The organism is Streptomyces sp. NPDC052023, assembly GCF_044548465.1.
Lineage (GTDB): Bacteria > Actinomycetota > Actinomycetes > Streptomycetales > Streptomycetaceae > Streptomyces.
Map to the genome: position 1 here is coordinate 57,043 of NZ_JBIUBW010000019.1, position 56,651 is coordinate 113,693.

The 56,651-nt window shown below is 69.9% G+C and carries 48 protein-coding genes and 1 pseudogene (1 of these 49 running past the window's edge); 24 read left to right on the top strand and 25 right to left on the bottom strand.

The genetic code is table 11. The annotated features are described in order from the left end of the window. The first annotated feature begins 149 nt into the window (after positions 1 to 149). The 4 genes from ACIHCM_RS29515 to ACIHCM_RS29530 are packed head-to-tail and all read left to right on the top strand — an operon-like array spanning position 150 to position 4,286. On the top strand, positions 150 to 1,127 hold the full coding sequence (locus ACIHCM_RS29515; RefSeq protein WP_399902268.1) for a GNAT family N-acetyltransferase: 978 nt from the start codon (positions 150 to 152) through the stop codon (positions 1,125 to 1,127). Beyond that, complete coding sequence (locus ACIHCM_RS29520; protein ID WP_399902271.1) at positions 1,124 to 2,464, top strand: ABC transporter substrate-binding protein; 1,341 nt, start codon at positions 1,124 to 1,126, stop codon at positions 2,462 to 2,464. The genes ACIHCM_RS29515 and ACIHCM_RS29520 overlap by 4 nt, the downstream gene beginning before the upstream one ends. Continuing rightward, the gene (locus ACIHCM_RS29525; protein WP_399902274.1) at positions 2,458 to 3,420 is read left to right on the top strand and encodes a carbohydrate ABC transporter permease; all 963 of its coding nucleotides are present in this window, start codon (positions 2,458 to 2,460) and stop codon (positions 3,418 to 3,420) included. The genes ACIHCM_RS29520 and ACIHCM_RS29525 overlap by 7 nt, the downstream gene beginning before the upstream one ends. Continuing rightward, on the top strand, positions 3,417 to 4,286 hold the full coding sequence (locus ACIHCM_RS29530; protein ID WP_399902277.1) for a carbohydrate ABC transporter permease: 870 nt from the start codon (positions 3,417 to 3,419) through the stop codon (positions 4,284 to 4,286). Before ACIHCM_RS29525 ends, ACIHCM_RS29530 begins: the two co-directional genes overlap by 4 nt. Here the strand turns inward: ACIHCM_RS29530 and ACIHCM_RS29535 are convergent. Continuing rightward, on the bottom strand, positions 4,279 to 5,250 hold the full coding sequence (locus ACIHCM_RS29535; protein WP_399902280.1) for a helix-turn-helix transcriptional regulator: 972 nt from the start codon (positions 5,248 to 5,250) through the stop codon (positions 4,279 to 4,281). The two genes, ACIHCM_RS29530 and ACIHCM_RS29535, sit on opposite strands and share 8 nt — an antisense overlap. A 135-nt stretch (positions 5,251 to 5,385) precedes the next feature. Between ACIHCM_RS29535 and ACIHCM_RS29540 the strand changes: the two genes are divergently transcribed. Next, the gene (locus ACIHCM_RS29540) at positions 5,386 to 5,781 is read left to right on the top strand and encodes a RidA family protein (protein ID WP_399902283.1); all 396 of its coding nucleotides are present in this window, start codon (positions 5,386 to 5,388) and stop codon (positions 5,779 to 5,781) included. A gap of 14 nt (positions 5,782 to 5,795) precedes the next feature. Here ACIHCM_RS29540 and ACIHCM_RS29545 read toward each other — a convergent pair whose 3' ends face one another. From ACIHCM_RS29545 to ACIHCM_RS29560, 4 genes are all read right to left on the bottom strand, one after another. Then, positions 5,796 to 8,591, bottom strand: a complete 2,796-nt coding sequence (locus tag ACIHCM_RS29545; RefSeq protein WP_399902286.1) for a glycosyl hydrolase 2 galactose-binding domain-containing protein — start codon at positions 8,589 to 8,591, stop codon at positions 5,796 to 5,798. Between the two features lie 337 nt (positions 8,592 to 8,928). Then, a complete protein-coding gene (locus ACIHCM_RS29550; protein ID WP_399902290.1) occupies positions 8,929 to 10,329 on the bottom strand; it encodes a M24 family metallopeptidase in 1,401 nt (466 codons plus the stop codon). A 145-nt stretch (positions 10,330 to 10,474) separates the two neighbouring features. Further along, positions 10,475 to 11,119, bottom strand: coding sequence for a helix-turn-helix domain-containing protein (locus ACIHCM_RS29555; RefSeq protein ID WP_399902293.1), 645 nt, complete (start codon positions 11,117 to 11,119; stop codon positions 10,475 to 10,477). A 127-nt stretch (positions 11,120 to 11,246) separates the two neighbouring features. Beyond that, a complete protein-coding gene (locus tag ACIHCM_RS29560; protein ID WP_399902296.1) occupies positions 11,247 to 12,008 on the bottom strand; it encodes an FAD synthetase in 762 nt (253 codons plus the stop codon). Positions 12,009 to 12,202: 194 nt separating this feature from the next. Here ACIHCM_RS29560 and ACIHCM_RS29565 point away from each other — a divergent pair, with 194 nt between their 5' ends. From ACIHCM_RS29565 to ACIHCM_RS29580, 4 genes are all read left to right on the top strand, one after another. After that, positions 12,203 to 13,012: an SDR family NAD(P)-dependent oxidoreductase gene (locus ACIHCM_RS29565; RefSeq protein WP_399902299.1), complete on the top strand. Its 810-nt coding sequence runs from the start codon at positions 12,203 to 12,205 to the stop codon at positions 13,010 to 13,012. A 111-nt stretch (positions 13,013 to 13,123) separates the two neighbouring features. Beyond that, positions 13,124 to 14,683, top strand: coding sequence for a Re/Si-specific NAD(P)(+) transhydrogenase subunit alpha (locus tag ACIHCM_RS29570; protein ID WP_399902302.1), 1,560 nt, complete (start codon positions 13,124 to 13,126; stop codon positions 14,681 to 14,683). Between the two features lie 23 nt (positions 14,684 to 14,706). Then, complete coding sequence (gene pntB / locus ACIHCM_RS29575; protein WP_399902306.1) at positions 14,707 to 16,134, top strand: Re/Si-specific NAD(P)(+) transhydrogenase subunit beta; 1,428 nt, start codon at positions 14,707 to 14,709, stop codon at positions 16,132 to 16,134. A 113-nt stretch (positions 16,135 to 16,247) separates the two neighbouring features. Beyond that, entirely contained in the window at positions 16,248 to 16,970 is a 723-nt protein-coding gene (locus tag ACIHCM_RS29580; RefSeq protein ID WP_399902309.1) for an enoyl-CoA hydratase/isomerase family protein, read from the top strand. A gap of 216 nt (positions 16,971 to 17,186) precedes the next feature. On the opposite strand, the gene ACIHCM_RS29585 is transcribed toward ACIHCM_RS29580, so the two are convergent. The 4 genes from ACIHCM_RS29585 to ACIHCM_RS29600 form a co-directional block, all read right to left on the bottom strand. Beyond that, positions 17,187 to 18,482: an MFS transporter gene (locus ACIHCM_RS29585; protein ID WP_399902312.1), complete on the bottom strand. Its 1,296-nt coding sequence runs from the start codon at positions 18,480 to 18,482 to the stop codon at positions 17,187 to 17,189. 425 nt (positions 18,483 to 18,907) lie between these two features. Further along, a complete protein-coding gene (locus ACIHCM_RS29590) occupies positions 18,908 to 20,284 on the bottom strand; it encodes an NADP-dependent succinic semialdehyde dehydrogenase (protein WP_399902315.1) in 1,377 nt (458 codons plus the stop codon). A 215-nt stretch (positions 20,285 to 20,499) separates the two neighbouring features. Further along, positions 20,500 to 21,195, bottom strand: a complete 696-nt coding sequence (locus tag ACIHCM_RS29595) for a GntR family transcriptional regulator (protein WP_399902318.1) — start codon at positions 21,193 to 21,195, stop codon at positions 20,500 to 20,502. After that, the gene (locus ACIHCM_RS29600) at positions 21,192 to 21,713 is read right to left on the bottom strand and encodes a VOC family protein (RefSeq protein WP_399902321.1); all 522 of its coding nucleotides are present in this window, start codon (positions 21,711 to 21,713) and stop codon (positions 21,192 to 21,194) included. The genes ACIHCM_RS29595 and ACIHCM_RS29600 overlap by 4 nt, the downstream gene beginning before the upstream one ends. A gap of 130 nt (positions 21,714 to 21,843) precedes the next feature. Here ACIHCM_RS29600 and ACIHCM_RS29605 point away from each other — a divergent pair, with 130 nt between their 5' ends. The 3 genes from ACIHCM_RS29605 (at position 21,844) to ACIHCM_RS29615 (ending at position 26,365) form a co-directional block, all read left to right on the top strand. Further along, on the top strand, positions 21,844 to 24,033 hold the full coding sequence (locus ACIHCM_RS29605; RefSeq protein ID WP_399902324.1) for a thiamine pyrophosphate-dependent enzyme: 2,190 nt from the start codon (positions 21,844 to 21,846) through the stop codon (positions 24,031 to 24,033). Further along, positions 24,026 to 25,306, top strand: a complete 1,281-nt coding sequence (locus tag ACIHCM_RS29610; protein ID WP_399902327.1) for a dihydrolipoamide acetyltransferase family protein — start codon at positions 24,026 to 24,028, stop codon at positions 25,304 to 25,306. Before ACIHCM_RS29605 ends, ACIHCM_RS29610 begins: the two co-directional genes overlap by 8 nt. Positions 25,307 to 25,789: 483 nt before the next feature. Continuing rightward, a complete protein-coding gene (locus ACIHCM_RS29615; RefSeq protein ID WP_399902330.1) occupies positions 25,790 to 26,365 on the top strand; it encodes a carboxymuconolactone decarboxylase family protein in 576 nt (191 codons plus the stop codon). A gap of 79 nt (positions 26,366 to 26,444) precedes the next feature. Here the strand turns inward: ACIHCM_RS29615 and ACIHCM_RS29620 are convergent. Both ACIHCM_RS29620 and ACIHCM_RS29625 read right to left on the bottom strand, forming a co-directional pair. Then, positions 26,445 to 27,171, bottom strand: a pseudogene (locus ACIHCM_RS29620) (IS5 family transposase); the annotation flags it as partial. 116 nt (positions 27,172 to 27,287) lie between these two features. Then, positions 27,288 to 28,034 carry an SAM-dependent methyltransferase gene (locus tag ACIHCM_RS29625; protein WP_399902333.1) on the bottom strand — a complete coding sequence of 249 codons (747 nt, stop codon included), beginning with the start codon at positions 28,032 to 28,034 and terminating at the stop codon, positions 27,288 to 27,290. A gap of 616 nt (positions 28,035 to 28,650) precedes the next feature. Here ACIHCM_RS29625 and ACIHCM_RS29630 point away from each other — a divergent pair. From ACIHCM_RS29630 to ACIHCM_RS29650, 5 genes are all read left to right on the top strand, one after another. Continuing rightward, positions 28,651 to 30,180 carry a 4-hydroxyphenylacetate 3-hydroxylase N-terminal domain-containing protein gene (locus ACIHCM_RS29630; protein WP_399902336.1) on the top strand — a complete coding sequence of 510 codons (1,530 nt, stop codon included), beginning with the start codon at positions 28,651 to 28,653 and terminating at the stop codon, positions 30,178 to 30,180. Between the two features lie 148 nt (positions 30,181 to 30,328). After that, complete coding sequence (locus ACIHCM_RS29635; RefSeq protein ID WP_399902339.1) at positions 30,329 to 31,189, top strand: cupin domain-containing protein; 861 nt, start codon at positions 30,329 to 30,331, stop codon at positions 31,187 to 31,189. A 24-nt stretch (positions 31,190 to 31,213) separates the two neighbouring features. Further along, entirely contained in the window at positions 31,214 to 34,270 is a 3,057-nt protein-coding gene (locus ACIHCM_RS29640) for a BTAD domain-containing putative transcriptional regulator (RefSeq protein WP_399902342.1), read from the top strand. 103 nt (positions 34,271 to 34,373) lie between these two features. Continuing rightward, positions 34,374 to 34,913, top strand: coding sequence for a flavin reductase family protein (locus ACIHCM_RS29645; RefSeq protein WP_399902345.1), 540 nt, complete (start codon positions 34,374 to 34,376; stop codon positions 34,911 to 34,913). Positions 34,914 to 35,031: 118 nt separating this feature from the next. Next, complete coding sequence (locus tag ACIHCM_RS29650; protein WP_399902347.1) at positions 35,032 to 35,919, top strand: NAD(P)-dependent oxidoreductase; 888 nt, start codon at positions 35,032 to 35,034, stop codon at positions 35,917 to 35,919. A gap of 288 nt (positions 35,920 to 36,207) precedes the next feature. On the opposite strand, the gene ACIHCM_RS29655 is transcribed toward ACIHCM_RS29650, so the two are convergent. Next, the gene (locus tag ACIHCM_RS29655; RefSeq protein ID WP_399902350.1) at positions 36,208 to 36,621 is read right to left on the bottom strand and encodes a cupin domain-containing protein; all 414 of its coding nucleotides are present in this window, start codon (positions 36,619 to 36,621) and stop codon (positions 36,208 to 36,210) included. 234 nt (positions 36,622 to 36,855) lie between these two features. Here ACIHCM_RS29655 and ACIHCM_RS29660 point away from each other — a divergent pair, with 234 nt between their 5' ends. Beyond that, positions 36,856 to 36,984, top strand: coding sequence for a hypothetical protein (locus tag ACIHCM_RS29660; RefSeq protein WP_399902353.1), 129 nt, complete (start codon positions 36,856 to 36,858; stop codon positions 36,982 to 36,984). 344 nt (positions 36,985 to 37,328) lie between these two features. On the opposite strand, the gene ACIHCM_RS29665 is transcribed toward ACIHCM_RS29660, so the two are convergent. Next, entirely contained in the window at positions 37,329 to 38,906 is a 1,578-nt protein-coding gene (locus ACIHCM_RS29665) for a glycerol-3-phosphate dehydrogenase/oxidase (RefSeq protein WP_399902356.1), read from the bottom strand. Continuing rightward, positions 38,903 to 39,520: a TetR/AcrR family transcriptional regulator gene (locus ACIHCM_RS29670; RefSeq protein ID WP_399902359.1), complete on the bottom strand. Its 618-nt coding sequence runs from the start codon at positions 39,518 to 39,520 to the stop codon at positions 38,903 to 38,905. Before ACIHCM_RS29670 ends, ACIHCM_RS29665 begins: the two co-directional genes overlap by 4 nt. 68 nt (positions 39,521 to 39,588) lie before the next feature. Here ACIHCM_RS29670 and ACIHCM_RS29675 point away from each other — a divergent pair, with 68 nt between their 5' ends. Both ACIHCM_RS29675 and ACIHCM_RS29680 read left to right on the top strand, forming a co-directional pair. After that, on the top strand, positions 39,589 to 41,187 hold the full coding sequence (locus ACIHCM_RS29675) for an FAD-binding oxidoreductase (RefSeq protein WP_399902361.1): 1,599 nt from the start codon (positions 39,589 to 39,591) through the stop codon (positions 41,185 to 41,187). Between the two features lie 91 nt (positions 41,188 to 41,278). Continuing rightward, complete coding sequence (locus tag ACIHCM_RS29680) at positions 41,279 to 42,160, top strand: YegS/Rv2252/BmrU family lipid kinase (RefSeq protein ID WP_399902364.1); 882 nt, start codon at positions 41,279 to 41,281, stop codon at positions 42,158 to 42,160. 174 nt (positions 42,161 to 42,334) lie between these two features. Here ACIHCM_RS29680 and ACIHCM_RS29685 read toward each other — a convergent pair whose 3' ends face one another. Continuing rightward, positions 42,335 to 43,399: a biotin/lipoate A/B protein ligase family protein gene (locus tag ACIHCM_RS29685; RefSeq protein WP_399902367.1), complete on the bottom strand. Its 1,065-nt coding sequence runs from the start codon at positions 43,397 to 43,399 to the stop codon at positions 42,335 to 42,337. Between the two features lie 160 nt (positions 43,400 to 43,559). Continuing rightward, positions 43,560 to 44,192: a TetR/AcrR family transcriptional regulator gene (locus ACIHCM_RS29690; RefSeq protein ID WP_399902370.1), complete on the bottom strand. Its 633-nt coding sequence runs from the start codon at positions 44,190 to 44,192 to the stop codon at positions 43,560 to 43,562. 184 nt (positions 44,193 to 44,376) lie between these two features. Between ACIHCM_RS29690 and ACIHCM_RS29695 the strand changes: the two genes are divergently transcribed. The 3 genes from ACIHCM_RS29695 to ACIHCM_RS29705 all read left to right on the top strand — a co-directional run bounded on the left by ACIHCM_RS29695 (position 44,377) and on the right by ACIHCM_RS29705 (position 47,091). Then, on the top strand, positions 44,377 to 44,928 hold the full coding sequence (locus ACIHCM_RS29695; RefSeq protein WP_399902373.1) for an ATP-binding protein: 552 nt from the start codon (positions 44,377 to 44,379) through the stop codon (positions 44,926 to 44,928). 432 nt (positions 44,929 to 45,360) lie between these two features. Next, on the top strand, positions 45,361 to 45,729 hold the full coding sequence (locus ACIHCM_RS29700; RefSeq protein WP_399902514.1) for a hypothetical protein: 369 nt from the start codon (positions 45,361 to 45,363) through the stop codon (positions 45,727 to 45,729). Positions 45,730 to 46,095: 366 nt separating this feature from the next. Continuing rightward, positions 46,096 to 47,091: a helix-turn-helix domain-containing protein gene (locus ACIHCM_RS29705; protein WP_399902376.1), complete on the top strand. Its 996-nt coding sequence runs from the start codon at positions 46,096 to 46,098 to the stop codon at positions 47,089 to 47,091. Between the two features lie 261 nt (positions 47,092 to 47,352). On the opposite strand, the gene ACIHCM_RS29710 is transcribed toward ACIHCM_RS29705, so the two are convergent. The 7 genes from ACIHCM_RS29710 to ACIHCM_RS29740 form a co-directional block, all read right to left on the bottom strand. Beyond that, the gene (locus ACIHCM_RS29710) at positions 47,353 to 48,246 is read right to left on the bottom strand and encodes a hypothetical protein (protein WP_399902379.1); all 894 of its coding nucleotides are present in this window, start codon (positions 48,244 to 48,246) and stop codon (positions 47,353 to 47,355) included. Continuing rightward, on the bottom strand, positions 48,243 to 50,345 hold the full coding sequence (locus tag ACIHCM_RS29715) for a PEP/pyruvate-binding domain-containing protein (RefSeq protein ID WP_399902382.1): 2,103 nt from the start codon (positions 50,343 to 50,345) through the stop codon (positions 48,243 to 48,245). Before ACIHCM_RS29715 ends, ACIHCM_RS29710 begins: the two co-directional genes overlap by 4 nt. 3 nt (positions 50,346 to 50,348) lie before the next feature. Further along, positions 50,349 to 51,050 (bottom strand): DedA family protein, encoded by a 702-nt coding sequence (locus ACIHCM_RS29720; RefSeq protein WP_399902385.1) that lies wholly within the window; start codon positions 51,048 to 51,050, stop codon positions 50,349 to 50,351. Positions 51,051 to 51,055: 5 nt separating this feature from the next. Beyond that, a complete protein-coding gene (locus ACIHCM_RS29725; RefSeq protein WP_399902388.1) occupies positions 51,056 to 51,562 on the bottom strand; it encodes a hypothetical protein in 507 nt (168 codons plus the stop codon). 664 nt (positions 51,563 to 52,226) lie between these two features. Next, entirely contained in the window at positions 52,227 to 52,943 is a 717-nt protein-coding gene (locus ACIHCM_RS29730) for an NADPH-dependent F420 reductase (RefSeq protein WP_399902391.1), read from the bottom strand. Between the two features lie 19 nt (positions 52,944 to 52,962). Next, positions 52,963 to 53,994, bottom strand: coding sequence for an LLM class flavin-dependent oxidoreductase (locus ACIHCM_RS29735; protein WP_399902394.1), 1,032 nt, complete (start codon positions 53,992 to 53,994; stop codon positions 52,963 to 52,965). After that, positions 53,987 to 55,036, bottom strand: coding sequence for an LLM class flavin-dependent oxidoreductase (locus tag ACIHCM_RS29740; RefSeq protein ID WP_399902397.1), 1,050 nt, complete (start codon positions 55,034 to 55,036; stop codon positions 53,987 to 53,989). The genes ACIHCM_RS29735 and ACIHCM_RS29740 overlap by 8 nt, the downstream gene beginning before the upstream one ends. A 204-nt stretch (positions 55,037 to 55,240) precedes the next feature. Here ACIHCM_RS29740 and ACIHCM_RS29745 point away from each other — a divergent pair, with 204 nt between their 5' ends. After that, entirely contained in the window at positions 55,241 to 55,708 is a 468-nt protein-coding gene (locus ACIHCM_RS29745; RefSeq protein ID WP_399902400.1) for a MarR family winged helix-turn-helix transcriptional regulator, read from the top strand. Positions 55,709 to 55,801: 93 nt separating this feature from the next. Here the strand turns inward: ACIHCM_RS29745 and ACIHCM_RS29750 are convergent, their stop codons facing one another. Together ACIHCM_RS29750 and ACIHCM_RS29755 are read right to left on the bottom strand one after the other, a co-directional pair. Beyond that, on the bottom strand, positions 55,802 to 56,035 hold the full coding sequence (locus ACIHCM_RS29750) for a DUF5133 domain-containing protein (RefSeq protein WP_399902402.1): 234 nt from the start codon (positions 56,033 to 56,035) through the stop codon (positions 55,802 to 55,804). A gap of 217 nt (positions 56,036 to 56,252) precedes the next feature. Then, positions 56,253 to 56,651 carry the 3' portion of an alpha/beta hydrolase gene (locus ACIHCM_RS29755; protein ID WP_399902405.1) on the bottom strand. The gene runs 396 nt beyond the window's last position, so only the last 399 of its 795 coding nucleotides appear in the window; its start codon lies beyond the right edge, outside the window — the gene reads right to left on this strand; its stop codon occupies positions 56,253 to 56,255.

Sequence of the window (56,651 nt, forward strand, 5' to 3'; positions counted from 1 at the left end):
AGATGTCACGGGCAGACGGGCCAAGAGGTGAGCACGTACGACCGCGTCGCAGTGACGACCGGCATCGCGCTGCGCGATCCACCGACGCCGTCCAGCCGACGGGGCGGTGACGCCGTCCCTGACCTGCGTAGCGAAGGACAACCTCGCCGATGACCAATCGCACGACATCCCAGGCCGACATCCGCGGCTTTCGCACGGGCGACGGACCGCAGGTGGTGGAGGTCTGGCGGCGCAGCGCGCCGGCCGACTCCGTCACCGCGGACCGCTTCCGCTCCCTTGTGCTGCTGGACGCCAACTTCGATCCGGAAGGTCTCCGGATCGCCGTCGAGGGGGACCGTGTCGTCGGTGCGGCCTACGCGGTGCGCCGTCTGACGCCGATGGCCGGCACCGACCTGGAGCCGGAGCAAGGCTGGATCCCGTTCTTCTTCGTCGACCCGGCCGCACGCGGGCGCGGCCTCGGCCGCCGGCTGCTGGCCGACGCACTCGACTGGCTGCACGGCCACGGCCGTAGCCGCGTGGACTTCTCCTCGTACACCCCGAACTACGTCCTGCCCGGCCTGGACTGCGACACCTACCCCGAAGCGGCCAAGCTCCTGGAGTCCCTGGGCTTTCGCACGCTGTACGAGGCGGAGGCGATGGACCGTGGCCTGGTGGGTTATCGCCTCCCGGAGGAGGTCGCCCGCCGCGTGGCGGAGTGCAGGGCGCGGGGATACCGGTTCGCCACCCCGTCCGACGACGACCTGGTGGATCTGTTCGCGCTCGCCGGGAGCCACTTCGGTCCGGACTGGGCCTGCACGATCCGGGCGGCGGTGGCCGCGGGCACGCCGCTCGACCGGATCGTCGTCTCCTGGGACCCTTCGGGCCGGATGGTCGGCTGGGCGATGCACGGCGCGTTCGACGGGGTGGACGAGCGGTTCGGCCCGATCGGTGTGCTGGAGGAGATGCGCGGCAGCGGACTCGGCGAGATCCTCCTGCACCTGGTCCTGGAGAGGATGCGGGCGCGCCGCGCGCACTCCGCGTGGTTCCTGTGGACCGGCGCGCAGTCCCCGGCGGGCCACATGTACCGCAAGACCGGCTTCACCACGACTCGGGTGTTCCGTGTGATGCGCCGGGAGGTTGCTCGATGACGCCCGCCCGCCGCAGCGGCGGCCTGAGCCGGCGCCACTTCGCACTGGCGCTCCCCTCGGCGCTGCTCGCCTCCGGATGCGCCGCACCACACCAGGGCACCGGGCGACCCGGCGACCCGATCGTCCTCACCCTGCTCACGCACTACGCGAGCGGGGTGCTCAAGGAGGCCCTGCAGGGCCCGGTCGACGAGTGGAACGCCGGCCACGACCGGGTCAAGGTGCAGACCAAGGCCGTCGAGTTCACGGACCTGCTGACCACGTTCATGGTCCGGCAGGCCGCGGGCCAGGGCACCGACATCCTCCACCCGTACTGCTTGTGGAACGGCCAGCTGGTGCAGGCCGGCGTCCTGCGCTCCGCTCCCGGGGAACACGCCGAGGAGATCACACGCGGCTACAGCGCAGCCGCGGTCGACGCCGCCTCGGTGGGCGGCCAGGTCTACGGCTACCCCACCGAGGTGCAGACGTACGCCCTCTACTACAACAAGCGGCTACTGCGCGAAGCCGGTGTCGACGGCCCGCCACGCACCTGGCGGGAGCTGGAGGAGACCGCCTACCGCACCGCCAGACGTGACCGGTACGGCAACACCCTGATCCAGGGCTTCGGGCTGTCGACCGCTGACGACTCCACCACCGTCGGCCAGACGCTCGCCCTTCTCAACGCCGCCGGCGGCAGATTCGTCGCCGAGGACGGCAGGAGCACCGCCATCGACTCACCCGCCGGACGTGCCGTGTTCGATCTGGAGCACCGTCTCGTCACCAAGGGTGCCAGCGCCCCCGGTGTCAACGTCTACAAGGCGTTCCGCTCCGGGCAGGTCGCCATGGTGGTCAGCGCCGGCTGGTGGACGGGGAGCCTGAAGACGCTGATGGGCAAGGACTACCGCGACGTCGGCGTCGCGCCGCTGCCTCTCCCCGAGGCGGACGGCAAGCGTGCCACGCTCTCCACCGGTTTCATGCTGGGGGTCAACGCGGCCAGCAAGCACCCCCGCGCGGCCTGGGAGTTCCTGCGCTGGCTCAACACCGAGAAGGTGCGCGCCGGGAGCGCCGAGGTGGACGGAAAGGTGACCCGCATGAGCTCCCTGCAGGTGGCGGCGGGCTCCCTGACCGGCCGCGCCGACGACATGCGCACGCTCCTCGGCGCGCACAGCGATCCGAACCTGCGCCCCTTCCTGGACGCGTTGGCGTACGCGGTGCCGGAACCGAACGTGCCCGGCGCGCAACAGGCCAAGTCGCTGCTGCGCAAGAACATCGAGGCGCTGTGGACCGGTCAGCAGTCGGTCGACCAGGCACTGCGCACCACCCGACGTGAAGTCGATCGAGAGGTGTCGCGCTCATGGTGAACGCACTCACGCCGGCGACGACCGAGCGGGTGTCGCCGAGCACGCGCTCCGCCGGGCGAGCCGTCGACGGCCGCGCCCGGACCCGGCGCCACCAGGCGGTCGTCGCCTATCTCTTCCTGGCGCCGACGTTGCTGTTCTTCGCCGTGTTCCTGATCCTGCCGCTCGGTTTCGCGCTGCTGCTGTCGCTGTCCCGCTGGTCCGGGTTCGAACTCGGTGGCATCCACCTGGTCGGCACGGACAACTTCGCGGGTCTCTTCACGGACGGATCGGCGTTCCTCGCGCCGATCCTCACCAACACCCTGCTGTTCGCCCTGGGCACCGTGGTCCTCTCCCTCGCCGGCTCCGTGCTCGTGGCCACGTGCATCGACAATCTGCGGTTCCAGGGTCTGTGGCGCACCCTGTACTTCCTGCCGATCGTGACGACCGTCGTCGCCGTCGGCAACGTGTGGAAGTACATGTACGAGCCGGGTGGTCTCGTCAACGGCGCGCTCAACGCCCTCGGCCTCGGCTCGGTGGCGTTCCTCCAGGACCCGGACACCGCGCTGCCGTCGGTCGTGGTCGTGCACGCCTGGGCCTCGGTGGGCTCGGCGATCCTCGTCCTGACTGCCGGGCTGAAGTCCATTCCCGGGTCGTACTACGAGGCGGCGGCACTCGACGGCGCCGGGCCGGTCACCGTCTTCTGGCGGATCACACTGCCGCTGCTGCGGCCGTCCCTGCTGCTGGTGTGCGTCACCCAGCTCATCAGCGGCCTGCAGTCGTTCGCGCTGATCACTGTGATGACCAAGGGCGGGCCGGGCGGCGCGACCAATGTGGCCGCTTTGGAGATGTACCGGCAGGCCTTCTCGTACGGCCACTGGGGCCCGGCGAGCGCCGCGGCGTTCGTGCTGTTCGTGGTGGTCCTCGCGGTCACCCTGGCGCAGCTGTGGATCTTCCGGCGCAAGGAGGAGGACGTATGATCCGCCGCCGTTTCCCGTGGTTGTCGTACCTGGTGGTCGTGACCGGCGCCGTGCTCACCGTGGTGCCGTTCCTCGACATGGTGATGACGTCGTTCAAGGGGGCCGGTGAGGCCGGCTCGCTGCCGTATCAGTTCCTGCCCAAGGCGTTCGACCTGTCGAACTACCGGGCGGCGATCGACCAGCTCAACCTGCCGGTGCTCTTCCGCAACAGCGTCGTCGCGACCGCCGTGATCACCGGGTCGGTGCTGGTCACGTCGTCTCTCGCCGGCTACGCGCTCGCCAAACTCCGCTTTCCCGGACGGAACTTGATCTTCCGGCTTGTGCTGTCCACGATGATGTTCCCTCCGTTTCTCTTCTTCATTCCGCACTTCCTGATCCTGGTGCACTGGCCGCTTGCGGGCGGCAACGACCTGTTCGGGGCGGGCGGCGCCGGCCTGACCGTGAGCATCGCCGCGCTCGTCATGCCGTTCCTCGTCAACGGCTTCGGGATCTTCCTGATGCGCCAGTTCATGGTCTCGATCCCGGACGAGGTCCTGGAGGCCGCCCGCATCGACGGTGCCGGCGAGTTCTGCGTGTGGTGGCGGATCGTCGTCCCGCAGACCACGCCGGTCGTGCTGACGCTCGGTCTGCTGACGTTCGTCAACGCGTGGAACGAGTACATCTGGGCGCTGCTCATCTCGACCGCCAACCCTGACGTGATGACCCTGCCCGTCGGCATCCAGTTCCTTCAGGACTACGTGGATCCGACCCGCACGATGCCGATCCTGATGGCCGGTCTCGTCCTGAGCGTCCTGCCGGTCCTGATCCTCTTTCTGCTGCTGCAGAAGTACTACATCCGCGGTGTGATGCTCAGCGGCCTCAAATGACTCCGTAGCAGGTGGCGATCGCGGCCGCGCGGTCGTGCAGTGCGGTGCGCAACCACTGCGGAGTGAGGGCTTCTGCGTCAGTGGCGAGCTGCCACAGCGCCCATTCGGCGTGGCGTGCGTCCTGGAAGGTCACTTCCAGGCGCAGCCGGCCGTCCGCGTCGGCCTCCTCGGAGCAGACCGCCAGCGCGGTGCCGGCCAGTTCCTCCCGTCGCGCCGGATCCACCCGTACCAGCGCGGCGACCTGGTCGCCTCCGGACCGGAACCGCGTACTGCGTTCCTGCCAGGCCCGGTCCAGATCGACCTGGTCCGGTCGCCGTGCGGGTGCGTCGAGTTCCTCCGCGGCCGAGACCCTGGAGAGGCGGTAGGTGCGTTCCGCGCCAGACCTCGTGGCCAGCAGGTAGCCCTGGTCGCGTACCGTGACCAGCCCTATCGGGTCCACCGTGCGCCACTTCGGGGTCTGGTCCACAGCCGCGTAGCGGATACGGAGCTTGTGTCCGGCGACCACCGCGCGCCGGATCTCGGCCATCACGGTACCGGGTACCTCCTCGGCGACCACGCGGCGCGAGAGGAGATCGGTCTCCGGGTCGATGAGCAGGCGTTGCGCCCCGTCGGCCGCGGTGTCCCGATCGCCTTCGGGCAGCGCGTCGACCACCTTGAGCATGGCCGAAGCGAGCGCCGAACCGAGGCCGAACATCTGTGCGCCCCGCCGTGATCCGGCGACCAGCAGGGCGAGCGCCTCGTCGTGGTTCAGTCCGGTGAGCTCCGTGTGGAAGCCGGGCATCAGCGCGAACCCACCGTGCCGGCCTCGTTCGGCGTAGACCGGGACGCCCGCTGCGGACAGGGCCTCTATGTCACGCAGCACGGTACGGGTGGACACTTCCAGCTCGCGGGCCAGTGTGGCCGCGGACAGCCGACCACGCCGGCGCAGCAGCAGCACCAGCGAGACCAGCCGGTCGGCGCGCATACGGACACCCTTCTGGAATACACGACACAGGATGTCACGGTTTCCTTGGGAGGCTTCCACATGACGTCGAAGAGGTACGGCCACCGGGCCGGCAGGCGTCCGTAGTGCCGATGATGTGAAGGGGGATCAAGAGCTGTGGAGCGAACTGCGGTCAACCCATGGACGTGGTCGACGGAGTTGGGCTACAACCAGGGCGAACTCGTCTCCGGCCAGAGCCGGACGCTGTACTGCGCCGGGCAGACCGCGATGAGCGGCGACGGCAAGCCCGAGCATGCCGGGGACATGGCGGCGCAGTTGACGCTCAGCCTCGGCAACCTGGAGGCCGTTCTCGGAGAGGGCGGCATGTCTCTCGCCGACCTCGTCAGGCTCAACGTCTACACCACCGACGTGGACTTGTTGTTCCAGCACTACGGCGTGCTGGCGTCGCGGTTGGGCGCCGCCGGCGTGGCGCCGGCCACCACGATGCTCGGGGTGACACGACTGGCGATCCCCACCCTGATGGTCGAGCTGGAGGGGACCGCCGTCGCCTGACGCTGCCCGCGCCGTCAGCTGGAGGGGACGGTGACGGCCCGGGCGTTCCATCCGGAGACACGTACGCGTGGGGTGCGGTCCGGATCGACTGTGCGATGGGAGGCCACCAGAGTTGCCGATTCGCCCGGCCACAGGCTGATCTGGTTGTCGCTCCAGCGAATGGGGAGCTTGGGCGTGCTCCCGTCCGCGGAGACCAGGTCGACATCGGCGAGCAGCACAGGGGCTTTGGTGGTGCCCGGGTGGCGAAGGGTCACGGTCGTCGTCGACGAGCCGGCCCTGGTCACCTTCGTCGTGGCTGTGACGTCCAAGGTGACCTGCGGCATCGAGGTGAGTCCGGTCAGATCGGCGTAGGAGGTGGTGGGGGTGTAGTACCAGTCGGTCCTGGCGTAGTCGAGGACGTCGTTGCGGGTGGAGAGCCAGTAGACGTTGCGGCCCAGTTCCCGGCCGGTGGTGTCGGTGAGCGACAGTCGGGCGAGGTACGTCTTCGCCAGGCCGGGGACCGTCGCCGGGAGTTTCAGCGAGGTGGTGGTCACGCCGCGGGCCGCTACGTCGACACCGGTCACGGTGCGGTCGTACTTCTTGGTCCCGTCGGGGTTGAAGAGGGTGACCTGGGCGTTCAACCCTGAGGCGGCGGTGGCCCGGTTGTTGACGATGCTGACCTTGCGGTTGTCGTAGCCGTACTGGATGTGGAGGGGTTCGTTCGCCTTCTTCGCGCCGAAGTAGGCCCCGTTCTGGTCGAGATAGCGGTCGATGAGCTGCCAGTGGAGGGAGGTCCAGCCACTGTTGAGCATCCAGTAGATGACGCCGGTCGCGGGGGCGGTGGTGTCCTTGGCGTTGCGGGAGTACGCCTCGAACTGCGCCCGGACGTTCTCGTACTGCGCCAGCTGCGCCTTGCGCACGTAGTCGCCGAGGTCCTTCGGGCGTCCGTAGCGGCCGGCGAGCGCGGCGTTGTACAGCTTGAGCGTCGAGAACGTGGCCGACGGCGAGCGGTGGAACTGGGGAGCGGAGGGTTGCTTCCAGAGGGTCTCCAGCTCGGCCGGGGTCAGCATCCGCCGCAGGGTGTCGAGGGTGGGGATGCTCGGGCCGGCGCTGGTCTCGGAGTTGAAGCCGGTGGCTCCGCCCTCGCGCTTGTCGTACCAGTAGCCGGGCGGCACCCAGTCGTAGGGGCCGGTCATCCGCATCCCGGAACGGCCGGTGACGGGTGTCGGCTTACCGGAGGCGGAGGGGATGACGGGCACCTTCCAGTCGGCCGCCCGCAGCGCCTTGAGGTATCCCGACTCGATCTTGGCGTTCGGCGCGGCGTCGCTGCCGATCAGGAACGAGATCACGCTGGGGTGGTGGCGCAGCCGGGCCGCCTCGGCGGCCATGGACGCCTGGGCCACGACGTGATCGGCGGCGTCCCACTTCTCCCCGGACTCCGCGGGGTTGACCTCCCCTTCCCACTTGTTGCAGCACTCCCAGCCCGCGATCGTGAGGATCCCGTACCGGTCGGCGAGGTCGAAGAACTCGTCGGGCTCGAGGTGGCCTTCCAGGCGCAGTGTGTTCAGGCCCAGGTCACGGACGTACCGCAGGCGGTCCTCCGCGTAGGTGGGGTCCCAGCGCAGGAACTCGTCGGGGGACCAGCCCGCGCCCTTGATCAGCAGCGGGCGGCCGTTGACGCGGTACTGGCGCGCGCCGTCCGCGTTGATGGGTGCCTGCACGTCGCGGATGCCGAAGGCGGTGTGTGCGGTGTCGGAGGTGACTCCGTCGACCGCCACGGCCAGGTCGAGGTCGTAGAGGGGCTGCCCGCCCATCCCGGCGGGCCACCACACGCGTGGTGAGGGCACATGGAGTCGGGGGTGGTCGGCCGGGGAGAAGACCACGGTCCGGCTCTCCCCCGGCGCCAGCTTCACCTTCCTGCTGAGCTTGGCGGGACCGGCCGTGCCGGACAGGAGCGCGGTGACGGTGCCGGGTGAGTCGTTGCGCAGGCGGGCCTTGACGGTCAGGTCGGCGGAGGCCAGCGACGGCACGGCCAGGTCGGTGACGACATGGGCGTCACGGAGGACCACCGGGCCGGTGCGGCGGACGACGACGTCCCGGACGATGCCCATGTTGCTGTCCGGTGGCGGCTGCAGCCAGTCGAGCCAGCCCACGGTAAGGTGCTTGCGCGGGTCGTTGGGCTGGACGCGGAAGGCGACCGTGTTGGTGCCCGGCTTGATCAGAGCGGTGATGTCCAGCTCGTGTCGGGTGTAGGTGCCCGCGACCTTCTTCGCCGTCGAGACCTGACGGCCGTTGACGAACACGTCGGCGGCGGAGGTCACCCCGCTGAAGTCGAGAGTGGTCCGACCGGTCCGGCTGTCGTCGACCGAGAAGTCGGAGCGGTACCACCACGGGACCGTGAAGTCGGCGGCCGGGATCAGCTTCTGGTTCGTGGAGTGGAACGGGTCGGGGTAGACACCGGCCGCCAGCAAGGCGGCGAGCACGGTGGAGCGGGGGCCGGCCTGGTACCAGCCCTTCGCCGGATAGCCGGGGCTGGACACCTCGGCCGCAGGGTCCTTGACCCGGGCGGTCGACTGGATCATGAACCCTGCCAGCGCCTTGGCGGAGTCGTCGCCGATGGAGACCGCTGCGGCGGCGGGTGCGCCGTACGCCGGCCGGCCGGTGGAGCCGACCGGGGCGAGTGCGGGGGCCAGGAAGACGAGCAGGCCGAGGAGCGAGGCGACGACGGACCGGCCGGCCCAAGCACGGCGCTGTGACGGGCCGCCGGCCGGGACGGACGGGAACGGGTAACCAGGGCGGCACGGCGACACCCGGTCCAGCTGTGGAGGCATGCCGTACAGCATGGTGCCGAAGCTTCGGCAGCCGACGCTCCACATGCCGGGCGTCGCCCGATCGCAGCAACCGGGGAGGGGCGGTGGAGCCATGCCGAGAGCCGCGGCCGTGGCCTGGAAGCCCGTCGCGAACGCCGGTGCCGTCGCCGAGGTGGCGCCGCAGCCCCGGCGCCAGAGTCTCCGGGAATGCGAGCTTCATGGCCGGCCGGACCTGCGCGTCGACGGCGGTGCGAGCATCGGGCGAGACAGTGCCGGAGTCCTCACGTGACCGGCTCCGGCATGTCATGGGCGGCGGCCCACGCCCGAGTGGGCCGACGGGCGTGGACCGGCGTTGCGGTCAGAGAGCCGCCGGGTCGTTGCGGTGGGCGGAACGGGTCCCGGCTGCCGTGTTCAGATGCGACTGGGAGTCACGCTCGGTGGTCAACGGGCCCGACACGGCGAAGTACCGCCGGCCGGCGATGAGCAGCTCCTCCGCGGGGAACTTCGTGATCACCTCGCATCCGTCCGCGGTGACCACGAGTTCCTCCTCGATCCGGGCCGCTCCCCAGCCGTCCTTGGACGGCCAGTAGGTCTCGAGGGCGAACACCATGCCCTCCTCCAGCACCTCGGGGTGTTCGAGGGACACCAGCCGGGAGAACACCGGCTTCTCCCAGATCGACAGGCCGACGCCATGGCCGTACTGAAGCGCGAAGGCCGCCTCTTCGTCCGGGAATCCGAACTCCTGCGCCGTCGGCCACACCGAGACGATGTCGGCGGTCGTGGCGCCGGGGCGGACGAGGCTGATCGCTTCGTCCATGTACTCACGGCACCGTGTGTAGGCGTCGCGTTGGGCGGAGGAGGCACTGCCGACGGCGAACGTCCGGTAGTAGCAGGTGCGGTAGCCGTTGTAGCTGTGCAGGATGTCGAAGAACGCGGGATCCCCGGGCCGCACGATGCGGTCCGAGAAGACGTGCGGGTGGGGTGCGCAGCGCTCCCCGGAGATCGCGTTGACGCCTTCGACGAACTCCGAGCCGAGGTCGTAGAGGGTCTTGGCCACCACACCGACGCACTCGTTCTCCCGCACGCCCGGCCGGAGGAAGTCGTAGAGGTTCTCGTAGGCGGCGTCGACCATCGAGCAGGCGTGGGTGAGCAGCTGGATCTCGTCGGGTGTCTTGATACGCCTGGCTTCCAGGAACACCTGCTGGCCGTCGACGACGGTGATGCCCGCGTTCTGCAGGGCGGCCAGGACGGGGAGTTCGATGACGTCGACGCCGAGCGGCTCGTCCAGGAGGCCGTAGAGTTCGAGTTCGCGCTTGATCTTCTGGGCCACGGTGTCGGCCATGCCGACCAGGGGGTTGATGGCGCCGCGCAGTGTCGAGATGCCGGCGCGGGCGCCGCTCGGGTTGCGGGCGTCGGCTCCGTGGTGGGCTCCGTGCGGATCGCCGTCCGGGTGGGCCCTGGAGTAGTCGAGCCACGGGTTGTACAGCTGGTGGTGCTTGGCGGCCGAACCGAAGTCCCAGACGATCGGCTCGCCTCCCCTGACCAGCAGCGAGAACCGGATCATCTTGTCGATCGCCCAGGTGCCGATGTGGGTCGAGGTCATGTAACGGATGTTGGCGAAGTCGAAGGCCAGGACCGCACCGACGTCGGACTGCTCCAACGACTTGCGCAGGCGGGCCAGCCGCTCGTCACGGAGCCTGCCCATGTCGATGCGGGTCTCCCAGTCGACCGAGTTCGGCCCAAACGTCGGAATCGCCATCACAAGTCCTTTGCCGAGCGGACAGCTACGGATGAATGAGCCCCCTGTGTGCCGCCTGCACTCAGCAGGGCGCGGGAGCAAAACGTTCACCATTACTGAACACCCGTGCGTGGGCGACGTCAACTGCCGATGCGCACGAGCTCCGTTACGAGTCGCTCTCGCGCCGCGTGTCGGCGCAGCGCCAGGCGGGCACCGGGCCCTCCGCACCCGACGCGCCGCCGACGGCGACCACATGCCACAGACCGCTCGCCGGCTCGTCGCTCTCGTTCACGTACAAGTGGGGAACCGCGGAGTCGAAGCTGATGGACGAGCCGGGTTCGAGGCTGTAGGTCTCGAACCCGAGGCGGACGGTCAGGCGACCGGACATCAGGAAGCCGTACTCCCGGCCCTGATGACTCATCAGCCCTCCGTTCGTGGAGGAGCTGCTGCCGGGTGGGTAGGTCACCAGCAGCGCACTGACAAGCGGGTCGGGTCCGGGTGTCAGCCTCTCCCAGGTGACGCCACTGTCCATCACGAGCTCGGCTCGCTCGCCGGGCGTCACGACAGGGGGTGCGGGAGCCGCCAGGGGGCCGGGGCCGTGCTCGATGCCGGGGCCGGCGAGGAGCTGGTCCAGCGAGATCGAGAGTGCGGACACCAGGGAGTAGAGGGTGGCGACCGAGGGCTCGGAGTGCCCGTTCTCGATCTGGGACAACATGCTCGGCGAGATGCCGACGCGGCGGCTCAACTCACGCACACTGAGCTTGGCCTCGGTGCGAGCGGTGCGCAGGCGCGCGCGTGCTTCGGGGTCCATGGGTCCGTCCCCTCCTCGATCCGGCATGAGATCTGCGAGACAGTCGCTGATCGGGGTCGAACGTTACCGAAGTCCGGTGTTCAGTAATACTTAACATACGCTCGGGGGTTGTGCTTGTCAGACAGCCCTAGGAGGCGCGCCTCACGAACGTCACCTCGACAACCGTGCCGGTCAGTGCCGTGCCAGTGACCGCGACCGTCTGGTCCTCGCACACCCGGAGCCCGCAGGGGAGACCGTCGACGGACCCGAGATAACAGCCGGGGGCGGGGCGCGCGAACGCCGGCGAGATCACTATCCGGCCCTGCCCGCCGACGACTGCCGGAAGGGCTAGGGGGGCGCCCAGCAGGTCGGCGGCCGATGCGACGTCACCGTCGGAGATCAGCCGGCGAATCCGCGTCGATGAGATCACCTCACCGGTCAGGCCCCGGGTGACGAGCGGCACGATCCGGGTGCTCAGCTCCGGATACCGGGCGAAGGTGGCTGTCGTCCCGGCGCCCCAGGCACCGAATCGAAAGCCCTCGCCCACACTGACGAACTCCGCTCCGAGGCGGTCGATGACGACGGCTTCGACGAACTCCTCGGCCGGGACGCGCGACCAGGCCTGGTCGAACGGGACGACCGCCACCCGCCGGATCCCCAGGGACGCAAGTTTGCGGAGCTTGTGCCGGTGGTCGCTCAGCAGGCCCGGCGCCCGGCGCGGGGCGAGCACCCGCAGGGGGTGAGGGTCAAATGTGAGTACCGTGTCGCACCCGTCGAGGACCTGACGGTGACCGAGGTGAACACCGTCGAAGGTCCCGATCGCGACTTTGGCGGGCGGGCCGGCTCCGGGGAGCCGGCGCCCGCCCACGCCGCTTCTCCCACGGGGTTCCTCGAGACTCAGGACCTCCATCGCCCATCCCTCCTTCACCCTCTGAGCAGGCCGCGCGCAGGCAGTATGAACCGCGCCCCGTTAGCCGGGGGCAAGGCGCGGGGCGGCCCCGCGGCCCCCCTGTGAACCCCGCGTTAACCACGCTTGCACCGGCCTCGGCGCTTCGGATCCACTCTCGGCAGCAAGCAACGGACCGCTGACTGGAGGAGCCGAGCATGGCTGCAGGGTGGAACTTGGAGGGCCGTACGGCGTTCGTGACCGGTGGTAGTCGAGGCCTGGGCTTCGCCATCGCACAGGCGCTGCTCGAGCGTGGCGCCAAGGTGGCGATCGCGGCCAGGGACGAGGGGGCCGTCAAGGCCGCGGCCGGGCGTCTCACCGCCGGATCGGACGCGCAGGGCGTACTCCCCGTCGTGGCGGACGTCACCGACGCGGACTCCGTCACCAGCGTGCTGGCGGAGGTGCACGCGTGGCAGGGGGGCCTCGACATCGTCGTGAACAACGCAGGGCCGCAGCTCGTGCCCTCCCCGCTGGAGAAGGTCGATGAGAACAGCGTCGCGGCGGCCTTCGACACCAAGCTGCTCGGGTTCCTCCGCGTCTCACGGGCCGCTCTGCCGTTCCTGAGCCGGACCGGCAGCGGCAGCATCGTCAACGTCGTCGGCGCGACCGCGCACGCACTGATTCCCAACACCGGCGCCACGGCCATCGTGAACGCCGGCGCGGTGGCGCTCACGAGCTACCTGGCGGCCGAGGCGGCCCCCAGCAACATCCGGGTCAACGCGATCTCTCCCGGAATGACGAAGACCGAGGGCTGGCTCACCAAGACCGAGGCCATGGGCAAGCAGCAGGGCAAGAGCGCCGAGGAGGTCCGGGCCGGCATGGTTCAGGGACTCGGCATTCGCCTCGGCCGCTGGGCCGAGCCCGCCGAGATCGGCGCCGCGGCGGCGTTCCTGGCGTCCGACGACGCCTCCTACCTGACCGGTCAGGTGCTGCGCGTCGACGGTGGGCTGACGAAGCCCGTCGCCTGATCACAGCCCCCGGGCAGCGCCATCCGAGGTCCGCTCCCCCCTGGATGGCGTTGCCCGGTGTCCACGGACATGCGCCGACGCTCTCCCCCACCGACCCCTGGAGTTCTGGTAATGCTGATCGGAATCGTGAGCGAAGCCCGCCGCGGTGAGACGCGCGTTGCCGCGACTCCCGCCACGGTCACCCAGCTGGTGAAGCTGGGGTACGACGTCGTCGTGGAGCCGGATGCCGGTGCGGCGTCGAGTTTCCCGGACGAGGCGTATACCGGGGCCGGTGCGAGCATCGGTGACCCGCTCGCGGCGGACGTCGTGCTCGGGGTGAACGCCCTGTTGCCCGAGCAGTTGGACGAGCTGAAACCGGGCACCACGGTCATGGGCATCATGAACCCCGCGTCGAACCCCGCCCTGGTGGAGGATCTGACGGCCCGCCCGATCACGGCGCTGGCGATGGACGCGGTGCCGCGTATCTCGCGGGCCCAGTCCCTGGACGTGTTGTCCTCGATGGCGAACATCGCGGGCTACCGCGCCGTCGTGGAGGCCGCTCACGCCTTCGGCCGGTTCTTCACGGGTCAGGTGACGGCCGCGGGCAAGGTGCCGCCGGCCAAGGTCCTGGTGTGCGGCGCGGGAGTGGCTGGTCTGGCCGCGATCGGTGCCGCGGGCAGCCTGGGTGCCATCGTGTACGCCACCGATCCGCGTCCGGAAGTGGCGGATCAGGTCAGGTCGCTGGGCGGCGAGTACCTCTCCGTCGAGGCCGGGGAGCCCGGTGAGGCGGAGGTGTCCGCCACGGGTTACGCCAAGGAGATGTCGACGGACTACAACGCCCGCGCCGCCGAGCTGTACAGGGACCGGATCACCGAGATGGACATCGTGATCACGACGGCACAGATCCCCGGCAGGCCGGCGCCGACACTGATCACCGCCGAGATGGTCGCGTCGATGAGGTCCGGCAGCGTGATCGTCGACATGGCCGCCGCGAGCGGCGGCAACGTCGAGGGCGTGGTCAGCAACGAGGCAGTGGTCACGGCCAACGGCGTGACGATCCTCGGCTACACGGACCTGCCCGGCCGGCTGCCTGCCCAGGCGTCCCAGCTCTACGGCACCAATCTGGTCAACCTCATCAAGCTGATGACCCCGGGCAAGGACGGGCGGCTGGTGCTCGACTTCGACGACGTGGTGCAGCGGTCCATGACCGTGGTGCGCGACGGCGAGTCGACATGGCCGCCGCCACCGGTCCAGGTGTCCGCCGCGCCCGCGGCCGCCACCGCATCCCCACACCCCGAGGCGCGGCAGGCCGGCCACCGGACCACGTCGCCGATGTCGAACCGGCGGCGGTTCACGGTGGCCGGGGCCGGCGCCACGCTGCTGTTCCTGCTCGCGGCCCTGTCCCCGCCGGCACTGCTGGGACACCTGACGGTGTTCGCGCTGGCGATCGTGATCGGCTACTACGTCATCGGACACGTGCACCACGCACTGCACACGCCGCTGATGAGCGTGACCAACGCGATCTCAGGAATCATCGTGGTCGGCGCCCTGCTGCAGATCGGGCACGCCGGGACCCCGAACGGCGTGGTGGTCACCGTGCTGTCGACGGTCGCGATCCTGCTGGCCTCGGTCAACATCTTCGGTGGCTTCGCGGTGACCCGGCGGATGCTCTCCATGTTCTCGAGAAACTGAAGGGCCCTGTCGTGTCCGATCTGATGACTGTCGAGACAGCCGCTGCGGCCGCTTACATCGTCGCGGCCCTGCTCTTCATCCTGGCGCTCGCCGGACTCTCCCACCACGAGACCGCCAAGGCCGGCCAGTCCTTCGGCATCGGGGGCATGGCGGTGGCCATGGCCGCGACGATCGCGCTGGCGCTCCACCAGCACATCTCCGGAACCGGTCTGGCACTGATGATCGGCGCCATGGCGGTCGGTGCCGCCCTGGGGCTGTGGCGGGCTCGCGTGGTGGAGATGACGCAGATCCCCGAACTGATCGCCTTGCTGCACTCCTTCGTCGGTCTGGCCGCGGTGCTGGTCGGCTGGAACGGCTACCTGCACGTCGAGGCCACCCTGGGCGGCCCCGTCAGTGCCGAGGCCAAGGTGCTGGAGAGTCAGCAGCTGCTCGGGATCCATTCCGCCGAGGTGTTCATCGGCGTCTTCATCGGCGCGGTCACCTTCACCGGTTCGATCGTGGCGTTCCTCAAGCTCTCGGCCCGGATCAAGTCGTCCCCGCTGATGCTGCCCGGCAAGAACCACCTCAACCTCGGCGCCCTGGCCGCCTTCGCGGTGCTGACCACCTGGTTCGTGATCGATCCGGCGCTGTGGTCGCTGATCGCGGTCACGCTCCTCGCGCTGGCCCTGGGCTGGCACCTCGTCGCCTCGATCGGCGGTGGCGACATGCCGGTCGTGGTCTCGATGCTGAACTCCTACTCCGGCTGGGCCGCCGCGGCGTCTGGATTCCTGCTGGAGAACGACCTGCTGATCATCACGGGCGCCCTGGTCGGCTCCTCGGGTGCCTACCTTTCCTCCGTCATGTGCAAGGCGATGAACCGGTCCTTCCTCTCCGTGATCGCCGGCGGGTTCGGCATCGAGGCCCGCCCGGCCGACGACAAGGACTACGGCGAGCACCGCGAGATCACGGCCGAGGGGGTCGCCGAGCTCCTCGGGACGGCCGACTCGGTGATCATCACCCCCGGCTACGGCATGGCCGTGGCTCAGGCCCAGTACGGCGTCGCCGAACTGACCCGCAGACTCAGGGAACGCGACGTCGACGTCCGCTTCGGCATCCACCCGGTCGCGGGCCGGCTGCCCGGCCACATGAACGTCCTGCTCGCCGAGGCCAAGGTCCCCTACGACATCGTGCTGGAGATGGACGAGATCAACGACGACTTCGACGCGACCGCCGTCGTCCTCGTCCTCGGCGCCAACGACACCGTCAATCCCGCCGCCGCCGAGGACCCGGCCTCACCCATCGCCGGCATGCCCGTCCTGCAGGTCTGGAACGCGAAGAACGTCATCGTCTTCAAACGCTCCATGGCCTCCGGATACGCCGGCGTCCAGAACCCGCTCTTCTACCGCGAGAACTCCGCCATGCTCTTCGGCGACGCCAAGGACCGCGTCGAGGAAATCCTCCGGGTCCTCTGATACCCGGGCGGCCAGGACGCAGCGGCAACACCTCGCAACGCACCCGGGCTGACATGTCAGCCCGGGTGCACCGTCGCCGGCAGGAACAGACCGCAACCAAGTGGGAGGACTGGATGATGACCAGCGTGGAGGGCGTCTGGGACGGCGCCGTGGAGCAGGAAGTGGTCGGTGCCGTCAGCGTGTTGACCATTCGCAACGGCGAGCGGAACCTGCTGAACCCAGGCATCCTCACCGACATCCGCTCCCTGCTGCAGGAGTGTGACGACGACCCCGACATCCGCGCGGTCCTGCTCACCGGCGCGGGTGAGGCCTTCTGCGGCGGCCTGGACATCGCTCCCATCAAGGCGGGTGCGGACCCCGCACTGTTCGGCAAGGCGTTGCTGGAGACCCTCCGGATCTTCCCTCGTCTGGGTGTGCCGGTCGCGGCCGCCGTCAACGGCGACGCGCTCGCCGGGGGCGCCTCGTTCGTGGCGGCCTGCGACTTCGCCGTCGCGGTGGACAGTGCGCGAATCGGCACGATGGAGGTCAGCGCCGGGATGTGGCCGATGATCGCGCAAGTGCCCCTCATCCACCGGCTCGGACCGCGCCTGGCGATGGAGAACATAGGTTCCGGCGAGCCGTTCACCGCGGAGAGGGCCCGCGAGGTCGGCCTCGTGCAGGCCGTGGTCGAGCCCGGCCGAGCCCCTGCGGTCGCCAAGGAGTGGCTCGACAAGGCCCTGAGGGCGGCTGGCGCGGGTGCCCCCGGCCGTCGTTCTCTCTACGAGTTCGCGTCCATGTCGTACGACGAGGCGTTCGACGCCTCGCTGCCACGCTTCATCAAGCTCTTCGAGCACTGAGCCCTTCGGAGTGGTCCCCCGGTGACCGGCGCTGATCCACGCGGCGGGCCACCTGGTCCCACCCGAGGGACGACCCTCGCGCGCCGAGCGCGCCCGGCGGTCCGATTGACCCGGCGGCCCGGGCTCGCTGCTTGTGGTGGGCCGGCGCGTGCGTCGGCGACGCGGACGTCTGTGCGACATCCCGCTCGTGGGATGTCGCACAGACGGCCACCGCAGCTACGCGATCTGCCGGCCCCGGGTTTCCGGAAGCGCCAGTACGCCGATGATCACCAGCACGTACCCCACGGCCCCGATTCCCATGGCTGCCTTCAGTCCGAAGACCGAGGAGAGCACGCCGACGAGGGCAGGGAAGAACGCGGCAACTCCCCGGCCGAAGTTGTGGGCGACGCCGACGCCGACTCCGCGCACCCGGCTCGGGAACAGCTCGCTGAAGAACACGCCCGAACCGGCCAGCAACCCGCACGCAGCCATCCCCAGCGGCACACCCAGCACCAGCAGCAGGCCGTTGGCTCCCTCCGGTATCCAGGTGTAGGCGACCACACACACCACTCCGCTGACCGCGAAGAGGATGTACGTCTTGCGGCGGCCGATCCAGTCGTGCAGGAACCCGCCACTGGCGTAGCCGAGGAAGCAACCGACAATGATGACGGACAGGTAGCCGCTCGTGCCGACGATCGTCAGACCGCGCTCCTTGCTCAGGTAGGACGGCAGCCAGGTGAAGATGGCGAAGTATCCGCCCTGCGCCCCGATCCCCACCAGCAGCGTCAGCAGCGTGGTGCGCCGCAGGTCACGGCGGAACAGCGCGGCGAGTCCGCTCCACATCGACGCGGAGGTCTCCTCCTTGGCCCGGCGGCGGTTCTCCTTCGAGGCGTCCGAGTCCTTCACGTTGCGCCGTATGAAGAGCAGCGCGAAGGCGGGCAGGATGCCGAGGATGAAGAGGTAACGCCAGGCGTCGGGGCCCGCGTGGCTGAAGATGACGGAGTAGGCGATGACGGCCAGGGCCCAGCCGACGGCGTAGGAGCTGGCGACGAAGCCCATGATCCGGCCGCGGTGGCGGGCGGGGGCGATCTCGGCTATCAGGACCGCGCCGGCCGCGAACTCACCACCGAACCCGAGGCCCTGCAGCCCCTTGAACAGCAGCATCTGACCGTAGTTCTGGGACAGTCCGGACAGTGCCGTGAAGACCGCGAAGGTCGCGATGGTGATCATCAGCACTCGCACCCGCCCCACCCGGTCCGCGAGCAGGCCGGCCAGGGCCCCGCCCACCGCCGAGGCCAGGACGGTCACCGTCACGATCATGCCCGCCTCGGTGGAGGTCAGCGCGAACGCCGCGGCGATGGATCCGAGAGCCAGCGGAAGGGTCATGAAGTCAAAGGCGTCCAGGCCCCATCCGGCGGACCCGGCCCAGAACGCGGGCCGGTGCTCGCGCGCCATGGAGCGGTACCACCGCGGAAAGGCCGGTTCCGGAGACGCGGTGGTCGTCGGCACGGCCGAAGGTGGTGCTTCAGTCATGAGGTTCTCCTGAGGTTCGTTCTCGAACCGGCATGGGTCACACGTGAGTTCTGTGGTGATCGGAGGACGAGCCGGGGGTCATGCGGCGTCGGGCCCCTTGGGGCTGCGCGCTGTGGAGAGGGGCCGCCGCCCGGGGGCATGCCGAGGCCATCGTCGGCACGTACGGTCCGGGGATGCGGGGCGGCCTCGGCTGCTGCACGCGGTCCTTCGCGGGACCCGGTCAGCAGGGTCGGCGGCGAGCACCGAGGAGGCCACCGTCGCCGTGAGCATCTCCCCGGCGACGCGGCTCGTCACATCTCGGGGGGGGGCCGGCTCGGCGGGCGGCGCGGGGAGTTTCAGGCCTATGGCGTGGTAACCGGGCGCGAGGAGCCGGCCGGCAGCGGCCGAGCCCCTCGCACCGGGTCAGAGGAAGCCGACGGCTGTCGTCAGCTCTTCCAGACCGTCTTGAGGTTGCAGAACTCCCGGATGCCTTCCGCGGCCAGTTCGCGGCCGATACCGGAGTCCTTGATGCCGCCGAAGGGCAGATGGGGGTAGGAGACGGTCATTCCGTTGACGAAGACGGCACCGGCCGCGAGACGGCTGATCAGGAACCGCTCCTCGTCAGGGTCGTTGGTCCATACCGACGAGCTCAGGCCGAAGGTCGTGTCGTTGGCGAGCTGCACGGCCTGCTCGACGTCCTCGACCCGGTGCACCACCGCCAGCGGACCGAAGGCCTCCTCCCGGTACACCCGCATCTCGGTGGTGACCTCCTCCAGCACGGCCGGCTCGAAGAACCATCCCTGAGTTCCGACCGCCGACCCACCGCACCGCAGGACGGCACCCTTCGCGACGGCGTCGCTCACCAGGTCGACGAGTTCGCGCCGGCCTGACTCCGTGGCGATCGGCCCGATGTCGGTCTTCTCGTCGAGCGGGTCGCCGACGGTCAGCGCCTTCGTACCCGCGACGAAGGCCTCGACGAACTCCTCGTACACATCGGTGTGGACGATGAACCGCTTGGCCGCGACGCAGGACTGCCCGTTGTTGATCGTGCGGGCGGTCACGGCGGTGCGGGCGGCCGCGCGCACGTCGGCGGAGGGCAGCACGATGAAGGGGTCGGAACCACCCAGCTCCAGCACGACCTTCTTGACCTCGGAGCCGGCGACAGCGGCGACGGATCGTCCGGCCGGCTCCGAACCGGTCAGCGTGGCGGCGGCGACGCGCCGGTCGCGGAGCACTGCCTCGACGTCGGCCGCTCCGATGAGGAGCGTCTGGAACGACCCGAGGGGGAAGCCCGCCCGTTCGAAGAGCTTGTCGAGGTAGATCGCGGACTGCGGCACGTTCGAGGCATGCTTGAGCAGGCCGACGTTGCCGGCCATCAGCGCAGGCGCGGCGAAGCGGATCACCTGCCACAAGGGGAAGTTCCACGGCATCACGGCCAGAACGACGCCGAGCGGCTCGTAGGTGGTGTAAGCAGCCGACGCGTTGACCGTGCCCGGGTCGGCGAGTGGCTGGTCGGCCAGCATGCTTTCGGTGTTGTCGGCGTAGAACCGCATCGCGTACGCGCACTTGAGAACCTCGGCGCGGGCCTGCGCGATCGGTTTGCCCATCTCGATCGTGAGCATGCGCGCGGTCCGGTCGGCCTCGGCCTCGACCAGGTCCGCGGCTGCCCGCATCCATCGGGCGCGGGTGTCGAAGTCGGTTGCGCGGAGCGTCGCGACCGCGGCTTCCGCTCGCGCCAGGCACTGGTCGATCTGGTCCTTCGTGAGGGCGGCGAACTCTTCGACGAGTTCACCGGTTGCGGGGTTCACGGTGGCGATGGGCACGGCGCTCTCCTCTCGACACGGATGCTCAGTAAGCAGGAATTGGATCCATCGTAGGGGCCCATACGGGGGTGCGCCAGGTTGCGGGCGAGGCAATCACCCGTCCTTCAGTACAAGTTGGATACAAATCGAGCGCGGGCATCATCTGGGAGCCACGTCGGACGCGCACGGCGGAGCAGCCGTGGACGCCACACGGCTGTCACGCGCACCGGCCGCGGTCAGGTGCCCTCGGTGTCGCCTTCGACGAAAAGCTCGGGATGGGCCGTGAGTTCGACCCTGGTGCGACGGATGTGCCCCACGAGGTACCGCTCGCAGTCCTCGGGATCGCCCCGCCGCACGGCGTCGAGGATCAGCCGGTGTTCGGCGTTGACGATCGTCGCCCTGTCCGGGTCCGCCAGCACCATGAACGCGCGGCGATAGTGCTGGGTGCAGTTCCACAGCCGCTCCGTCATGGCCAGCAGATGGCCGCTGGGGCACGCCGAATAGGTCGTCATGTGGAAGTCACGGTCCAGCACAAGGAACCGGTTGACGTCGCTCTGGCCCTCGATCTCCTCCTGGATGCGCTCCAGACGGGCGAGGTGGTCATCGGTGAGATGCGAGAGGCTCTCCGTCAGGGTCAGCGGTTCGAGCCGCTCGCGCATCCGGTAGTACGTGTGCACGTCCTCGAGGCTGAGCACAGGAACCCGCGCGCCGCGGTTCGGGAACGACTCGGTGAGGCCCTCGGACTCCAGGATGCGCAGCGCTTCACGGACCGGGATGCGACTCGCGCCGAGCCGCGCCGCGAGTTCGTCCTGGCGCAGCCAGGTGCCGGGGGTCAGATCGCCGGCGAGGATCTCGTCGCGGAGGATGCCGGCGATGCGCCGGCTCCTCACGCTGTCCGACCCGCGCGGCTCCCGGACGTGCGCAGGGCTCAAGTGCGGTCACCTCTGAACTGGGACGGGTCGCGGTCGTAGGCCTTGCCGCCAGGATAGGACACGAGCTCGAACTGCATTCCCCACGGCGAGACGAAGTAGACCCACCGCTGTCCCTCGGAGGGCCCGGCGCTGACGGTCGGCTCCCCGAGCACGGGAACACCTCTGTCCCGCAGGAACGACACGGCCTCGTCCAGGTCGTCGACGTACAGCGCGACATGGTGCCCGCCGACGTCACTGTTGCGCGGGACCACCGTCCGCTGCTCGTCGGCCTGGTACTCGAAGACCTCGAACACGGCCTGCTCTCCGCACCGGTAGAAGCGCAGCTGCCGCATGACGGTGCGCGCGTCCACGTTCAGATGCTCCGGCATCCAGTCGTCCGCCTCGTCCGCCGAGCCGAAGGGGCCGAGCGAGTACATGTACTCACAGCCCAGGACGTCCACGAGCCACCGGTGCGCCTGGTTCAGGTCCGGCACCGTGAATCCGATGTGATCGAGGCGCTTGAGGCCGGGTAGAGCCATGGTTCCTCCTTTGGATCCAACATCGCAGACATGATGGCCCCAGATCCCCAATCAGTCGAGCAAAGTCTTGTGATTGGATCCAACAATGTGGCAAGGTCGATGCACTCCGGTCGACTGAAGGGGGCTCCCGTTGCCTGCGGAAAACACACTCGAAGCGAAGGCCGCGTGGTCGGAGTTCGTCGTGAACCAGGACGACTGGGACGCCGCGGATCCGGACCTGCTGAAGGGCATGTTCAGCCAGTTGGTGCTGATCAGGACCTTCGAGGAGTACGTGCTGGAACTGGCCGCGGACGGACTCATCCACGGCCCCGCGCACTCCAGCATCGGCCAGGAGGGCGGCGCGGTCGGCGCCTGCTTCACCTTGGCCTCCGACGACACCGTCAACGGCTCACATCGTGGCCATCACCAGTTCCTCGCCAAGGTGCTCGCGCATCTGTATCCGAAGGGCCTTGACCCGACGAAGCCGTTCCCCGAGGACGTCCGGGCCGTGCTGCTGCGCACGCTGCGCGAGATCTGCGGTCTCGACCAGGGCTTCAGCCACGGTCGGGGCGGCAGCATGCACCTGCAGTGGCACGAGGCCGGCGCCATCGGTACCAACGCGATCGTCGGCGGCGGGGTACCGCTCGCGGCCGGATCCGCGTGGGCCCACAAGCAGTCCGGCACCGACGCGGTGGCCTTCACGTTCTTCGGTGACGGCGCGACCAACATCGGATCCACATTGGAGACGCTCAACCTCGCGGCGGCATGGTCGCTGCCCATCTGCTTCTTCGTCGAGAACAACCTGTACGCCGTCTCCACCCACATAGCCGAAGTCACCGCCGAGCCGAGGCTGTCCGGCCGTGGCCCGGGATTCGGCATCCGGAGCTGGAAGGTCGACGGCATGGATCCGCTGGCCGTCCACCTCGTGACGCAGCAGGCCCTCGCGCACATGCGCGCCGGGAACGGACCCACGCTGATCGAAGCCGATGTGTACCGCTACTTCCACCAGAACGGCCCCTTCGCCGGTTCGGCGTTCCGGTACCGCACCAAGGACGAGGAAGCCCGGTGGCGTGCCCGCGACCCGATCGACACCATGGTGAGACATCTGGTACGCCGCAGGATCGTCACCAAGAAGGCGGCCGCGGAGACGATCGAGCGCGCCAAGGCACTCATGACCGGGCTCGGCGACGAGATCCTGCAGCCGCGCCCGGGCGGCAAGCCGGGTGAGCGGCGCATCGTGCCCTCGGAGTGGCCGGACCCCGCGTTCGTCGACGAAGGCGTCCGGGGCGACCTGTCGGAGCTGGCAGGCATCGAGTTCACCGACACCGAGGACTTCGCCGGCGATCTCACCGACGTGAAGTTCATCGGTGCCGTCGCCGGGGTGATGGGACGCCACCTGGAGACCGATCCTCGCGTCGTGGTGATGGGCGAGGACGTCCACCGGCTCAACGGCGGCACCAACGGCGCCACCCGGGGCCTGAGTGAGGCGTTCCCCGACCGCGTGCTCGGGACGCCGATCTCGGAGAACGCGTTCGCCGGCCTCGGGGGCGGCATCGCGCTGGACGGCCGGTTCCGCCCGGTCGTCGAGTTCATGTACGCCGACTTCATGTGGGTCGCGGCCGACCAGCTGTTCAACCAGATCGGCAAGGCCAGGCACATGTTCGGCGGCGAAGGAAAGGTGCCGTTCGTCCTGCGGAGCAAGGTCGCGACCGGTACCGGCTACGGATCGCAGCACTCGATGGATCCGGCCGGCATCTTCGCGACGGCCGCCGGCTGGCGCATCGTGGCACCGTCCACGCCGTTCGACTACGTCGGCCTGATGAACACGGCGCTGGCGTGCGACGACCCGGTGGTGGTCCTCGAACACGTGGATCTGTACAACTCGACGGGTCCCGGACTGCCGAACGACTACGACCACCACCTGCCGGTCGGCAAGGCCGCCGTGCGCCGTGACGGCGGGGCCCTGACCATCCTCACCTACCTGGCCATGACGCCGGCCGTGCTGGAGGCGGTCGAACAGACGGGAGTGGACGCCGAAGTCATCGACCTGCGCTGGCTGGACCGGGCAAGTCTGGACTGGGACACCATCACCCGCTCGGTGCGGAAGACCAACAACGTACTCATCGCCGAACAGGGAGCCCTCGGCACCTCTTACGGCGGCTGGCTCGCCGACGAGATCCAGCGACGGCTCTTCGACTGGCTCGACTCCCCGATCGAGCGCGTGACCGGCGGCGAGGCGTCACCGAGCATCAGCAAGGTGCTGGAGCGGGCCGCGTACGCCTCGACGGAGGAAGTCGTCGCCAAGCTCCGTGAGATCGCGCGGGAGCAGAACAATGGCTGAGATTCTGCGTATGCCCGAGGTCGCCGCCAACACCGCGGAGGCGATCCTGGAGTCCTGGAACGCGGGTGTGAACTCCCCGTACGGGAAGGGCGATCGGATCTTCACGGTGGAGACCGAAAAGGCCGTGGTCGAGGTCGAGGCCGAGAGTGACGGCGTCCTGCTGCGCCTCCTTGTGGATCCCGGCGCCACGGTGGCGGTAGGCACACCGATCGCGATCTGGGGGCAGCCCGGTGAGTCGCCCTCCGAGGTGGACGCCCTGGTGGCGTCGCTCGGCACCGCAGACGCGCCGGAGAAGGCTTCCGCGGCCCCACCTGCGGCCCCGGAGAATCCGGCGGCGCCTGCGGGCCCGGCCGCCGCGGCGCCCGCCGACGCGGCACCGGACGGGAACGAGCGCGTCTTCGCCAGCCCGCTGGCGCGACGACTCGCGCGCGAGTCCGGCGTCGATCTGCACGTGGTGGTGGGGACCGGCCCGCACGGCCGCATCCGGCGGTCCGACATCGAAGCGGCCCTGGCGAAGCCTGCTCAGCAGGAGAAGACGCCGACGACCGACGTGCCGGCGGAGGTCCGGAGCACCGGCACTCCGGCAGCCGGTCGACGGTTCAAGGACGTACCCAATACGCGCATGCGGTCGGCCATCGCCCGCCGGCTGACGCAGAGCAAGCAGAACACGCCGCACTTCTATCTGCGCGCCGGCGCACGCGTCGATGCGCTGCTCGAGCTGCGTCAGCAGATCAACGCCGGCGACGGCCTGAAGGTGTCCGTCAACGACCTGCTCGTCAAGGCCGTCGCGTCCGCCCACGTGCTCGTGCCCGCGATGAACGTGCAGTGGAACGACACCTCCATCCGGCACTTCGCGGACGTCGACATCTCCGTGGCCGTCGCGACCGACGGCGGACTGGTGACCCCGGTGGTCCGCGGCGTCGACGCCCTGTCGATGAACGGGGTCGCCGCGGCGACGAAGGATCTCATCGCCCGTGCCAAGGAGCGCCGGCTCCGGCAGGACGAACTGGAGGGCGGCACGATCACGCTCACGAACCTCGGCATGTACGGCACCGAGGACTTCGCGGCGATCATCAATCCCCCGCAGGCCGCGATCCTGGCCGTCGGCGCGGTGCGGCAGGAGGCGGTCGTCGAGGACGGCGCGGTCGACATCGCGTCCGTTCTGCGCCTGACGCTCGCGGTCGATCACCGCTCGGTGGACGGCGCCGTTGCGGCCGAGTGGATGAAGGCGTTCGTGGGCGCGCTGGAGCACCCTCTCCGGATCCTGCTGTGAGTGCCCGCTCACCGGTGTGCACCGGACGCTGTCCGCCACCGTGTGGCGCCGGTGCAGACGTGCCGTCGTACGACGCCGAGGGGTACGAGAAGCTGCAGCGCCCCACCGGGAACCGGCCGTCACCCACGCACAAGGGTGTGGCCTGGAGCGTGGCGCTGCGTGGTGCCGTCCGAGGCAGGTCGCTCGCGCAGTCCACCACGGCGGCCTTGCTGGTCGGGTCCACCCTCTTCATGGTCAATCTGTACTCGCAGGTCCGGGACGGCCCGTTCACGTGGGTGCTGGCGACGCGCATCGCCCTGACCTTCCTCGTGCCGTGGTTCAACGCCACGATGGGGATCGCGATCGGCTTGCGGAAACCTGGCGATGCACCGCGTTGCCCGACCGAGCCCGCGGATACGGCCACTCCCCCGGACTCCGCCCCACTCCCACCCCGAGCCGGCCGCTTGCCGGCAGGCCCCGTCGAAAGGTAATCGCATGTCACTGGTGCCGATACTCACATCCGACCAGTTCTTCCCTGCCGACCAACCCGCTCTCACCCAGGGCGTGAACACCTACGGCGAAGTACTGAACACCTGGGCGGCCATCGGGAACAGTCCCGGCCTGCTCGCCACCTACCTGCCCTTCCTCGGAAAGCTCAACGGCCCCGGCGCGTTGGCGGGGCGCCTGAAGGACCTGGTCGCCGTACGTGTCGCCGTGCTCAACCACTGTCGCTACACAGCGAGTCACCGCTGCACGTCCGCGCTGGCCAAGGGGGTGGAGGTCGACGAGCTCGGGGCCGTTGCGAGCGGCAAGCTCGAAGGCTTCACCGAGCAGGAACAGCTGGCACTCCAGCTGGCTGAGGAGATGACGCTCTCCCTTCCCACGGTCCCCGTGGCGAAGGGCGTCACCGGCGTCTCGGGGAGCGTGCTGCACGATGTGCAGCGGGTGTTCGACGCGGCTCAGCTGGTCGAGCTGGTCATGTGCATCAGCATGTGGAATGCGTTGTCGCGCTTCCACCGTGTCATGGCTTTCGAGCTGGACATGCCGGAGCCGCCCGCACCGGTGGAAGCCCAGCTCTGACAGCGCGCACGACAGTGTGAGGCCGGCCAGGCAGAAGCCTGGCCGGCCTCACACTGTTGGAGACGCCTCACTGATCGTTTCAGAGTGAGGTGCGGAGGCGGCGGAGGCCTATGAGGGTGCAGGCCAGTTCGAGCAGACCCTGGTGGAGGTCAGAGCGTCGTTCGTAGCGGGTGCGGAGCCGTTTGAACTGGTGCAGCCAGGCAAAGGCTCGTTCGACGACCCAGCGCACCTTGCCCAGTCCGGAGCCGTGGGCGACGCCGCGTCGGGCGATCAAGGGTTTGATGCCGCGCTTCCTCAGCAAGCGGCGGTACTTGTCGAAGTCGTAGCCCCGGTCGGCGTACATGCGCCGGGGTTTGCGGCGGGGGCGTCCTCGCAGTCCCCGGATCGACGGCACGGCATCGAGCAGGGGCATGAGCTGGGTGACGTCATGACGGTTGCCGCCGGTGAGCGTGACGGCAAGCGGGGTTCCGTGACGGTCGACGATCAGGTGGTGCTGGGAGCCGCGGCGGGCACGGCCAACGGGTGAGGGCACAAGGAGGTCCCCCCTTTGAGGGCCCGGATGTGAGAACCGTCCACGGAGCAGTCGTCCAAGTCCAGCAAACCCGCGCGGCGCAGCTCGGGAGCAGGGGGGCGTGAAGGCGTGGCCAGATGCCGGCCTCGGTCCAGTCCCGCAGCCGGCGCCAGGCCGAGACTCCGGAGCAGCCCACGGTCCTGGCGGGGACGTCACGCCAGGCAACGCCGGTCCGCAGGACGTACAAGATGCCGGCAAAAGCTGCCCGGTCCGGAACACGACACCGTCCAGGATGCCAGCTCAGTACGCACCGGGACACCCTGCCGACCACGATCGACGAGCGCAAGACCAGTGTGGCTCCACGAGGGTGAGCCCCGGCAGGTGGTGCCGGGGCTCACACGAATTGGCTTGTCAGCGGCCCATCAGGACGAAAACGCCCCACCCGAGGTATTCACGCTGGTACCTGACGTGCTGGACGGGTGCCGCGGTCAGTTCCTCGCGCATCCCGTCGGCGAGCTCGTCATCGGGATTGGCGTCGAGCCAGCGCCGGATGTTGAGCCACTGAGCCGCGACGTACCTGTCCCAGCTGTCCTGATCGGCGAGGACCATCTCGACGACGTCGCAGCCCAGGTCCCCGAATTGCTTGAGCAGTTCCGGCAGGGTGAGCAGGTCGTCCTTGCGGGCCATGTGGCAGCCCTCGACGACCGTCTGGTCCTCCGGTTCGCGGCGCCAGTACGGCTCGCCGATCAGCATCATGCCTCCAGGAGCGAGGCTGCGCCGCAGGAGTTCGACGGTGCCGGCGACGCCGGAGCCGATCCAGGTCGCGCCGATGCAGGCGGCGATTCCGACGGGCTCGTCGGCGACGTGGCCCGAGGCATCCGCGTGCACGAAGTCGACCCGGTCGGCAACGCCCAGCTCCGCAGCCCGCTCACGGGCGGCGTCGAGGAAGACGGTGCTGATGTCGACCCCTGTGCCGGAGACACCGTGGTCCCGGGCCCAGGTGCACAGCATCTCGCCCTTGCCGGAGGCGAGGTCGAGCATGCGCGTGCCTGGCGCAGGGCTGATGGCCTGGCCCAGGAGCGCCAGTTTGTCGCTGGTGAACGGGTTGCAGATGCGGTGGCTGCTCTCGCGGATGGTGAAGCTACGCGGCAGATCCATGACAGGGGTTCCTTCGGTTCGTGGAGGTCACAACGGTGGGGCTGAGCGGCCGACGGGAGCTGACCGCGAGAACCTGAACCGTCATCAAATACACCTCTTCGAACGTATGAAGGCTGGGACCGATCGAGGCTACGGCCACCGTGATCACCGTGTCCAACACAATTGCGCCCTGCTGGCGGGCGCCTCATGGACGCGGGTCGCTGGCCTGGCACGGCCTGTGTCACGAACGGCGCATCCCGCAAGCCCTGGACAAGCTCGGCTGACAACCCCGGCAGGAACACAGGTGCCTTCTCGAACCTCATTCTGAAACGATCAGTAACGCATTCGCTAACGGCGTCTCTCATCGGGTTAACACCCCACTAACACCTCATAGCTAGACTTCAACGAAATCAGCGACCGAACGAGTTCCCTCGTCGGACGAGATCGGATCCGTCGCTTTGAATTGTACAGCTCGAATTGCCGGCCGATTGTGGCGCGAATTTTCCAGCCTCTGACGCACCGAGGACAGGCCACAAACCGATTCGCGGCAGTTCCCGAGGACGCTCTGTCCAGTGGAACTCATATCGCAAGCCGGCACGAAGAGTCCGAGCAGGGTGAAGTGGAGAGGTGACATCTGATGCGAACTGGCGACCAGTACTTGGAGTCTCTCAAGGACGGGCGGGTTGTCTGGGTCGGAGGTGAACGGATCGACGACATCACTACGCACCCGAAGACCAGGGCAGCTGCCAAGACTTTTGCCAAGTTCTACGACCTGCACCACAAGCCGGAGCTGCAGGACACCATGACCTTCGTCGACGACGACGGAGTGCGTCGTTCGATGATGTGGTTCAAGCACGGGGACGCCGAGGGCCTGCGGCGCAAGCGCATCTATCTGGAGACCGTGATCCGGGAGCTCGACGGCGGATCGGTCGGACGGACGCCGTGCGCGAACAACTACGGCCTGGTCACCTACGAAGAGGACCCGAAGCCGTGGAGCGACCAGTCCGTGGGCACCGGCGGGCGTGACCTGACCGTGGGCATCATGAATTTCCTGGAGCTCGTGAAGGAGGGCGATCTCAACTGCGCCTTCGCCTTCATCGACCCGCAGATCGACCGCTCCCGGCAGCACGCGGCCAAGACCGCGCTGCGGGTCGTGGAGACCCGCGACGACGGCATCGTGGTCAACGGTGTCAAAGCCGTGAGCACCGGCACGCCCTTCGCCGACTACATTCACATCGGCGTCTTCTTCCGCCCGGGAATGGAGAGCGAACAGGTCCTCTACGGCGCCTGCCCGGCCAACGCGCCGGGCGTCGCGATGGTCTCCCGCGAGGCGACGGTGCGCGACGACCCGGACAACCACCCGATCTCCTCGGCCGGCGACGAGCTCGAATGCACCGTCATCTTCGACAACGTGTTCATTCCGTGGGACCGCGTCTTCCACATGGGAAACACCGAGCACGCCTCGCTGTACCCGCAGCGCATCTTCGACTGGCTGCACTACGAGGCGCTCGTCCGGACGATGGTCCGGGCCGAGCTCATGGCCGGACTCGCGCTGCTGATGACCGAGCACCTCGGCACCTACCAGCTTCCGCCGGTCCAGGCGCGCCTGGCGCGTCTCATCGAGTTCTACCAGACGATACGCGCCCACGTGATCGCGTCCGAGGCGGAAGGGTTCATCTCGCCGTCGGGGCTCTACAAGCCGAACGTCCTGCTGTTCGACTTCGGCCGTTCGTACTACCTGGAGAGGTACCACGAGATGAGGCACGAGGTGATCGACCTTGCCGGCCGTGCCTCGCTCCTGTTCCCCACCGAGGAGCAGTGGAACAACCCCGAGCTTCACGACTGGCTGGCACCGCTGCAGGCGGGTGCGATCGGCGAGCCCTACGACCGTCTGCGCATCTCGCGCGTCATCCGTGACCTCTTCGTCTCCGACTTCGGCGACCGGGTGAGCACGTTCGAGCAGTTCAACGGGACCCCGATGCTCGCCACTCGGATGCTCACGATGAAGCGCTCGGAGCTGTCACCCTCCGGGCCGCTGACACAGCTCGCTCGCAAGGTCTGTGGCCTTCAGGCACCCGACCTCCCCGAGGTCACGGCCTACACCGAGCAGGCCGAGTATGCCCGACGCCTCGACGGAGCGAAGGCCGAGGGTTCACTGGCTCGCTGAGCCGAGGACGGCACGGGTGGTTCGTGGCTGACGGCGGCCACGAACCACCCGTGCTCACCGCGGCCCGGAAAAGAAGGACCGCTGATCAGCAACGACTGGGCGAGGGCTGCCGGCCCGGGCATCCTCGCGTGAGGACGGAGAGACAGACATGGCTTACTACATCGCTCGTGCTGCGGATCGGAAGTTCATCGACGTCGAGGGTGTGCCGGGTCTCCGGCAGGCTCTCCTGGTCGGGCATGAGCAGGGCGCTGCTCACCTGGAGGTGAGCCTCTACGAGCTGGCTCCCGGGGCCACCACGGGCTGGGCACGCTGCCCGTTCGAGGAGTCGTGGTTCATCACCGGCGGAACCGGCGAGGCCGCCTTCGCCGGTCTTCGCTACGAACTCGGTTCCGGCGACTACGGTGTGGCGCCCGTCGGCGTCGCCCATGCACTGTCCGCCGGTGACGAGGGACTCACGTGGCTCGGAGTCCGCGCACCGAAGCCGCCGACGTTCGACGGCGCCCGCAACAGCATCGCCGCCAAGCCTTCTCCGGGCGAGAATCTCGGTCGACCCTCCGAGACGGACCCCCGGCATCGCTTCGTCGGGCACTTCGAGGACTCGGACATGGCTCCCTACGCGCAGCTGTCGATGCCCGGCTACCACGGTCCCAACGTCAAGAACATCAGCCTCAGGATGATGGTCGACCAGCTCCTGGGTGCGCAGCATCACACCGTGTTCGTGTGCGAGATCGCTCCCCAGTCCGGGCCGGGCCAGGCGGCCAAGGTGCACTACCACCCCTTCGAGGAGATCTACTACTTCACCTCCGGCGGGATGCGCGGGACACTCGACGGCAAGGAGGAGATCGTCGAGACGGGCGACCTGGTGTGGGCCGGCACCAATGGCACACACGGCTTCGTCAACGAGCGTGACGAACCGGCCCGTTGGGTTGAAGTGCAGTCGCCGATACCCCCCACGTCGGACGGGTTCTTCTTCCCTGACGACTGGCGTAAGCTCCCGGAAGAGCACTGAGGCGCACGGAGGGCGCGAGGATCGATGGGTGACTCGGCCCCCGTTCGACCGAGCGTCTCCACGGCGCGAGGTCGACAGCATCGTGCGATCATCAGGCGAAAACTGGCAGTACCCGACCCGGGGAAAGACATTGTCGTTCGCGACAGACTCACTCAACGGTTGAGAGAGTTGCTCGACCGTCACACCGTGGTGAATGTCTTCGCGGCAGCCGGCGCCGGCAAGACCACGGCAGTGGCTCTGGCTGTCCGGGATCACGACAGGCCCGTTTCCTGGCTGTCACTCGACGGCACGGAGCAGGCGGCGGGCCGCCTCCTCGTCTATCTGGAGGCGGCGGTCGCGGGCGCTGTCCCCGGCGCGGCCGATGTGGCGTCCGATGCCCTGAGCAGCAGTCTCCACATCGGTGAGGCTGCCGGGCTGCTGGCCGAGAGCCTCCAGGGGAGCCGGCTCATCATCGTGTGCGACAACGTGGAACGGATCGCTCCCGACGAGACGTGCATCGCCGTGCTGTCGTCGTTCGCCCGCTACCTGCCGGCCGGCGTGAACCTGGTGCTGCTCTCGCGCGTCGACGTCCGCCTCGATCCGGGCTCGACCAGCGAACGCGACCGGGTCGGCCGGCTCATCGAGAGCGATCTCTCCTTCGACGCCCAGGAGGCCGCCGCGGCGCTGCGGACCGTCGGTCACGTCGACGTGGATCCGGCTCAGGCCGTGGCGGCCACCCGGGGCTGGGTCACGGGCGTCCTGTTCGAGGGCTGGCGTCACGTGCGGTCCCGCGAGCTGGATCCCGACTCGCTGCGGTCCTATGTGGCCGCGAACGTCTTCAACTCGCTGTCACCGGTGGAGAGGACGTTCCTCCTTCATACCAGTCTCCTCGAGGAGGTGTCGGTCGAGGGTGCCCGGGCCCTCGGGCAGGAGAATGCGGCGCAGGTCATGGCGGACCTGCGTCCCCGGCATCTCCCGGTGACGTGGTCCTCGGACGGTTCGCGCATGACCCCGCACCCGGTGTTCCGCGACTGCCTGCACACGGCTTTGGAACGGGAGGACGCGAGGACGCTCGCCGCGGTTCGGCGCAGGCACGCCGAAGTCCTGATCGCCGGCGGCGAGCTGGAGGAGGCCGTCGACGAGTTGCTCCGGCTCGGGGATCTGGAGGCGGCGGGGCGGCTGGCGGCCGTGGCCCTCCCCAGCCTCGTTGCGCGAATGGACTTCGCGCCGGCGGCACGATGGCTCGACGCGCTGGGATCGTCGGTCAAGACGCTGACCCCGGAGCTCGGGTCGGTCATCCTGCGCGTCGCGTTCGCACTGGAGCAGTGCGATCGCGGTGTGGAACTCGTCGAACGCCATGGGTACGGCTGGCTTCCGGGGCCGGGGACCGCCGACTTCGAGGAGGCACACGTCCTGGCCTGCTGGTGCCTGTGGCACTCCGGTCGCATCGACGAGGCGCGGTCCCTCGCGGACCGGCTGCCACCGAGCCGGAACCGGCTCATCGCGCACACGTTGATCGCGCTGGCCACCGGTGAGGAGCCACCGTCCTTCCCCGAGTACTCGACAACGCCGTCCGGCCCGCTCGACGGTCTGCTGATGCGGCTCGCCTTCTTGCGCGGTCGCCTCGAAGGGCTCGACGATCCGGGGCTGCTCGATCCGTGGCGGACGATAGTGGGCGGCCCCTGGACCGTCGCCGCACTGCGCGCCACCGGGCGGCTCGATGCCGCGATGGCGATGTTCGAGCCTCGCCGTGGTTCCTCGCAGCCGGTCTGGTTGCATGCCGTCGACGCCGTCGATCTCATGCTTGACCTCGGCCGCGGCGACGAGGCCCGCGCGTCCATGGAACGGGGCAGAGAGCTCATCGCGTCCACCGGATCGCGGGTGTACAAGAACATGAGCCTGCTCGTCGAAGCCAAGATGTGTCTGCGCCTTGAGCACGACACACGACGTGCCGATCAGGTGCTGGCGGAGGCGACCGCCAACGGGGCCTTGGAGTACACCATCACGCGGGAGGCATGGCTGTTGTGGTCGGGGCTGTCGATGCTTCGGCAGAGCAGGGATGCCGAGGCGCACGAGTACCTCGCCGAATGCCTCCGGAGCATGCAGAAGGGAGACCGCCACCTCGATCTTCCGATCGCCGCCGCGTACCTGGCCGAGGCGCAATGGCGTCTCGGCCGTGAGGACGAGTCCGACGCCACGGCCGACCTCGCGCTCGTCTCCGCAGCGACGCACGGAACACAGCACCTGCTGCTGACGGCCCTGGCGGACGTGCCGTCGGTCGCGGCCAGAGCTGCGGACACCAAGTCGAGCCGCACGTCGGCCTGGCATGAGATCCTTGCCGTGCTCTCGGGTCAATATCCCGTGCGTGTGAACGTGAGTACGCCCCGACTCGTGCTCGAGGAGTTCGGCGAGCCGACCCTCGCGGTCGACGGAAGCCTGACCCAGCCGAGGCTCACGAAAAGCGTGGAGCTCCTCAGCTACCTGCTCTGGGCACCGGAGCGCAGGGCCTCGCGCGAGGAACTCCTCGGGGCGCTCTTCGGCGGCCGCAACGATGCCGCCGGCCGCAGCTATCTGCGGCAGGCGCTCTACCGGCTTCGCGAGGTGCTGCCCGACGGCCTGGGCCCCGCGCAGGACGGCGACGTCTTCCAACTGGTGGGCCCCGCCCTGGCCATGGGGTCGGCGCAACAGGCGGTCGACCTGGTCGCGCAGGCCGGGAGGCAGGACGGAGAGACCCGTCTCCAGACACTGTTGCGCGCCCTGAGCAGTGCTGAGAAGGGGCCCTACCTGGCCACGGTGTCGAGTGAGTGGGTCACCGAGCGGCGCGCCGTCCTGGCCGAGACCTTCTTGTCGGCGCGCATCGACGCAGCGAAGCTCGCGTATCGGATGAACCGCTATCGCGAGGCAAAGGGACTGGTCGATCAAGTGCTTCGCGAGGACCCGTACCGCGAGCAGGCCTGGCAGCTGGCCATCCGGCTCGCCCATGCCAGCGGCAGCGACGACGCCGTGCTGGCCCTTTACCAGCGTTACGTGGTGCGGATGCGGGATCTCGGCGTGCCCCCGTCGGACGAGGTACGGCGTCTCGTCGTGCAGCTGCGCCGCTAGATCCGAGTCGATTTCGCCTCGATAAACAGGTGGCCAGTCACACTCAGTCCACCTGATTTCAGCCAACGCTCAAGCCATTTCGTTACAGGCAACGGAGGGCATCATGGGTGCATCGACCGCGCAGGAAATGCGTGCCACCTACCGTCAGGCGATGTCGCGGTTCACGACAGGTGTCACGATCATCACCACCAGGACGCCCGACGGGCCGGCGGGGATGACCGCCAGCGCCGTCGCGTCTCTTTCGCTGGACCCGCTGATGCTGCTGGTCTGCGTGGGCAACACCCTCGCGACGAGGGAAGCGATCTCCGGCTCCGGAGTCTTCGCGGTCAGTGTCCTCGCACAGGGACAGGACCGGACGGCGCTTCGGTTCGCGAGCCGGTGCGAGGACAAGTTCGCCGGTGTCGGACTGCGGAACGAACTCGACCTTCCCGTCATCGAAGGCGCCGTGGCGCACTTCTCGTGCACCGTGGAGCAAGAGCTCGCCGGGGGCGACCACACCATCTTCATCGGTGAGGTGGTCAGTTGTGGCTACTCCGCCGGCTCCGACCCGCTCGTGTACTTCGGCGGGAAGTTCGGCAGCCTCTGCGATCTCGACTCGCATGCCCGGCTCGCCTACGACTGGCAGCTCTCCGCATCACTGTAGAAGGGCGGCCCGGTCAAGGCGCCCGGCCGGCCGGCCCGCCGCGAGGCGCTGCCGGCCGCCCCGCATGACATCACCAACCCTTTGCGCAGGTCGCGCAACGTGTCCCCAGGAGATGAACGTGGACGTATCCGTGCTGGGTCTCGGTCAGATGGGATCCGCCATCGCCGAACGACTCATCGGCGCAGGCCATGAGGTCAGTGTCTGGAACCGGTCGAAGGGCAAGGCGGACGATCTGGTGGCCCTGGGGGCGTTCGAGCTGGAGACGCCCTCCGAGGCGTGGGAGAGGTCAGAGGTCTGCATCACGATGGTCGCGGACTCTCCCGCGTTGGCCCAGCTGGCCCTCACCCCCGGCGAAGGGCTCGTCCACGCCGCGTCCAGCAGGGGACGGACGCTGATCGACATGAGCACTGTCTCGGTCGAGGTCTCCCGTGACGTGGCCGCCGCGGCGGAGGCCGGCGGGGTTCGTTACCTGCGCGCTCCGGTGAGTGGGAATCCGGGTGTGGTGCGTGCGGGGAACCTCACGATCATCGCCTCGGGCGAGAAGGCGGTCTTCGCATCCGTCGAGGGTCTGCTGCGCGACATCGGCCCGCATGTGTTCCATGCCGGCGAGGCGGAGACCGCGCGAGTCATCAAGCTGGCGCTCAACCTCATGGTCGCCGGTACGGCCGAACTGCTCGCGGAGTGCGTCGCCCTGGCGGAGGCACACGACGTACGGCGGGACAAGCTGCTGGAGATCGTCGGCGCCTCGGCGGTCGCGTCGCCCTTGGTGAAGTACAAGATCGGTCCCCTGCTGAAGGACGACTACACGTCGACGTTCAGCGCGCGGCTCATGCACAAGGACCTGGACATGGCCCTCGACGCGGCGGAAGCCGGCAAGGTGCCGCTGCCGGTCACCAGCCTCGTGCTCCATCTGCTGGAGCGCTGTATGTCCACAGGCCTGGGCGAGCTGGACTTCATGGCCCTGCTCGTACGGTTGCAGCGGGAGGCGGGTCAGGACTCCGTCTGACCCAGGTACGGCGGGCGTGTCGGCCCTTCGTTCACCAGGGAGGGGCGTTTCACTGCACCCCGGAGCTCACCGAACCGGCCACACGGCGATGTGCGGCCCGGTCCGGGGCGGCGGTCCGGGGGCCGCCCCGGCGGGAGGAGCACCCGTCCCGCCTGGACGGCTGTGCTGCCCAACGCGCTGTCGGCCGTGCGGATACGGCCTTTCCCTCGGACGCCCGATGCGCGGCGTGTGGGTATGCCCCAGGAGTCCGATCAGCTTGGAAAAGGGCGGCGTCCCGGATACGGGCGGTCAGGAGGGCTGGTCGGCCCGCAGGTGCCCTCGTTCGGCCAGCTCCTCGGCGCCGACCAGGGTCAGGACCGGGCTTCCCGGCGGTGCGAACATCGTCACGACCAGCTGCGACTGCGCATCCGGAAGGTTGTTGGCGCCCTGGTAGTGGATCACATCGCCCCCGGGCTCGAACAGGGCGTCACCGGCCTTGAGTACCCGCGGCTGCTGTCCCTCGAGCTCGAAGAGGATCTCGCCCTGGGTCACGTAGCCGAAGAGCGGACCGGGGTGCCGGTGCGGCGGCGCGCCGGGATCGCCGGGCGGCAGGGTGACCCGGATGGTCCTGGCCTCGGCGCCGGCCGGGATCCGGGCCGCCGCCTCGGGCAGGGTCGTGATCACCTCGACGCCAGGGGGCAGGTGTGCGTGTTCAGCGCTCATGCGTCCTCCAGAACAGGGACTGTCCCAGCGAGGACAAGACGGGCTTGTGCTTTGTGACAGATCGATGCGGCCAACCAATCCGGTGACGCTGCTCCGTTCGCCAAGTCACCCATTGCGTCCCGGACTTCCGGCTTCGACCGCCGGTGCACAAGGGGGCCCGCCTCACGAGCCGCCTTCGAACTGGCGCTGCGCGTACGCCGGTAGGAGGTGCATCTGGGTCGCCGAACCGGGACCATGCTGCACTGGCGCGCGCCCGCGCTGTCCTACGCCGCGCTGGCCGCGGCGCCGTTGTTCGGGCTCGTGTCCGAACTCGTCGTCCCCCGCGACACGACGACCACCGCGCAGGACGAGATACGTTCGTGATCACGGCCCTGCGAGCACGCCGCCTCACGGACACCGCCGTTCCCGCGTCCGAGCCGGCGGGAATCGGCACGGCCTGACCCCGCCAGGGCCGCGGGCCGCGGCGGCAGCGGTCCTGGCCGGGTAGCCAGGTGTGTCTGCCCGCCGCTGTGCACGGGCGACCGTGGGTCAGCCGTGGGCAGTCGTGAGCGCAGCCCCTTCTCCGGGCCGGGGAGGGGGCTGCCCGCGATCCCAGCCTTCTTCCCCTGCCTGCGCAGGCAGGTTTCGGCGGCGCTCGGCGTCACAGAGGCCTGCCCATGACCGCCGCGGGTTCAGGCCCAGTTGGCGGGAGGCACGCACGCACGGCTTCAGTTGCCCAGCGCCAAGGCCTCCCCGACGAGCCCCCGTACGGCCTCCAGGGCTTCGGCCCGGTCTGCGGGAACCAGTCCGATACGCGTACGCCGGTCGAGCAGGTCGGCCTCGTCCAGGGCGCCCTCGTGCCGCAGCCCCCACAGCAGTTCGGCGCCGGTGACGGGGTGGCCCGGCAGGACCGGCTCGCCGAGCCGTCGATCCCCCAGGGCCAGGGCGTGCACCGCCGGCGCCTCGGTGCCGTACCGCTGGACGAGGCGGCGTGGCGCCCGCAGGTCGGCGAGCGTGCGCGGCGCGGCTGCGCCCACCAGCGGGAGTGTGGCGGTCGGGGACGGTCCGGCGGAGAGACCGCGCGCGGCGACCGCGGCGTTCACCGCGTGCTCGGCCATCCGGCGGTAGGTGGTGAGCTTGCCGCCGACGACGCTGACCACGCCGTCCGGTGAGGTCAGTACGGCGTGCCGGCGGGAGATGTCCGCCGTGCGTGAGGCTGTGCCGGGTGTCGCCGAGGTGTCCAGCAGGGGACGCAGCCCGGCGAAGGCGCCGACGACGTCCTCGCGTCCGACGGGGGCGTCCAGCACCGAGCCGAGCACGTCGAGCAGGAAGCCGATGTCGGTCTCGGGTACCTCCGGGACGTCGGGGACGGGGCCGTCCAGAGGTTCGTCGGTGAGGCCGACGTAGACCCGGCCGTCGTCCTGGGGCAGGACGAGGACGAAGCGGTTCGTCTCACCGGGGATCGGGATGTGCAGGCCTGCGGGGATCGGTCCCAGGTGCTCGGAGCGCAGGACGAGGTGGGTGCCTCGCGAGGGGCGGATGCGGATGCCGTCCACCAGGTCGCCGGCCCACACGCCGGAGGCGTTGATCACGGCGCGGGCGCGTATCTCGCCTTCCTCGCCGGTGAGTTCGTCGCGGATCCGGGCGCCGGACGCGGTCAGTTCCAGGGCCCGGACGCGGGTCAGGACGCGGGCGCCGCGCGCGGCGGCGGTGCGGGCCAGCGCGGTCACGAGGCGGGCGTCGTCGGTGAGCTTGCCGTCCCAGGACAGCAGCCCGCCGCGCAGCCCCTCGGTGCGCAGGGCCGGGGCCATGTGCCGGGTCTCGACCGCGGTCAGCCGGCGCGGGGCGGGCAGCGTGGCGCGGGCCGTGCGGGCGGCCAGGCGCAGGCCGTCGCCCGCCCGGAGCCCGGCCCAGGCCAGACCGGCCTGGCCGCGGGTGACGAGCGTGGTCAAGGGCAGCACGAACGGCTGGGCGCGTACCAGATGGGGCGCCGTACGCGCCATCAGCACGCCGCGTTCGACCGCGCTCTCGTGGGCCACGTCGAGTTGGCCGGACGCCAGGTAGCGCAGCCCGCCGTGGATGAGCTTGGAGCTCCAGCGCGAGGTGCCGAATGCCAGGTCGTGGGCGTCGACGGCGACGACGTCCAGGCCGCGGGCGGCGGCGTCGAGGGCCGCTCCGGCACCGGTCGCGCCGAGGCCGACGACGAGGACGTCGACCACACGGCCGTCGGTGGCCTCGGCCAGATCGCGGACGCGCCGCGCGGCGGACAGGGAGGTACCGGCGGCGGGGCTGCTGGTCGGGCTCATGGGGTGAGGGTCCTCTCCAGAACGGTGCGCAGTTCGGCCAGGAACGCCGCGGTGGTCAGATCGGCGTCGTCCTCGTCGGTCATGGTGCGCAGTGACAGGGCGAAGGACTGCAGGATCAGCAGGACGGTCCGCGCCTGGCGTTCGGCGGGGGCCTGGCGCACCGAACCGTCGGCGTGCCCCTTGCGCAGCGCGTCGGCGAGCAGTTCGAGGAGTGCCTCCTGGCTCGCGCCGCGCCGGTCCAGCATGTAGGGCAGGAGGAGTTCGGGATCGACGTCGACGATCTTCTGGAAGAGCGGATGGGCCCGGAACGCCTTCACCCCCGCCACCAGGCCGTCGACCAGCGGTGCGCGCGTGCCCGCCTCCGGCCGGCTCTCCGGCATGGCGCCCATCGCCACGGCGATCCACTCCCGGGTCATCAGATCGCCGACGAGCGAGCGCACGTCGGGCCAGCGGCGGTAGAGCGTCATCCGGGAGACGCCCGCGCGGCGGGCCACGTCGGTCATGGTCGTGCGGCGGACGCCGACCCCGAGGACACAGTCCCGCACGGCGTCGAGCACCGCGTCGCTGTCGGACGAGTTCTGCGGAGCCGATCTGTTGTGACGAATAGGCGTCATGTGTAACAGTGTAACGCCCGGACCCGCTCCGGCGGCAAACCCTCGAACCCGTGTGAGGACGACAACGCATGGACATGCTGTGGAACGGCTGGGGCGACCCGGCCAGGGCTACGCCGCTGCCCGAGACCGTGACCGGGCTGCTGCGCGACTGGCTCGGCGTGAGACCGCGGCCCGTCGCCCCGGCGTCGCTGGAGGACGTCGAGATCGCCACGCCCGCCCTGGCCGACGCGGCACGGCAGGCACTGCTGGCCGCGGTCGGCGACCGGACGGACCGGGTCCGCACGGACCCGGAGACCCGCCTGCGGCACACCCGCGGCAAGTCCACCCCGGATCTGCTGCGCATCCGCGCCGGCGACACCGCCGACGCGCCGGCCGCCGTCGTCCTCGCGCAGAGCCACGACGAGGTGCTCGCCGTGCTCCGCGCCTGCGCGAAGCACGGCCTGTCCCTCGTCCCCTTCGGCGGCGGCACCTCGGTGGTCGGCGGACTGGCCCCCGGCCGCCGGACACCCTTCGTCGCCCTGGACCTGCGGCACATGAACCGGCTGCTCGACCTCGACCCGGTCTCGCGCACCGCCATGCTCGAACCGGGCCTGCGCGCCCCCGAGGCCGAGGCACTGCTGGCCGAACACGGCTTCACCCTCGGCCACTTCCCCCAGTCCTACGAGTGGGCGACCATCGGCGGCTTCGCCGCGACCCGCTCCAGTGGACAGGCCTCCGCGGGCTACGGCCGCTTCGACGAGATGGTGCTGGGCCTGACCCTCGCCACGCCCGAGGGCACCCTGGACACCGGCCGGGTACCTCGCTCGGCGGCCGGCCCCGATCTGCGTCAGCTGCTGCTGGGCTCGGAAGGCGCCTTCGGTGTCATCACCGCCGTGACCGTCCGCATCCGGCCCGTCCCGCAGACCCGCCGCTACGAGGGCTGGCGCTTCGCCTCCTTCGACGCCGGTTCCGCCGCCCTGCGCCGGCTGGCCCAGGACGGGCCGCGCCCCACGGTGCTGCGCCTGTCCGACGAGACCGAGACGCTGATCGGCCTCGCCCAGCCGGACGCCATCGGCTCGGCCGTCGAACAGCAGAACGCCGGATGCCTGGCCGTGGTCGGATTCGAGGGCACCGAGGACGACACCGCACAGCGCCGGGAGGCCGCCGCAGCCGTCCTCGCCGAGTGTGGCGGTACTTTCGCGGGCCCGGAACCCGGCGAGCGCTGGGCGCACGGCCGCTATTCGGCGCCGTACCTGCGCGACTCGCTCCTCGAAGCGGGCGCCTTCGCCGAGACGCTCGAGACCGCCGCCTACTGGTCACGGCTGCCGGGTCTGTACGCCGCCGTCCGCGACGCGCTGACCCGCACCCTCACCGAGGCCGGCACTCCTCCGCTGGTCATGTGCCACATCTCGCACGTCTACGAGAACGGCGCCTCGCTGTACTTCACCGTCGTCTCCGCGCAGGGCGAGGACCCGGTGGCGCACTGGACGCGGGCCAAGCACGCCGCGAACGACGCGATCCTCGACGCGGGCGGCACCATCACGCACCACCACGGAGTGGGCACCGACCACCGCGAGTGGTATGTACGGGAGGCCGGCGACCTGGGCGTCGCGGCGCTGCGGGCCGTCAAGCGGCGGCTCGACCCGCACGGCCTGCTCAACCCGGGCGTCCTGCTGCCCGCGGACTGACCCGGCCGCGCCCCTACGCCCCTGCCCGCACCCCCATCGGGCACCGCCCCGACACCAGCCCGGTACTACCGTCAGCCCCGGAGGCACATCGATGCGACAGTTCACCGCCGTCGTCAACCCCACCGCCGGCGGAGCCACCGGCGCTGCGGCGCTGCTGAGGGTGGCCCGGGTGCTGCGGGAGGCCGGCGCCGGGCTGGAGACCGAGTACAGCCGCAGCCTCGCCCACGCCTGCGAACTCGCCCGGCGGGCCGGAGAGCAGGGCCGGGTGGTGCTGGCCGTCGGCGGCGACGGCATCACCGGAGGCGTCGGGGGTGCGCTGAGCGGTACCGGCGCCGTGTTCGGCGTGATCCCGGCCGGCCGGGGCAACGATTTCGCCCGGGCCCTGGGCCTGCCGGGCGACCCCGACGCCCTGGCCAGGATCCTGCTCGACGGCGTGCCGCAGGCCGTCGACACCATCGAGGTCAGCTCGGCCGTCCACGACCGCACCGTCGTGCTCGGCAGCGTCTACGCCGGGGTCGACGCGCTCGCCAACCGCCACGCCAATCGCTCCCGGCTGCTGCGGGGCACCGCCTCCTACTACGCCGGGGCCCTGCGCGCCATCAGCACGTGGCGCCCGGCCGCCTACCGGGTCACCGTCGACGGCGAGGAACACGCGTACACCGGCTACACCGCGGTGGCCGCCAACTCCGGCTACTACGGCTCCGCCCGCCACATCGCCCCCGGTGCCCGGCTGGACGACGGTCTGCTGGACGTCGTGATGATCCGCGACGCGCCCCGTCGGCTGTTCTTCGCCCTGATGAAGGAACTCGACACCGGCGCCCACGTCCACAGGCCCCAGGTGCACGTCCTGCGAGGCAGGGAGATACGCATCGAAGCCGACCGGGCCGTCCCCTACGGCGCGGACGGCGAGGTCGAGGCGGTTCTTCCCGTCACGGCCAGGGTCCTGCCCGGAGCGCTGCGCGTGCTCCACTGAGCGGCAGCTCGGACCGCTGTGGTCCGGGCAGACGGACGGCCGGGTCGGGGGCTGCGGTTCAGGCAGCCGGGGCGACAGCGCACCTGGATGCGGCCTTCGGGGGCGGCACAGCGGCGAGGCTCCGGCTTCCGGGCGTTTGCCGGGCCTCGGCCGGCGCCGCGTCACCTGCCCTCGTCAGGGCACACGGGCGGTCCACTCCGGCGAGGTGAACTTCGTCCGCGCCAGCTGCCGCGCGCGGGTCAGTTCCTCGTCGGTCACTTCGCCGTCGCTGAGTCCGTAGCGGACGCGGAACGAGTCGATCATCCGCTCGATCACGGCCTCCCGCGTCAGACCGGTCTGCCGGCGCAGGGGGTCCACCCGCTTCTTCGCGCTGCCGGTGCCCTTGTCGGACAGCTTCTCCCGCCCGATGCGCAGCACGTCGAGCATCTTGTCCGCGTCGATGTCGTAGGCCATGGTCACGTGGTGCAGTACGGCACCGGATCCGCCGTCGGGACCCACGACGCGCTTCTGCGCGGCGCCGGCGATCTTGCCCTGGTCGGTGGCGATGTCGTTCAGCGGCTGGTACCAGGCCTTGATCCCCATGTCGCCGAGGGCACCGAGCACCCAGTCGTCGAGGTAGGCGTAGCTGTCCTGGAAGGACAGGCCCTGGACCAGCGCCTCCGGCACCGACAGCGAGTAGGTGATCGTGTTGCCGGGCTCGACGAACATGGCCCCGCCGCCGGAGATGCGGCGCACGACCTCGATGCCGTGCCGGTCCGCGCCCTCGGGATCGACCTCGTTGCGCAGGGACTGGAAACTGCCGATGACGACCGCCGGGGCTCCCCACTCCCACACTCTGAGTGTCGGCGGCCGGTGTCCGGCGGCGACCTCGGCCGTGAGGACCTCGTCCAGCGCCATGTGCAGCGCCGGAGGCAGCGGGCCCTCGTGGATCAGTTGCCAGTCGTAGTCGGTCCAGTCGGTGGCGTGCGCGAGGGCGCGCCGCACCGCGGTGCCGATGCCCTCCGAGGTCAGCCCGTACATGACGGTGCTCTCGGGGAGGGCCGCGTCGATCCGCGCCGCCAGTCCGGCCGCCTCCAAGTCGGCCGGGGCGCCCTCCAAGGCGTGATTGACGGCGTCGAGCGCCTCGTCCGGTTCGAGGAAGAAGTCGCCCGCCACCCGTACGTGCCGCAGCACGCCGTGTTCCACGTCGACGTCCACCACGACGAGCTTGCCGCCGGGAACCTTGTACTCACCGTGCACGGCTCAGCCTTCCTCTTGCGCTGCCGGAGAAACCGCGCCGCGAGAGCGGATGTTCCCCCGTGCACGTGACGGCCGCCCGGCACCGCGTCACCTGCGCCGGCCGATTACGGTGCCGCATCTTGCTGGTCATGCCAGGGCCGAGTGCTGCGCCAGGCCCTCGTCACCGCACGGCCGGCGGCCGCGGGACGGGTTCCGCCGTCGCGGGGTGCCATCCGGGTTCCAGGCTGTCGAGGAGTGCCGCGAAGGCCGCGTCGGCCCGATCCCAGTGGTCGTCGACCAGCGGAGCGACCAGGAGACCGAACACCGCATCGGTCAGGAGCGTGGCCTGGGTCGCAGCCCGGCCCTGGTCCATGCCGAAGTCGCGGAACACCGCAGCGAGCAGATCGGTCCACGCGGTGAGGCTGTCACTGAGGATCGGACCGTACCGGTCGGGATGGAGCACGCCGGCGCTCATGATCTCCAGGTAGAGAGGCAGTGAGGCCCGTACGTCGGGGTCGCTGAAGTGCCTCCACGTGTCCTCCATCAGCCGTCGAAGGCCGGCGGCGTCCGTGGGGGGCCCGACGTTCTCCAGGATTTCGCGGGCACGCAACAGCGGGCGGCGCTCATAGACGGCGAGCGCCTCGGTGATCATGCGTTCCTTGCTGCCGAAGTAGTACAGGAGCATGCGGTCGCTGGTGCCGAGAGCCTGGGCCAGCCGGCGCACGGAGAAGTCCGAGAGCCCGTGCTGCAGCACGTACTCGCGGACGCGGTCGAGAAGGTGGCGTCGCTTGGCCGGGTCGGGTGGGCGTGGCATGGAGCTCCTGGGTGCGGGAGGGCAGCGAAGCGCAAAATGCCCGTTATGAGAGCTTGGCCAGGTCTTTACTGTAGCACCCGTTACATGTATCTTTGGATGTAGCGGTCGCTACATGAATGCGCCCGACACGGTCGCCGGCATCCTCATGTGCGACTCCCCCGACACACAGTAGGGACTGATTCCCATGGCCCTCCGGGCCATCGGCCGCCCCGGCTCCTCCCGCCAGGCACACCGGCCCTCTCACGTCGGCCCGCTCTCATGGGCCGCCAGGCAGCGAGCCCTGTGGTCGCGCTTGTGCGCACCCGTGCGACCGCTCGACGCGCCACGCTGCCGCGCCACCGACTGGGAGGCCTCCTGGCCACTGGGACGGGAACTCACCTCGGTGCGCGATGCCCGGCACCTGTCGATCGCCCAGTTGAAAGCGTGGGCCCTGGACGATGTCGCGGACACCGCAGAGCTCCTGGTCAGCGAACTGGTGACCAACGCGCTGCGCCACACCCGCGGCCCGCTCAGGCTCAACCTGCGGCTGCGTGATTCCCGGCTGCTGTGCGAGGTGGAGGACACCGAGTCCACCGGCCCCGTACGTCGCGTGGTCGACGCGGACGCGGAAGGCGGCCGTGGCATCGAACTGCTCGAACTGCTCGCGGACGCCTGGGGAAGCGTCCGGATGCCCACCGGCAAGACGGTCTGGTTCGAGGTGCGTGTCAAGGAGTGCGACGGAGCGCGGACAGCCTAGGCGTTCCCGCTTCAGACCCTGCGGCGGACAGAGACCGGGCGGGGCATGTACTCTCCGCCGGGGACGGGCCCTTCTGGATCCGCGGCAGCAACAGCGCCTCGGGGCATGCGACTTGGCGTGAGCGTGCCGACCTGACGTGAACCGCTGACATCCGATCAGATTGCGTTCCCACTCAGTCCTACAATGCACTCCTGCACCCGCACGGCGCCCACACCGTCAAAGCGCCGTGCTCCGGGTGAGCTGGATACGGGGGGCTCGGTGGGAGAACAAGCGGCGCCGGCGGGCATGTTGCGGTTCCTCGTGCTGCGCGCATGGGTGCATCGCGCACTCCTCGCAGCCGCGCTGCTGACTGTTCTGCTGACCACCGCCGTGCTGGCCGCGCTCACGCCGCGGGCCGGGAACTACGAGCGGGGCTGTGGCGTCCGACCTGTTGTGGAAGAAGAGATCAAGGGCCTCGCCGGCTTCGTCGTGGCCGGCTCCGGAGCCGCGGCGGCGCTGCTGGCCTGGGCGCCACTGGCGCGGGTCAACGTGGAGGGCGGATTCGAGGGGATCCACCGGGACCTCAGTGTGCTCTACGTCGATCTGCCGCTCGTCGCCGCGGGGGGCGCCCTGGTACCGCTCACCGTCTGGTTGTTCACCCTGCGCCGCCTCCATCGCCCATGGCTCGCCGTCGTGGCGGCCGTCGCCGGTGCCGCCTTGGGGATCTGGGGCCTGACCAACTGGTGGGCCCCTTATCAGGCGCCTGAGTTCGGCTACGAGCGGGCGATGCACGAGTCCGTGAGTGCTCCAGCCGTCGTCTGAGGGTGCGCGTGCGCTGAGCAGCGCTCGCCGGAAGGGACGGTCGGCCGGAACGACAGCTCTCACTGGATCAGTTGCCTCCAGCAGGCGCAAGGTCACGGGGACCGTGCTGCTCGCTCGGCTTCGGCAAGCAGCACGCGGAATTGTCGTCCTCGGGACACAGCGGGTGGCCGGTCACCTCGCTCCAGAACCACGCCAGTTGGTATGCGGGGCTGTCCGACGACCCGATCGCGCGAGGCGACCGCGGCACCCCGACCACGACCGGCGAACAGGACGCGGCGGTGTCCGACGCCGGAGTTTTCTGGCAGGTTCGCGTCAGGCAGAGTGCAGGCGGTCGCACAACAGGCCGCACAGAGGGGGACGTTGTCAATGCTGGAGAACGTGTTCGACAGTCAGTGCTTGCCGGTGCCGGACCGGGTGGAGGCGTGGCGGGACATCACGGCGAGCGCGCTGGTGCCCAATGAGTTCCGCATCGACCGCGTGGCTGAGTTCCAGGCCTCGTTGAAAGCCGCGGACCTGGGTGGGGCACAGGTGACGGCCCTGACCTACGCGTCCATGACGTCACGGAGGACGACGCGGCTGATCCGCCAGTCCGATCCCGAGATGTACGCGGTGGGGCTCATCCTTCGCGGGCAGCAGGTCATCGCCCAGGACCGGTGTGAAGCACCCCTCGGAGCGGGGGATCTCGTGGTGTACTCCACGTCCCGCCCGTACACCGCGGTCGTGCAGTCCGGGCGGGACACGGCGGCCTCCGTAGTGGTGCAGATCCCCCGCGCGGTCGTCCCGGTGTCGTCGAACCGCGTGGACCGCATCCTGGCTACCCGGATGTCAGGAAGCGAAGGCGTCGGCGGTCTGCTCGCCGGCTTCCTCACCCACGCGGCGACCGACACCGTGCCCTGCCGGGCCGCCGACCGCCACCGGCTCGGCAGCGTCCTCGTCGGCCTGATCACCGCATGGCTGGCCCACCTCGTCGACGCCCTGGACCAGACGCCCGTCGAGACGCGCCAGCACCTGCAGTTCCTGAAGATCCAGGACTTCATCGGCCGGCATCTGGGAGACACGGACCTCTCACCCGCCACCGTCGCCGCCGCTCACCACATCTCGCTGCGGACCCTGCACCGCCTGTTCCACCAGCACGCCCACGGCACCACGGTCGCCGCCTACATCCGCCGGCAGCGCCTCGCCCGCGCACAACGCGACCTGGCCGACCCCCGCCTTTCCACGCGACCTGTCCACGCGATCGCCGCCCGCTGGGGCTTTCCCCGCCCCGCCGACTTCACCCGGGCCTTCCGCACCCACTACGGCTCCACGCCCAGCGAGTACCGCCACGGCATCTTGCGCGCGGACGGTGACGCCCACCGCTGAGCGTGTGGCACGCGCTGCCCTCCATGCATGGCGCATGTCCGTGACCCGCCGTCCGCGTCCGGCGGGTGGTGCCACAGCACAGGAGGGCGACCTGCACCGCGTGGCGCTCTTCAGTCCCGTGACCTTCACAGCGACGGAACGATCAGCGAGTCGTGAGCCAAGCGGGGGCGGGCCAGTCGAACGGCCTTGCCCCCGGCCCGATCGCTCGCCCCCCTGCCCGGCGCGAACTGCCGACCGCGATCAGAGAGGTGCGGGGCCGAATCAGTCCAGGACCACCGCGCTCGTGCGATAGGTGTTCGCGTCCTCGATGCAGCCTCGCAGCCGCATCACGTCGTGCGGCGGCAAGGCGGGGCTGACGACGCCGGCGAAAAGGCGGTCGTCCATCCGCTGGAGCCCGGCCTTGTCGTTGCGGGCGGCGGTGGAACGGCGGCAGGTCTCCCAGAGGTCGTCGGCGGCGAGCTGAACCAGTTCGAAGTCCTGCTCTGCGCGGGTCACGACTTCGAAGAGCACGGTCGTGCTCGACGCGTCGGGCGCCTTCTGGGGGCGGGTCTGAGTCGCGTCCGCGAGTGCGGACCACAGGACCAGAGTGAGGGGCACACTGGCTGCGGCCACTGTCACGGTCAGGGCTCTGCGTCCCGGACGTACGGAGGCAATGGGCGGGCGCTCCTCCAGCGGTACGGATTCGTCGACCGGCGGAGCCGTCAGCGCCGTCAGGCGGGTGGCCAGGCGGCGTTCCGCGCCCGGCCCGGCGCCGGCGCCGGCGATCTTCTGGATGAGCATCGCGACCGCGGACAGCGCCGCGCCCGCGACCATCAGCACGGGCACGAACACGAAGGTGCGTTGCGTGCCGGCCGGCGCACCCGCATCGGCGGAGTCGAGCCAGGCGAAACGGTTTCGAGCGGGTGTCCTGGTCTGCTCCAGCCGGTTGCGCACGTCCTCGGCACGGGCCTCGGCGTCGTCCAGCCGGCCCTCCAGCCTGGAGAACCGGTTGAGCAGCAGGACCGTGGCGAGGAGGACCTCGACGATGACGAGCAGGACCCCGGAGATGACGGCCCGCTGCCATTCCCACCTGGTCAGGTAGAGGACCGTGTAGTAGCCGGCATACGCGGCGGACAGTCCGCCGACGGTGTAGCCGGCGAGTCGGATGGTTCTCACGCGGCCGGCTCCTGTGGTGTCGTCAGGGCAGGGGCAGCGGCCCCGGAGAGGTCACGCACGAGGACTGCGCCCGTCCCACCGTCGACGGCCAAGGGGGTGCCGTTGGGGAAGCGTTCGGTCGCTGCCGGTACGCCGACCGCCGTGGGAATGCGGTACTCGCGGGCGAGGACAGCCAAGTGGGACAGGGGACTGCCGGTCGCCGCCACGAGTCCGGCGAGACCCGGGAGCAGCGGTGCCAGCGCGGGATCCAGGAAGCGGACCACCAGCACCGGATGGTCGGGGCGCTCACCATGGCCGTCCCAGGCCGTGCCGGTGCCGAAGCCGCCGCCCGACCCCTGTCCCGGCGTACGGGGACCGGCCTTGGTCTCGGCCACGGGCATGCCGGCCGCCAGACGAAACTCCTCCGGCAGCTCTCCGGCGTCCGTTCGTGGCACCCGCTCGGCGAAGCCGGCGGGCAGCCCTTCGCCCCGCGCCACCTGCAAAAGCTCCTCCCAACGCAACAACACCATGCGGGACAGGCCCAGTTCGCCGTCACGCGCTCCGAACCGGCCTGCCAGTTCCCTCACCATCCGGGCCTGCATCTCCTGCACCCAACGGATGCGCAGGCGCAATCCCTCACGTGAGGTCAGCGCTCCGACACCGCGCGGCAATGCCGTCCGCCCGATCGACGCCGGCAGGGGTGGGCGGCCGGCCAGCGTGGGCGGCAGCAGAGCCAGCAGAACAGGGTGCCGTTCGAGCAGTTCCCTCTCCGCCAGTCCCCGGGCGCGGCCCTCCGCCAACTCCGCGAGGGCCTCTCCCGCCGATGTCGTTCCGTGTCCTGCGTCCAGCAGCACACCGGCCAGGGACTCCTGGGCGTGCAGCGCCGACAGCACGCTGCGACCCCAGCCGACCGCGTCCAGCAACTCCCCGCTGAGCATCTTCCGAGGTGGCGGGAAGCCGGCCAGAGCTCGATCCACATCCGCCATCAGGTCGACCGCCAGCAGCGGCAGTACTCTACGCAGCCTGCCCACCCGCCACGCCGCCAGGGCCCGGCGCGCCCCCGGTGCGGGATTGAGACGCTCGAGGAAGGGATGCGGGGAGGGCGCCACCCCCAGCAGGCGCAGATCGGCCGCGGCTCGACCCCGCACGGTCGTCACCACCGGAACCTTGCGCAGCCGGCGCCGGGATGCCGCGCCGGCGATGTCAAGGGCCACGGTCAGCCCATGGGACATGGGCGTGACCCAAAGGTCCTCCTCCAGGGGCTGCAGAACCGAGGGGAACGTTTCGGCGACCGGGCCGGGGCCCAGCAGGCGGGCGCCGCGCGGTGGGCGCGTTGCCATGGCCGTGATGGGCCGGGACTGAAAGAGCCACAGCCGCTCCTCGGCGTCGAAGCCGAACTCCATGTCCTGCGGGCTGCCGAAGGCCCGTTCGGCCCTCCTGGCCAGCGCCACCAGGCGTGCGGTCCGCCGGTGCGGCAGCAGCCGGTCACCGCGAGGTTCGGCCGGTTCGGCTCGCACGAGACGGCCCCGCCGGGTCAACTGGTAGCGCACCCCCTGCGTACTGCCGTCCACCAGCCGGTGGGGGCCGCCGCTCACCGCGCTGACCAGGATGCGGTCGGTACGCCCCTCTACCGGGTCGGCGCCGAACATCACGCCTCCCACGGCGGACGTGAGCATGGGCTGGACCAGCACGGCCATCCCGTCGCCCGGCACGGCGTCCGGGGACGGCCGCAGGGGCCGCACCCGCCGGGCGGATTCGAGAACGGCCCGCACCGCCGCTACGAACTCCTCCCACCCGCGCACGTCCAGCACCGACTCGAAGCGCCCCGCCATCGACGAGTCCTCGGTGTCCTCGTGCACGGAGGACGAGCGCACGACGACCGCCCGCGCGGAACCGTCCTGGCCGGCCAGCGCCCGCCAGGCGCGACGCATCGCTTCCTGTCCGGCGGGTGCCGCACCGGACGCCCGCTCCACGGGCACCAGGACGAAGCCGGGCAGCACGGGCAGCCCCGCGACGGCGGCGCGGGCCAGGTGCGCGGCCTTGGCGCCGGTCAGACGCGGATCCCCGGCCTCGGGGGCGTCCAGCGGTACGACCGCCAGTTCGAGAGTGTCGATCGACATGGGTCACTGCTCCTGTGCATGCGTAAAGGTGTGTACGGGCCCTTGGCCGGGGTCACGCCGGGCTTCGCTGTATCCCACGAGCCGCGACGGGCTCGGCGGGACGCGGCGCCGTCCGCGGCGTCGCCGTAGCCGCACGACTCCGTACGCCGCCGCCGTCGCGGCGGCGAGCACGGCGAGGCCGATCGGCCCGCCCGCGTGCAGGAACTCGACGGTGGCCGCCCCGGCGAAGTAGCCGAGCAGCACGTTGCCGATGCCCCAGACCAGCGACGCGGCCGTGCTGTAGAGGAAGAAGCGCCGGTACGGCATGCCCGCAGCGCCTGCGGCGTGGGGAAGGAAGGTCCGTACGAAGCCGAGGAACCTGCCGGTGAACACCGCCGCGCCCCCGTGGCGCACCAGGAAGGCCTGTGCCCGCCCGTTCCGGTGACGGCGGCCGGCCCCGCGTGACCGCAGCCTCGCAGGGTGACGCGCGCACCGACGGCCCAGTGCATAGCCGAGGTTGTCGCCGGTGACACATCCGGTCACGACGACGGCGGCCAGGACGAGGACGTCGAGGTCGCCTCGGCCCGCCATGGCGGACGCGAGGAGGATGACCGTCTCGCCAGGGACCAGCAGCCCGATGAAGGCTCCGGTCTCACTGGCTGTCACAGCGAACACGACGGCGTAGGACCACCACCCGGCAGCCTCGACGAGAGTATCTACGTGCATGGCCGTCAGCCCGCCTTCCGCAACGGTGCGGAACTGGTCGCCCGCCGGTGCCGCGTCGGTGCGTCGCGACGCGGGAACTCCACGACTCGGCCTTCGGGGTCCCATGCGTCCGCGGTCCCCCGGGCGGGTGTCCCGGGCCGCTGAACGCGGCCCGCGACATACCAGGCCAGCAGCGGCACGCCCACGGCCCACACCGCGCCGCGCATCATGTGGTCCGCGATCAGTACGGACGTCGCTACCGCGGACAGCGCGGTCACCATCGTGGCGATCCGCGCCCGCACGGCCGACAGGCCGGCGGCCAGCGCCAGCCCCGTCAGCAGATACCAACCCGCCAGCGCTCCGGGCAGCGCCACGTAGTCACGGACGACCGGCCCTTGTGGCATCGGCAGTGCGCCCACGGACTCGGTCGCGGCGAAGACGAGGCCTGCCGAGACGGACAGCAGCAGCGCGACGGCCGCGCGTGCGTAGGCAGCGAGGTGCCGGTGAGCGAGCCAGAGCAGGGTCAGTGCCATCAGGACCAAGGGGACCGTGTCGTGGATCTGTGCGACGGCCTGTGCCGACTGCAACAGGCCCGGCCGGCTCCGGTCACCGGGGAAGACTGCTGTGACGGCTGCATGGAGAAGGGCGAGCGCCGCCGCTCCCGTGCCTGCGTGGCGCAACGTCCGCCGCACCGCGGTCGATCGCGTGCGGGGGGCGTGCGTCGCGGACTTCACCGGTTCCGTCCGAGCTCAACCCCGGTGCGCGGAGCGGGTGTACCGGTGTGCCGGAGGAGGCCGGCCCCGTGTGCGCGATGCGCCTGACCGGCCGAGTGGTGCGATGCGAGGCCGATGTTCGGCTCCGTCGCGGTGTCAGTTCCCATGATGAACACTTCAGTTAGGTGCGGCAGTTGGCATTTCAACTGGATGGCAATACTTGTCACGTCAAGCAACTGTCTGGATGGGATGCGGCCTCAGTGCGACCCTGCACTGGGCATCCTCGGCAGATCCACCCCGGAAGGGGGCGACGCGGCGATGGCGGCGGGGGCCGGCGTCACGCTCGGCCGTCGTCCGCTCAGGCCATCACCGTAGCCGGACATCGCGCCAGCCCGGTAGAGGAACGTGAGTGATGCGGCCATAGGGCATGCCTATGGTGTGTGAGGCCTCCACGGGGCCGATGGCACGCCGCCCATCCATGGCGTCACGCTGCCCGATCACTGGACGCCGAGGCGGCCGCCCTCGCGCTGATCACGGCGCGTCCGCGCTTCGACTCCGGGAAGCGGGTGAGCATCGCGCGCAGCTCGCCGGCGCCGACGTTGGCGCCGAAGGGCTCGGTGCCCGGTTCGAGCCGCACTCCCTCCGCGAGGGAACCTGCCATGACCGGGTCGAAGCCGAATGCGGTGACGAGGCGGGCGACGGTGGCGACGTCGGCCGGGGCATCACCGGCGATCGCGATCGCCTTGCGTCCTGGCGTTCCCTCGGGCAGAGCGCCGTCCTCGAGGTCGTGGTAGCCCATGTGGTTGAACGCCTTGACCACCCGCGCACCGGGCAGATAGGCCTGCACGAGCTCGCTGGACGAGGTGAGTGGATCGGTGAGGTCGTCGCGGACGCCGTCGACCTCCCACCAGTAGTTCATGGCGTCGACGACGAGCTTGCCCCGCAGCGCCTCGGCCGGAATCGTGCGGTACTTGCCGAGCGGAAGCGCCAGTACGACGACGTCCGCCTCCGCGGCAGCCGCCGCGGTGACCGGGACGGCTCCGGGGGTGAGGACTTCGACAGTGAGAGCGATCTTGGCGGGGTCGCCCGAGCCGGCGATGAGCACCCGATGACCGGCTGCCAGGGCGAGGCGTGCCAGCACGGTGCCGACCTTCCCCGCACCCAGGATGCCGATCGCGGGCGCGGTAGGGGTCCTGTCCATTTCTGCTCCGTTCATGACGTCAGCCTTCGAGGATGTCGCGGACCATCGGGAGCACCCGCGTGCCGTACAGCTCGACCGAGCGCAGTCGGCCACTGATCGGCTGTGCCCCCGTGGTGTAGATGAGGTCGAAGCGGCCCACGCCGAGCGCCTTGATGGCACGGGCCATCTTGCGGGCGACGGTCTCGGGGGAACCGATGTAGAGCGAGCCGTGTTCGATCTCGGCCTCGTACTCCGCCCTACGGAGCGGCGGCCAGCCTCGCAGCGCGCCGATACGGTCACGGATGACCTTGTAGTGCGGCCAGTGCAGCTCCCGGGCCTGCTCATCCGTGTCGGCGATGAAACCGGGTGAGTGCATTCCCACCGGGTGGGCGGTCGTGCCGAACTTCTCCGTGGCTCGCCGGTAGAGGTCGATGTAGGGCGCAAAGCGCTCCGGGCTGCCGCCGATGATGGCGATCATGAGAGGGAAGCCGTAGCGCGCGGTGCGGATGACCGACTGCGGTGAACCGCCGACACCCACCCAGGTGTTCAGGCGCCCCGACTCGGTCTTGGGGAAGACGTCGGCATTGTCCAGCGGAGCACGCTTGCTGCCGCTCCAGGTGACGGGCTTCTCCTCCAGCAGTCTGGCGAAGAGCTCGATCTTCTCCTCGAACAGCACGTCGTAGTCGGCCAGGTCGTACCCGAAGAGCGGGAACGACTCGGTGAAGGAGCCGCGCCCGAGAATGACCTCGGCCCGGCCGTTCGAGAGCGCGTCCACGGTCGAGAACCGCTGGAACACACGGACCGGATCGTCCGAGCTCAGCACGGTCACACCGGACGAGAGCCGGATACGGCTGGTACGTGTGGCGATGCCGGCCAGCACGGTCTCCGGGGAGGAGATCGCGAACTCCGGGCGGTGGTGTTCACCGAGCGCGAGGACGTCCACGCCGGTCTGCTCCGCGAGAACCGCCTCGTCGAGGACCTGCCGGATGGCTCGCGCGTCGGAAACCGGGGTGCCCGTGTCGTCCAGCGGCACATCGCCGAAGGTGTCGAGGCCGAAGGTGAGCTCAGACATGGGCGGGTTCCTTCGCGAGCAGTTCCCTCACCCGCGGGGCGACTTCGCGGCCCAGCAGCTCGATCGTGCGGGCGCGCGCTTCGCGCGGGAGGTGCATGACGTCGTACTTGAGATCGAAACGGCTGAGGTGCAGTTCGCGGGCCATCGTGGCGATCTTGCGTGCGACGGTCTCGGGCGAACCGACGAAGAGCGCACCGTTGCCGACTTCCGCCAGGTAGCGCTCGCGGGTCGGCTTGTAGAACCCACGCTCCTGAGCGAGTGCGGCGACGACCGGTTGCCAGTACCGCCACCAGGTCTCCTTCGCCTCCTCGTCACTGTCGGCGATGAGCCCGAGCGAGTGCTGGGCGACGGGCTGCCGCGGGTGCCCGAACTGTTCGAGCGTCCGGTGATAGAGCTCGACGTGGCCGGCGAAGCGCTGAGGGCGTCCACCGATGACGGCCAGCATGAGCGGCAGGCCGTAACGGGCCGCGCGGACGACGGAGTTGGGGCTGCCGCCCACGCCGATCCAGGTGGGAATGCCGCCCGCCGGCATCCGGGGACGCAGTCGCTGCTCGAGGAGCGGCGGCCGGAAGCGGCCCGACCAGGTCACCGTCTCCTCACGCTGCAGGCGCAGGAACAGGTCGAGCTTCTCCTCGAACAGTTCCTCGTAGTCGGCGAGGTCGTAGCCGAACAGCGGGAACGACTCGGTGGCCGACGCCCGCCCCAGTACGAGCTGGGCGCGGCCGTTCGAGGCGGCGTCCAGCGTGGAGAAGTCGTGGTAGAGCCGTACGGGGTCGTTGGTGCTCAGCACGGTCACCGAGGTGCCGAGCCGGATGCGTTCCGTCGCGGTGGCGATCGCGGCGAGCAGGACGGGGGTGGCGCTGTCGTTGTGACCTGCTCGGTAGTGCTCGCCGACACTGAACACGTCGAGACCCACCTCTTCGGCGAGCTTGGCCTCCTCGATCAACAGGCGAACGGTTTCGGCATCGCTCAGCGGCCGGTCGCCGTCGGTGGCGACCTCTCCGAACGAGTTCAGCCCCAACTGGAACTCTGTGGCCGTCATGGACTCCTCCTGGAGTTATTTGCTTGACGCGTCAAATACTTCTCCAATGTGCTTGATGTGTCAACCAAAGGTGGGGGGCGGACGCGGCAGGAGGAGCCGTCAGCATCGGGGGGCGAGCGGGAGCAGGGCGCTCACCACCGCCGAGGACCGTGAAACGGACGCCAGGGCCTTCGGTGACGCGTCAACCGACCTAGACTTCTCGTCATGGCGGAAACGGTGCGGTGGCTGACGCCGGAGGAGCAGTACGCGTGGCGCAGCTTCGTGCGCCTCCAGGAGAGACTCCGTGGGCGGCTGTCACGCCTGCTGCAGACGGAGTCCCACGTCTCCGAGGCGGACTTCGCGGTACTGGTCGAGTTGACGGACACACCGGACGGGCGGCAGCGGATCCTGGATCTCGCCCATGCGCTGGAATGGGAGAAGAGCCGGATCTCCCACCACATCTCCCGCATGGCCAAGCGGGGGCTGGTGGTCCGGGAAGAGTGTTCCGAGGACGGGCGCGGCGCCTTCGTGGTGATCACTGATGGCGGGCGCGCGATGATCGAGGCCGCCGCCCCGCGTCACGTGGAAGCGGTCCGTGCCCTGTTCCTCGACCACGTCACACCGGCGGAGCTGCGTGCGCTGACGCAGATCGCCGAGCGCGTGGTCGAGAAACTGGACGGGGACCCGTCCTGACGGGAACCGGGCGGGGCGGTCCGCGCCGCCCCGGCCGGTCCCGTCATGGGCCCGGGCCAGGTGTCCTGACGCCGCGCGAGGTCGACGCGGCGGTCAGGGGGTCAGGAGGGAGTCGTCCTTGGTCTCGGGCTCGGCCCCCGGCAACTGGTGGCGTGCGGCGATGAGCGCCGCGTCCACGTCACGGGTGCCGGTCGACACGCACAGGGTGTAGGCGATGTCGTCCATACGCCGGCGCACCTCGTCGTCGCCGTCCTGGGCATGCAGGAGGCGCAGCGCCTCGTACTGCTGGATCAGGTTCTTCAGCACGGCCGGATGTGCCATGAGCATGGGGAGCCTCCCTTGTCGCCGCTGCCCGCATGAGCGATTCACCGCCCCGTGTGCCCCCAGGCACAAGCCGCCATTCCCGAATTTCAGGACGAGCTGCATTTCAGGACGAACTACCAGGAATCGGCTGGGGCCACCGGCTGCGGCGGCGTGCCCCGCGCGGCCTCCCTCCTGCCGCGCGGGGACGTTCAAGGGCGCCCTCACGTGAAGCGGGATCCGCTCAGGAGTGGGCGAGCGCCCAGTCCAGGGCGTGGTCGGCGACCTCCTGCCAGCCGTCCTGTACGGGCATCAGGTGGGAGCGGCCGGGAAACACCTTGACCTCGGTGTCGGTACCCCGCGCCTTGTAACGCTTGGCGTTGGAGAGCTGGACCTTCGGGGGCATGAGGTGGTCGTACTCGCCGGAGAGGAACAGCAGCGGTGCCCGGCCGGCCTTGCGGAAGTCGACGTAAGTGTCGGTACGGCCGGGACGGAGGTTCGCGAGCGCGCTGTCCCAGACGATGCTGCCTGGCGCGGGGATGTGGTAGCGCTGATAGGTGGCGCGGGCCTGCGTCTCGGAGAACGTGTTCGTGAAGGCGTAGCGCCATTGGTCGAAGTTCAGGCCGACGGCACGGTGCCGGTT

Excerpts from the sequence above, each read along its gene's own strand:
- ACIHCM_RS29515 (WP_399902268.1), top strand. The coding sequence starts at position 150 with ATGACCAATCGCACGACATCCCAGGCCGACATCCGCGGCTTTCGCACG.
- ACIHCM_RS29520 (WP_399902271.1), top strand. The coding sequence starts at position 1,124 with ATGACGCCCGCCCGCCGCAGCGGCGGCCTGAGCCGGCGCCACTTCGCA.
- ACIHCM_RS29525 (WP_399902274.1), top strand. The coding sequence starts at position 2,458 with ATGGTGAACGCACTCACGCCGGCGACGACCGAGCGGGTGTCGCCGAGC.
- ACIHCM_RS29530 (WP_399902277.1), top strand. The coding sequence starts at position 3,417 with ATGATCCGCCGCCGTTTCCCGTGGTTGTCGTACCTGGTGGTCGTGACC.
- ACIHCM_RS29535 (WP_399902280.1), bottom strand. The coding sequence starts at position 5,250 with ATGCGCGCCGACCGGCTGGTCTCGCTGGTGCTGCTGCTGCGCCGGCGT.
- ACIHCM_RS29545 (WP_399902286.1), bottom strand. The coding sequence starts at position 8,591 with ATGCCTCCACAGCTGGACCGGGTGTCGCCGTGCCGCCCTGGTTACCCG.
- ACIHCM_RS29550 (WP_399902290.1), bottom strand. The coding sequence starts at position 10,329 with ATGGCGATTCCGACGTTTGGGCCGAACTCGGTCGACTGGGAGACCCGC.
- ACIHCM_RS29555 (WP_399902293.1), bottom strand. The coding sequence starts at position 11,119 with ATGGACCCCGAAGCACGCGCGCGCCTGCGCACCGCTCGCACCGAGGCC.
- ACIHCM_RS29560 (WP_399902296.1), bottom strand. The coding sequence starts at position 12,008 with ATGGAGGTCCTGAGTCTCGAGGAACCCCGTGGGAGAAGCGGCGTGGGC.
- ACIHCM_RS29565 (WP_399902299.1), top strand. The coding sequence starts at position 12,203 with ATGGCTGCAGGGTGGAACTTGGAGGGCCGTACGGCGTTCGTGACCGGT.
- ACIHCM_RS29570 (WP_399902302.1), top strand. The coding sequence starts at position 13,124 with ATGCTGATCGGAATCGTGAGCGAAGCCCGCCGCGGTGAGACGCGCGTT.
- pntB (WP_399902306.1), top strand. The coding sequence starts at position 14,707 with ATGACTGTCGAGACAGCCGCTGCGGCCGCTTACATCGTCGCGGCCCTG.
- ACIHCM_RS29580 (WP_399902309.1), top strand. The coding sequence starts at position 16,248 with ATGATGACCAGCGTGGAGGGCGTCTGGGACGGCGCCGTGGAGCAGGAA.
- ACIHCM_RS29585 (WP_399902312.1), bottom strand. The coding sequence starts at position 18,482 with ATGACTGAAGCACCACCTTCGGCCGTGCCGACGACCACCGCGTCTCCG.
- ACIHCM_RS29600 (WP_399902321.1), bottom strand. The coding sequence starts at position 21,713 with ATGGCTCTACCCGGCCTCAAGCGCCTCGATCACATCGGATTCACGGTG.
- ACIHCM_RS29610 (WP_399902327.1), top strand. The coding sequence starts at position 24,026 with ATGGCTGAGATTCTGCGTATGCCCGAGGTCGCCGCCAACACCGCGGAG.
- ACIHCM_RS29625 (WP_399902333.1), bottom strand. The coding sequence starts at position 28,034 with ATGGATCTGCCGCGTAGCTTCACCATCCGCGAGAGCAGCCACCGCATC.
- ACIHCM_RS29630 (WP_399902336.1), top strand. The coding sequence starts at position 28,651 with ATGCGAACTGGCGACCAGTACTTGGAGTCTCTCAAGGACGGGCGGGTT.
- ACIHCM_RS29635 (WP_399902339.1), top strand. The coding sequence starts at position 30,329 with ATGGCTTACTACATCGCTCGTGCTGCGGATCGGAAGTTCATCGACGTC.
- ACIHCM_RS29640 (WP_399902342.1), top strand. The coding sequence starts at position 31,214 with ATGGGTGACTCGGCCCCCGTTCGACCGAGCGTCTCCACGGCGCGAGGT.
- ACIHCM_RS29645 (WP_399902345.1), top strand. The coding sequence starts at position 34,374 with ATGGGTGCATCGACCGCGCAGGAAATGCGTGCCACCTACCGTCAGGCG.
- ACIHCM_RS29655 (WP_399902350.1), bottom strand. The coding sequence starts at position 36,621 with ATGAGCGCTGAACACGCACACCTGCCCCCTGGCGTCGAGGTGATCACG.
- ACIHCM_RS29660 (WP_399902353.1), top strand. The coding sequence starts at position 36,856 with ATGCTGCACTGGCGCGCGCCCGCGCTGTCCTACGCCGCGCTGGCCGCG.
- ACIHCM_RS29665 (WP_399902356.1), bottom strand. The coding sequence starts at position 38,906 with ATGAGCCCGACCAGCAGCCCCGCCGCCGGTACCTCCCTGTCCGCCGCG.
- ACIHCM_RS29670 (WP_399902359.1), bottom strand. The coding sequence starts at position 39,520 with ATGACGCCTATTCGTCACAACAGATCGGCTCCGCAGAACTCGTCCGAC.
- ACIHCM_RS29675 (WP_399902361.1), top strand. The coding sequence starts at position 39,589 with ATGGACATGCTGTGGAACGGCTGGGGCGACCCGGCCAGGGCTACGCCG.
- ACIHCM_RS29680 (WP_399902364.1), top strand. The coding sequence starts at position 41,279 with ATGCGACAGTTCACCGCCGTCGTCAACCCCACCGCCGGCGGAGCCACC.
- ACIHCM_RS29690 (WP_399902370.1), bottom strand. The coding sequence starts at position 44,192 with ATGCCACGCCCACCCGACCCGGCCAAGCGACGCCACCTTCTCGACCGC.
- ACIHCM_RS29695 (WP_399902373.1), top strand. The coding sequence starts at position 44,377 with ATGGCCCTCCGGGCCATCGGCCGCCCCGGCTCCTCCCGCCAGGCACAC.
- ACIHCM_RS29705 (WP_399902376.1), top strand. The coding sequence starts at position 46,096 with ATGCTGGAGAACGTGTTCGACAGTCAGTGCTTGCCGGTGCCGGACCGG.
- ACIHCM_RS29715 (WP_399902382.1), bottom strand. The coding sequence starts at position 50,345 with ATGTCGATCGACACTCTCGAACTGGCGGTCGTACCGCTGGACGCCCCC.
- ACIHCM_RS29720 (WP_399902385.1), bottom strand. The coding sequence starts at position 51,050 with ATGCACGTAGATACTCTCGTCGAGGCTGCCGGGTGGTGGTCCTACGCC.
- ACIHCM_RS29725 (WP_399902388.1), bottom strand. The coding sequence starts at position 51,562 with ATGGCACTGACCCTGCTCTGGCTCGCTCACCGGCACCTCGCTGCCTAC.
- ACIHCM_RS29730 (WP_399902391.1), bottom strand. The coding sequence starts at position 52,943 with ATGGACAGGACCCCTACCGCGCCCGCGATCGGCATCCTGGGTGCGGGG.
- ACIHCM_RS29735 (WP_399902394.1), bottom strand. The coding sequence starts at position 53,994 with ATGTCTGAGCTCACCTTCGGCCTCGACACCTTCGGCGATGTGCCGCTG.
- ACIHCM_RS29740 (WP_399902397.1), bottom strand. The coding sequence starts at position 55,036 with ATGACGGCCACAGAGTTCCAGTTGGGGCTGAACTCGTTCGGAGAGGTC.
- ACIHCM_RS29745 (WP_399902400.1), top strand. The coding sequence starts at position 55,241 with ATGGCGGAAACGGTGCGGTGGCTGACGCCGGAGGAGCAGTACGCGTGG.
- ACIHCM_RS29750 (WP_399902402.1), bottom strand. The coding sequence starts at position 56,035 with ATGCTCATGGCACATCCGGCCGTGCTGAAGAACCTGATCCAGCAGTAC.